A 57,671-nucleotide genomic window follows, 5' to 3' on the forward strand; every position below is an offset into this window, starting at 1 on the left:
GCCCGATCTAAATTGCACACCCTGATGTTGAGAAGGAAGAAATCCATTACCCCATAGCCTGGCATATAATGGCTGTCCACCGGTTTTACCTTTAGTAACCAATACCACAAATTCTGGCAAATTCTTGTTGTCGGTACCAAGGCCATAACTTACCCAGGAACCAATTGAGGGTCTTCCAGGAATTTGCGAACCTGTTTGAAGAAAAGTAATAGCAGGATCATGATTAATAGCTTCTGTATACATGGACTTAATGAAGCACAGTTCGTCAACTACTTTAGAGGTATAAGGCATTAGGTCACTCATCCAGGCACCACTATCGCCATGCTGTTTAAAATTAAAAAGTGTACCAGCTAATGGAAAACTAGCCTGTCCAGACGTCATTCCTGTAAGACGTTGTCCGCCACGTATGCTTTCAGGTAAATCCTGACCATTCATTTTATTTAAAAGGGGCTTATAGTCAAAAAGGTCTAATTGCGAAGGTGCTCCGCTCTGAAATAGATAAATTACACGTTTGACTCTTGGCGGGAAATGAGGAATTCCCTTTATACCTCCATTTAAGAGCGGGGCAGGTTGTAATTTGTTTTCTTTGGCAAACAATCCCATAGGATCTAACATTGAGGCCATAGAAAGGGCTCCCATCCCTAAAGACGTCTTGGTTAAAAAGTCGCGTCGTGTATAATTTTTATTATGATGGTGAGTACACATAGTTATGTCTTATCTCTTCATATAAGTTTCATCATGGTTTAAAAGTGTATTTGCAACCATGACTAATGCTGCAGTTTTGCTATTAAGATATTCTTTTTCCAATTGTTTATTGCCGACCTTCAAAAATTTCAATGCTTCACTTTTATTGGAAGTAAACCACTGAGATTGTGAATTATATAAATCTTTTAAGATTTTGGTTTCTTCCTCTTTTGGATATCTACTAGTTGTTAGTCTAAAACCGTATTTAATTTGTTGATCTAAAGAATCTCCACCTTCTTTTTGCATTCTTACGGCAAGCATTTTTGAAGCTTCTACAAATTGTATATCATTCATTAATACTAAGGCTTGTAGCGGAGTATTGGTGTTTTCGCGCTTAATAATACACACTTCTCTATTAGGAGCATCAAAGGCAATCATTGCCGGATGTGGCGATGTCCTTCTTATAAATGTGTATAATCCTCGTCTATACAGACTGTCACCGCCCGATTCCTTATAATTCATTAATTTATAAGAAAAGCTTGATTTTTCTATCCATAAGCCTTCCGGCTGATATGGTTTTACACTTTTACCGCCCACATCCCGTACTAATAAACCGCTGGATTCCAATGCATTATCACGAATCATTTCTGCCGGAAGCCTGTAGCTGTTACTTCTTGCTAAATAATAATTATAAGGATCTTTCTCTAGCATGTCTTTAGTAAATTGGGAAGACTGTTTGTATGTGTGGGAAAGAACTATTGTCTTAAGTAATTTCTTTGTATCCCATCCACTTTCTACAAAAACAATTGCTAGCCAATCTAATAATTGCGGATGGGAGGGAAGTGAGCCTTGTACGCCAAAATCCTGGGGTGTATTTACCAAACCTTTTCCAAAAAGCATCTGCCAAAGTCTGTTAACTGTAACCCTTGCCGTTAGGGGGTTTTCCGACGCGAAAATCCATTGTGCAAGACCTAAACGATTTTTGGGAAATTTTTCAGAAAACACTGGTAATATATCAGGAGTATTGGCATCCACCTTATATATAGGTTGTTCATAGTCACCCCTGTTATAAGCATATGCTTGTCTTGCTTGTGGCATTTCTTCCATGACCATTACTTCCATAACTGGAATCATCCTTTTAAGCCATTCGTTTCTTAGTTCCTTTAATTCCTTATCTAATGATTTAACCACCGATGCCTGCGTAACCCAATATTCGGGAGCAATTATCTCATCCTGATTTTCATCATAAAGCTTTGCTATTTCATTTGAAGTTAGAGCTCTTGAAAATAGGCTAATATCATCGATTCTTCCTAAAAATATACCATTTTCTCCAGTGAAAGCCCTGTAGCTTTTGGCTACCATAACTGGTCTATTTACTGTTTTCTGTGCGCCACCAGTAATGGTCTTAATAGATTTGTACAGATTATCAAAACTTACACTTTGCTCTGTTTTCTTACCATTGACAAAAAGTATAAGATCTTTAGCTTTTCCGGAACCGCTATAAGTAAATGCAACATTGTACCATGTTTTGGTTTGTAATGAATCTTTAGACCTGACATGTATGTAATTATGAGGAAGGGAATGAATTAATCTTGCGTTAAGATAATTAAGACTGTCCAGATAAAATTCCCAACCTCGCCAATAGTTGTTTTTGTCGCCAGCGGTTCCTAATAAAGTTTGTGTTCTTCCTGCTTCTCTTTTGGTAGTTTTCATCCAGAGGCTCGCAGAAAATGCATTTGTCCATTCAAAGTTTGGAATATTCTTTAGATAAACTTCATCGTATTCTCCGGTAAATTCCAGGGCATTTCCTTTTATACCCTGAGTAACGGTTGGTGCCTCTGTTGAGGTAACCATCTTATTCCCATCTATTATATGTTCTCGTTGTTTATCACTATTTTTTTGAACTGAATTCATTGGATAATATCCCAAAAGCCCTCTTTTATTGTAATCGCTTGGTAATTGTCGCATATAGGTTTCCAAAGCCATTAATTCTGCTTTGGTTAATTCTAATTGCCTTTCTTTTTCCTGAATTTGATTATCGAGAGACTTTAATTCATCTTCTGTTACCTTTTGGGGTAATGCCAGCATGGGACCATAATTGCCATCATCACCTGTCATGCCTAATTCTTTCACATTGTTAAAAAAGGCCGTTAACTCATAATAATCTTTCTGAGTAATCGGGTCAAATTTATGATCATGACAGCGAGCACAATTAATAGTAAGGCCGAGTAAAGCCGTACTTACAGTTTCAGTTCTATCCCAGACGTAGTTTAGTCGAAACTCTTCTTCAATAGCACCGCCCTCCGCGGTCATCGGATGATTGCGATTAAAAGCAGTTGCTAATTTTTGGTCCTTGGTTGCATTTGGTAAAAGGTCACCGGCCAGTTGCCAAGTGATGAACTGGTCATACGGCATATTTACTTTGAATGCGTTTATGACCCAATCACGCCATGGCCACATCAAACGCCATCCATCAGCATGAAGCCCATGTGAATCTGCATATCTTGAGACATCCATCCAATCTACGGCCATACGTTCTGCATAGGCATCGGTATCCAATAATCTGTCTACTACTTTTTCGTAGGCATTAATACTGGTATCGGAAAGAAAGGTATCTATTTCCGGAATAGTTGGTGGGAGTCCAGTAAGATCCATAGTTACTCTTCTTATTAGCCTTTCTTTGTTTGCTTCAGGAGCAGGTTCAAATCCTTTTATGGCCAACTGCTTTTGAACAAATTTATCTACGGCATTATTTGAAGGCCATGTTTTGTTGTTTAAGAGAGGGATGTCTGGTTTTTCAGGACTTATAAATGCCCAGTGTTCTTTCCAATTGGCTCCTTGTAGTATCCATTTGATTATGATGGCTTTTTCTTCTGCATTTAAAGATAAATGAGAATCCGGCGGGGGCATTTGGATTTCAGGATCTGAATTTAATATGCGGTATACACTTTGACTTTGTCTAGCATTTCCTGATACAAAAGCATAATTACCGCTGCTTAATTTGGCAAATGCATTTTCCTCAATATCCAATCGCAAACCTGCCTTCCTGGTATTCTCGTCAGGACCATGGCAAGAATAACACCTATCCGATAAAATTGGTTTAACATGAAAATTAAAATCAATAGTTTCCGGAAGATTATTAAAGGCAATTTCTACCTCTTTTGGCATATCTACAGAACATGAGGATAAAAGCGTTATTATAAGGATTAAACCGAAAGAATATCTAAGCATTTTATACAAATAATATTCTTAAAGATAGGATTTTTTACCTTAGCCTATAGCTGTCTGAACCGATTGACAATATTCTATCAGTCTTTGATAATAAGCTGTATTTATTTGAAGTCAATAACAAAATAGTAGCAACCCGGTTCTTATAAGACTGATATTACCTTAGATATATAAAGCGTTGGAAACTTATTTATATTGAAATGTAATTATCTGTGAATAGTTTGCTTTCGATCCGGGCCTACGGATACAATCTTAATCGGAATTTCTAACTCCGCTTCAAGGTAATCAATGTAGTCGTTTAATGTTTCCGGAAGCTGCTCCGCATTAGTCATTTTGGTAAGATCCTTCTCCCATCCTTTCATTTCTTTATAGATAGGAATAACATTTTCCGCTTCAATATTATAGGGAAGGTGAGTTACTTTTTCCCCTTTGTATTTGTAAGCTATGCAGATTTTTACCGTTTTAAATCCACTAAGTACATCTGCTTTCATCATCATTAATTCCGAAACCCCATTAATCCTAACGGCATATTTTAAGGCTACCAGATCTAACCATCCACATCGTCTTGGTCTGCCTGTAGTAGCTCCAAATTCATTGCCAACTCTTCCCATAGTAGCGCCAATTTCATCAAAGAGTTCTGTTGGAAAAGGTCCGCTTCCCACACGGGTTGCATATGCTTTAAAAATACCAAAAACCCCTCCAATGTTCCCAGGAGGAACCCCAAGACCTGTACAAGCGCCTGCAGCGGTTGTATTTGAAGAAGTGACATAGGGATAGGTTCCAAAATCGATATCCAGCAGGGAACCTTGTGCTCCTTCAGCCAGGATTTTTTTTCCGCTTTTCTGGGCCTGGTAAAGGTACTCTTCACTATCTATGAAGGTTAGTTGTTTTAATTCCTTTATAGCATTAAAGAATTCTGTTTCCAATTCCTGAAGATTGTATTGTATATCTACATTATGAAAGTCTATCATGGTTTCATGCTTATCAGCCAAAGCACGATATTTCTCCTTCCAGTTATCCAGTTCAAGATCGCCTACCCTCATTCCATTTCGTCCTGTCTTGTCCATATAGGTAGGTCCTATGCCCTTAAGGGTTGAACCTATTTTCGCCTTACCTTTTGAGGCTTCTGAGGCCGCATCCAACAATCTGTGGGTAGGTAAAATCAGATGAGCTTTTCGGGAAATCAGGAGTTTGGATTTTATATCCAGATTAAACTTGATTAGGTTATCAAGTTCTTTCTTAAAAATAACGGGATCAATAACTACTCCGTTACCCACAACATTAATTGCATTATCATGAAATATCCCGGAGGGAATAGTGTGTAAAACGTGTTTTATGCCATCAAATTCCAAGGTGTGTCCCGCATTGGGGCCTCCCTGAAATCTGGCTATAATATCATAGTCTTTGGTAAGTACATCAACGATTTTTCCTTTTCCTTCGTCTCCCCATTGAAGACCTAGTAGCAAATCTACGGCCATGCAGTAAGTTATTGGTTAGTTATTAGCTTTTTCTTTTTGGTTTCTTGTACCGTAGAAGTACAATGAATGATTATTTATTTTAATGTCGAATACCTCTTCAATAGTTTGTTTGATTGATTGTATTCGCGGGTCACAGAATTCAACTACTTCTCCGGTATCAGTCAGAATTACATGATCATGCTGCCTGTCAAAATAAGATTTCTCATACTGCGCCTGATTCTTACCAAATTGGTGCTTGCGGACTAATTTACAATCCAATAAAAGTTCTATTGTATTGTAGAGGGTTGCTCTGCTTACCCGATAGTTTTTATTCTTCATGTTGATATAGAGTGACTCTATATCAAAATGTTCATCACTTTCATAGATCTCCTGGAGAATTGCATAACGCTCGGGAGTTTTTCTATGCCCGTTTTCCTCCAAAAAGGCAGTAAATACTTTTTTAACAATTTCTTGGTCCTTATTGGTCCCCATAATTACGTCATCATCTTAAAGGCAAATGTACATCTAAAAATACGAATATTAATGTTTTATGATAGCAAGATTGCGCCATAACCATTACAGAAAATCTCTATACTCTGGTCACCTTTTCAATGCCGTTTATCCGCTTCAAATTATTGATTAGTTTTTTGAGAATGGCATTGTTTTTTACTACAACCGTTATTTTACCGGTAAATGTGCCTCCATCTGTACTAAAATTGAGATTACGCATATTAACGTGCATATTATCTGAAATAATTTCTGTAATCTCATTCATCAGGCCTAAATTATCAATCCCTGTAAGTTTAATTTCTGAAGTGAATTCTTCCTGGCTTGAATCAATCCATTTTGCACTGATAATCCGGTAGGCATAGTTGGATTGTAACGAAATAGCATTCGGACAGTTTTTCTTATGAACTTTTATTCCTTCCGCCACGCTTACAAAACCAAAGACTTCATCACCGGGAATTGGGTTGCAACATTTGGATAGGGTATAATTTAATTTTTCTTCCTCTTTACCAAATACGAGCATATCATATTTGGAAGTTATTTCGGCCTTATCAATATCTTCCTGGACAGGTTTACGCCGTATCTTATTCTTGAAAAAACTGATAAATGCATTGTTATAAGATGATGCAAAATCTTTGATCATCTGATTATCTATTGCTCCGATACCTATGCGGTAGAAGAGATCCAAACTGGTCTTCAGCTTAAAGTGAACCACCATCTTATTGATGGAATCCTCGTTCATATTAATTTTTTGAGACTTGAGTTTCCGTCTTAGCGTTTCCTTACCGTCATTAGCAATTTGTTTTTGTTCTTCTCGCAAAGACGAACGTATTTTTGCTCTGGCTCTGGCTGTAGTCGCATAATCCAGCCAGTTCTGATTGGGTTTCGCTTTATCTGATGTAATGATCTCAACCTGGTCACCGCTATTTAATGTAGTGCTCAGGGGTACCAATTTTCCATTTACTTTCGCCCCCCGGGTTCTCATTCCTACTTCCGTATGGATATTAAAAGCAAAATCCAAAGGAGTGGCGTCTTTTGGTAACGACTTTAATTCACCTTTTGGTGTAAAAACAAAGATCTCTTTTGAATAAAGATTTAATTTAAATTCCTCCACAAAGTCTACAGCATTTCCATTAGAGGTTTCCAGGGCTTCCTGTAAACGGTTGAGCCACATCTCTATTCCCTGTTCTTTTTGTGTTCCGTGTTTGTATTTAAAGTGAGCCGCATATCCTTTCTCCGCTATTTCATGCATTCTCTCACTGCGTATCTGTACCTCAACCCATTTGCCTTCCGGACCCATTACAGTGATATGAAGAGCTTCATAACCCGTTGATTTGGGAGAAGATATCCAATCGCGAAGCCGTATTGGATTAGGCGTAAAATGATCTGTTACTATAGAGTATATTTTCCATGCGATAAATTTCTCATTCTGTTTATCAGATCTATAAATGATGCGAATGGCAAACTTGTCATATATTTCATCAAAAGTAACATTCTGGGATACCATTTTCTTTCTGATGGAATAGATAGACTTCATCCTTCCTTTTATATAATATTCAAGACCTTCTTTATCCAGAGAATCTCGAATAATATTGGAGAATTCGTCAATATAACTCTGCTGTTCTTCTTTGGTTTGCTCAATTTTTACCTGAATGTCATTGTATACTTCCGGCTCCGTGTATTTCAGACTTAGATTCTCTAGTTCTGTTTTTATATTATAGAGTCCAATTCTATGGGCCAGGGGAGCATAGATGTAAAGGGTTTCAGAAGCCATTTGTACCTGCTTGTGCTCTGGCATGGCGTCCATGGTTAGCATATTGTGATATCTATCTGCTATCTTAATGATAATTACCCGAACATCATCGTGCAGGGTTAGTAACATTTTCCGAAAATTCTCTGCTTGTTGGGATATGTTCATATCCTTTTTGAGATGCGCAATTTTCGTAAGACCGTCCACAATGCGAGCAATTGTTTCACCAAACATTCGCTCAATATCATCTAATGTATATTCGGTATCTTCAACAACGTCATGAAGTAATGCTGCTGCAATAGAGACAGCATCGAGACCAATTTCTGAAGCTACTATCTTGGCCACTGCTATAGGGTGAAAAATATAAGCTTCTCCGGATTTTCTTCGTTGATTCTTATGGGCATCAACGGCTATGTCAAAAGCAGAGCGAACAAGTTTCTTGTCTTCAGTAGTTAATGCTTGATAACTAATTCGAAGTAATTCCTTGTATTGCTTTGCAATTTGCTTGTTCTCCTGCTCTATGGCCGTTTCCACACTCATAAAATAAATTTACCACAATCTTTTCTACTAACCAACAAAAATCATGCCTTAAGATTACGTATTCTTTGAATCAAGGGTGGGTGAGAATAATGCATAAATACGTAGGCTGAATGCGGGGTTAGATTGCTGAGGTTATTTTTTGAGAGCTTTTTTAATGAGTTGATTAAAGGCAAGGCTTTATACGTATTTTTGGCATAATCATCTGCTTCAAATTCAAATTTTCTCGACAAAATGTTCATGACCAAACCTGTTATTTCGGAGATTGGACTATACAGGATTCCAAAGCAAATTAAAGCTGCATGAAAACTAGGTTCTGAGACACCTATAGCATATGAAAATTCAGGGTTATTGATAAAAAATGATAGAATGAAAAGTGTAACTCCTGTAAGAAGTATAGAAATAATCAGGTTTATAATAATGTGGTGGCGTTTATAATGACCAACTTCATGGGCCAGTACGGCTACAATTTCTTCCTCCTCCAAGTCCTTAATTAACGTATCATAAAGTGTTACCCTTTTTTCTTTTCCAAAACCAGCAAAATATGCATTGGCCTTAGTGCTTCTCTTGGAACCGTCTATAACAAATATGTTTTGAAGTTTAAAACCCACCTTGCCTGCGTAATTTTCAATTTTACTCTTAAGAGATCCTTCCTCAAGGGGAATTTGTTTATTAAATAAGGGTACTATTAACCGGCTGTAGAAAAGGTTCATAAAAACCGTGAATATGGCAATCAGGCCAAGGGCATATATCCAAAAATTATTACCGGCTAATTGAAAAAACCAAATGACCATTGAGAGCATACCTCCTCCTAATATAGCCATCATCAACCAGCCTTTAATTTTATCCAAAAAAAACAACTTTCTGGTAGACTTGTTGAACCCATATTTTTCTTCTATCACAAATGTCTGATAATACGAAAAAGGTGTAGTAATAATATCACTGCCAATCATAATGATACCAAAAAATAACAGAGCCATTAAAATTGGGTTTTCAGTAATATTTCTGGCTAATAAGTCTATCCATTCAAATCCACCAAATATTAGGAATCCTAAAGTAAGGACAATTGAAAAGGTGGAAGATAGAATTCCAAAATGGTAATTATCTTTCTTATAGGCCTGAGATTTTAAATATTCTTTGTTATCAAAGACATCCTGCAATTCTTCTGGAATAGGATCCTGAAATTTTCGTGAATTGAGATAATCCAGGACCGTTTCCATAAGGAATTGAAGAACTATGATTGCAATTATTGTATAAAATAGGAATGAACTATTCATAAAAGACTTTTATCATTTAATAAAAACGTGACAAATTTTAATAAGCTAGGACTGATAGAGGGTTGAATATTTTTTTTGGTGAACTGAGCAATCGAGGTTATAATCTTAAAGAAATTCTCTTTGTCGCTTTGCCTCAAAGATAAGAATTGCAGCCGATACAGAAACATTCATGGAATCTATTTCGCCTTGCATGGGTATTACAACATTCTGATCGGATTTCTCCAACCACTCTGATGAAAGTCCGGTGGCCTCTGTACCTACAACTATCGCGCAGGCCTTCTTATAATCTACTTCGGTATAGTTGCATGAAGCTGACAAGGCGGCTGAATAAATGGCTAATTTATTCTTTTGTAAAAAATTGATGACTTCCTGAGTATTTCCAGTTGCAATATTTACCGTAAAAAGGCATCCGACACTTGCTCTGATTATATTTGGATTATACAGATCACCGTTGCTATTTACAATAATTACAGCATCTAATTTTGCAGCATCCGCAGTTCTTAATAAGGCACCGACATTTCCGGGTTTTTCCGGTGCTTCCGCAATCAGTATCAAAGGATTTTTATTACTAAAAGAAATATCATTCAGGTTGTGATTTTTTGAAAAGGCAATGGCAACAATTCCCTCCGTACTTTCCCGATAGGCTATTTTTTGGTATATCTCTTGAGATACTTCAATTAATTCCGGAAATTTCTCAAGCCGGTCAATAATTTGCCTCACTTTTTGCTCAGAAATAATATTGGGGCAAAAAAATACAATCTGAATAGTATAACCGCCTTTGCATGCCAATTCAAATTCTCTCTGTCCTTCTAATACAAATAAGCCAGAATTTCTACGTTCGCGTGATTTTTCCTTTAATAATAAAACTTTTTTAACCAAAGGATTTTGTAAACTACTAATCTGCTTAACCTTGCTCATAGGACAAAAATAGAAGAATTGGTAAACTTTCTACTGTTGTTCTAAAAACACTGTGTATTTTGAGAATGCTACCCTTTCTGAAAACTTAGAACCAGCTCCTTGTTATGATATACCCGATGGAAGTAAAATAGTTGAAAGGAAACAACGGTAAAAGTGGATAAAAAAAGAAGCATACGCTAATTACCTAAAAATCGAAGAACAGGCTCATTCAATCGGATATTTTATATCATATGTCACTAAAAGTGTAACTATTAAGCTATAACTTTTAATCCCCTCTTCCTGGTTGTTCGCTTTCAGGAATGTATTAAAAACAGACTTAAACACAGGTTCAAAAGGGTTTTCATAGGCCAGCCAAAATTTATTCAGTTCTTCATAGTTTTTTTGAACACCCCTGTTTAATCTGGCATATAATTCACGAAATTTCGTTTCATCTCTTGATTTTATTTCACTTAATGAATAACTGAGCGCATAGGCTGCGGCAGAATACTTAAAGTAAAGATCTTTATTATTGGCTGTTACCAGGTAGCCAATAAAATTAACCTCATTTTCTGCAGAATAACCAACTTGATGCCCTATTTCATGTCCGGTAACTACGGGAAATCTGAAATTAGGGATTTTACTATTTACCTGAGCCTCATTTGTAAAGGGATTTAGATAGCCGCCATATCCCATATAAGTAAGTGCAGTACTAAAAATAGATTTCTTTAAACTTCGATTCTTGTAACTAAAAAATGGATAGCTGATTTCGAGCTCTGAATACCCCTCCAAGGTCTTTTGAAAAATTTCCTTCTGATTATAAGGGATATTTACTATTAACGAAGTATCTGAAGTGACTTCATACTGCAGCTTATTGGTCCTTTCAATAAGCTTTTCAGTGAACATTATCAATTCAGTGGTCGTATAAGTATCTTTTAGGTCAAGTGTTTGCGAAAGAGGTACCCGGTAATAGTTGAAACCCCACATGAGATGAAATGTGAAATAGGCTACGGAAAGAATTAGCACGATATCTCTAAAGAAAAGTTTCAGGTTTTTTCTTATTTGATTTCTTTTGACAACAATATAACGGATGGCAAGTATTATGAGGATAGCATAAATTAGATCGCCAATGGACAATGGGAACCATCCAAATACAATACGAAAAGACTGCGAAATAAAGGGATATAGGCCTTTGCTGTAATAATTTTCAACAAGCTCTGGGTAACTGCCGAGGCTCTTGACTATTATTATTTGCGGGATAATTGATAACGCAATCCCATTCTTCAACCTATTATTCATGAATTCAAAAATACCAATTATCTCGCTAGGTTAATTTTCAATATGTATTTTTGATCTTTTAATTTAAAATATGAGCCAAGAAATAGAACAATTAGAACCAAGGAGAATCTGGAATAATTTCTCGAAACTGAATGCTGTACCACGTCCTTCCAAGAAAGAAGAAAGAGTAATTGATTTCATGCTCAATTTTGGCAGGTCGTTACAGTTAGAGACGTTTAAAGATGAAGTAGGCAATGTTATTATCAGAAAAGAGGCATCCGTTGGAATGGAAGATCGTAAACCAATTACGCTTCAATCTCATTTAGACATGGTACATCAAAAAAATTCCGCTACAGATTTTAATTTTGATACTCAGGGGATTGAGATGTATGTAGATGGTGATTGGGTTAGAGCAAAGGGAACAACACTTGGCGCAGATAACGGAATGGGTGTAGCGGCAATTATGAGTTTATTGGAAAGCAGGGATATTCCACATCCCCCTCTTGAAGCCTTGTTTACTATTGATGAAGAAACAGGTATGACCGGGGCAATGGGACTAAAAGGAGGAATCCTCAGGGGTCAGATTTTGTTAAATTTAGATACGGAAGAAGATGACGAGATAGACATTGGATGCGCCGGAGGGATAGATATTACGGCTACAAGAGACTATGAAGAAGAAACTGTTCCAGAAGGGTCTATTGCATACGCCATAAGCGTAAAAGGATTACACGGGGGACATAGTGGTATGGACATACACCTTGGTTTTGGGAATGCAAATAAAATTATGAACCGCCTTTTGTTTAAAAGTACTGAAGAATTCGGTATTGGAGTGTCTCAAATTGATGGGGGCAGCCTGAGGAATGCCATTCCTCGCGAGAGTTTTGCGACTGTTGTTTTAAGAGCAGACCGAAAAGAAGATTTTGAAGTAAAAATTTCTGAGTGGATAACGGAAATAAAAAACGAGAATTCTTTAATCGAAACCAATCTGGAAATTAGCCTGAATAAAGTTGAAATACCTGCAAAAATGATGGGGAAAACCGCTCAGGATAAAATTTTAAGAGCTGTATACGGAGCCCATAACGGGGTTTATGGAATGAGTGCGGCAATTCCCGATTTGGTGGAAACTTCAAATAATATTGCCAAAATTGAAGTCAAATCCGGGAAAATTAGTATTGGTTGCCTTACCAGATCTTCTGTAAATTCCGCTAAAACTGACTTAGCAAATTCTCTAAAAAGTGTTTTTGAGCTTGCAGATTGCAAGGTTACTTTAACCGGGGAATATCCGGGTTGGAGTCCAAATCCGAATTCTGAGATATTGGAAGTACTTAAAGATCAGTATGAAATCCTTTTTGATGAACAACCACAAATAGTAGCCTGTCATGCCGGATTGGAATGTGGTATTCTAGGAAAAAACTACCCGGATATGGATATGATAAGTTTTGGACCTACCATAAAAGGCGCTCATTCTCCGGATGAGAGAGTAAGTATCTCTTCTGTAAAGAAATTTTGGACCTTTCTATTACAGATATTAAAAAATACTCCTTAAAAAAAAGGCCCGAAAATTTTCGGGCCCTTTTTTATTACTCGACTATACCTAGAATCTCCAGGTCAAAAATGAGATCAGCATTTGGCGGAATTGGACCGCCACCTTGTGTGCCATAACCCAAATGTGGTGGAATAAATACTCTGATTTTGTCTCCAATTTTCATACCTAATAACCCCTCTTTAAAACCAGCTACCAGCCTTGAATCGGGACTATAATCCATTGGAAAGGCCTCATAACCTCCCCCTTGTTTTCTATTTTCATCGAATTTGTCAAACTTGATGGCTACATCTTCGTAATTACTATCGAAGAGAGTTCCATCCGTAAGCCAACCAGCATAATAAACCAATACTTTATCGCCAATATTTGGTTTAGCACCCGTACCTTCTACGAGAGTATGAATTTTTAAACCAGAAGGGAGCTCTTTAGCAAGTTCCTGTTGTTGTTGAATTTCTGTCATAAAATCGGTTTTAACCTTAGCCATAGCTGCGATAACAGCTTCTTCTTCTGCAAAATAATCGGTCATCACTTGTACGGCATCAAAATTCTTGGCTTCTTTCCCATTTCTAACGATGGTCATTGAATTCATTACTACATCAACCACAGGTTTGTCCTTTCTGTTGGGTTCTGCATAGGTCTTAACATTGGCAATAGAATCTACCACAGCCAATCCCACTACAACTTCTCCAAAAACCGTATGTTTGCCATTTAGAAAAGGGGTCTCTTTATGAGTTATGAAAAATTGGCTTCCATTGGTTTTTGGTCCCGAATTTGCCATAGAAAGAATGCCGGCCTTATCGTGTACCAGGGAGTCGTTGAATTCATCTTTAAACCTGTACCCTGGATTGCCACGACCTGTGCCGGTAGGATCACCCCCTTGAATCATAAAATCTTTAATGACTCTGTGAAAAATTATACCGTCATAATACTTTCGGTTTTTATACTCTTCACTTACAAAGGGATTGTTGCCTTCTGCAAGGGAAACAAAATTGGCCACCGTTACCGGTGTTTTTTCCATTTCTAGCTTTATAATGATGTCTCCCTGACTGGTATTTATATCTGCAAATAACCCATCTCCCAGATCTCGGTACTTACTTGATGTACAGCTTGTTAATGCTGATATGCTGATTAAAACAATTACAATTATTTTCTTCATTTTTAAGGGTTTAATTATCAATATTTTCTTTTTGTTTATCAATTTTTAGAATGCGAATGGTGGACTTTAGTGCTACGTTAGGTCCAATTTTATTATTATCACCATGATAACCGTATGCCATGGCAGAGGGAAAAAAGAAAGTGGCCGTTTCATTTTCTTTAAGTAGCTTAACGCTAGAACGAAGGCCTGGAAATAATTCTTGTTTATCTACTTTATACTTTATAATCCCGATTTCCTCCATAGAATATATAGTATCATTTTCAAGACTGATTAAATTGTAACTAAGAGTCACCAAATCATCGGTAAGGGGAGTGTAATCGCTTTCCTCATTCATAGCACTATAAAAGTACCAGGACCCTGTGGCCGATGCCAGATAGTGATGAAGAGTATCATTGGCAATGATTTGTTGAATAATCTGCTCCTCCTGGTTTAAAAGTTCTATATTCCGCTGAACAGAGGCATTAATAAGGCTACCGGACTTTGTTTTAACGGGTCGCCTGGGTTCAGTTTCACCACAGGCTATAAGGAATACGATGGGTAAGACATAGAGGAAGTTCTTCATTTGCTAAGCTGGTCTTTATAATTCTCCAATAAGGCTGTAAAATACTTTACTGTGTCTTCCATATTGCTTTCACTTCTTCCCCCGGCCGCATTAGTATGCCCGCCTCCATGAAAGTGATTTCTCGCAAACTCATTAACGGAAAAACTTCCCTCCGAACGAAATGAAATCTTTATAATTCCTTCTTCTTTATTTTCAATAAAAATAACGGCAAATCGTATATTTTGAAGAGTGAGGCTATAATTTACAAAACCTTCAGTGTCTCCTTTTTTATAATTGTGGGCATTCAGTTCTTCCTGACTCAATGTCGTGTAAGCCGTATTATAATCCTTTAGAATCACCATATTATTCAGGGCGCAACCGAGAAGTTGCAACCTGTCGGGTGTATTTGTGTCAAATATTACATTTTGAACTTTAAAACTGTTTGCCCCTCTGTCTATGAGCTCAGCCACCACCCTGTGCGTTTTGCTTGTCGTTGACGAATACTTAAAGGAACCTGTGTCAGTCACGATTCCTGCATACAAGCAATCTGCAATTTCACTGGATATCTTTTCGACATCCCCCATGTAACTTATAAAATTAAACACCATTTCAGAAGTAGAACTCATTTTGGCATCTGAATATGTTATTTGTGCATAACTATCCGGAGCCTGATGATGGTCTATCATTATAAAAGTGGCTTTCAACCCTTCCAGAATGGGTGTCATTTGACCTACTCTTCCCAGATGATTAAAATCCAGGGTAAAACAAATGTCAGCGTTTTTAAGGTATTCAACGGCGGCAGCGTTATCTCTTTCAAAATTAAGGACTTCATTGGTGCCAGGCATCCATTTTAGGAATCTTGGATAATCGTTGGGGACAATTACTGTTGCTTCCTGTCCCTTTGCCTTAAGATAATGCCATAAACCCAGCGAAGAGCCAATAGCATCGCCATCCGGGTTTTTATGGGGTACAATAGCTATTTTTTGTGGCTTTGAGAGCAGTGCTTCTATGGCCTTTACATCCTCAGAATTCATGCGCGCAAAGATACAATTAAATTAGATATTCCCTAAACCGGTAATTTCAAAAAATAGAGCTTGTTGAATACTTCATTTATTCAGCTTTTAAACAGACTGAAAAGTATTCTGGTGACTAACTAATATTCCTTTTTTTATAAAAGGTTATTTTTGTTATCTAAAACATCTGATTCATGTACAAATCATTCGTTGTTATTCTCGTGTTTGGTTTTTTAGCAGGTTGCGCCAATAAAAAAAAATCAGTTATAACAGCTGTTCCGGATGCGGAAATTACAATTGCTTTTGGTTCTTGTAATAAACATGACATGGAAAATCTTTTGTGGGATGACATAAAGGAAGCTAATCCATTGTTATGGATATGGGGTGGGGATATAATTTACGCAGACACAGACGATGTAACACAAATAAGAGAATTATATAACGCCCAAAATAAGGTTTCGGGTTATAAAAAATTAAAAAAAAGCACACAGGTAATAGGAACTTGGGATGATCATGACTATGGTTTAAATGATGGAGGCACAGAATTTGTTTCTAAAAAGCAGAGCCAACAGGCTTTTTTAGATTTTATGGACGTACCTGCAGATCATCCGAGACGAACTCAGGAGGGCGTTTATTTTGCCTATAACTATAACGGTAGTCTGGGTAAAATAAAGATTATAGTCCTAGATACACGATATTTTAGAACAGCTTTAACCCCGGACACAGAAACTGAGAAACGTATTAAGCCAAACCAATATGGTGAAGGCGCACTTCTTGGAGAAACACAATGGACTTGGCTTGCCAACGAGCTGACTAAATCAGATGCCGATTTTAATCTGATTGTAAGCAGCATTCAGTTCTTGTCCAATGAGCACGGTTTTGAATGTTGGGGAAATTTCCCCCATGAAGTGGATAGATTTAAACAACTGCTTGTTGATTCGCAGGCAAAGGGGGTAATTATCCTTTCAGGGGATCGCCATATTTCCGAGTTTTCTAAAATTGATATTCCCGGACTTTCTTACCCGCTAATAGATTTTACGAGTAGCGGACTTACGCATGCCTATTCAGATTTTTCGGGAGAACCCAATCCATACCGACTGGGTAATGTTATTGCCAAAGAAAGTTTTGGACTGGTTAAGCTGAATTTGATTACAAAGGAAGTTCATTTACAAATCGTTGAAAATAATGGGATTGTTCCTCTTGAGATTAGACAGAATTATTAATGTTGTGGTTTGCTGCAAGAAAATGTATTTTTGCCCAAAAATTTATAAATGACAGCTAACAGAACTTTTACAATGATTAAACCAGATGCAGTTGAAAATGGACATATTGGAGCCATTTTAGAAAAAATTACATCTGCAGGTTTCAAGATCATAGCTATGAAATATACTCAGTTGAGCAGACGTGATGCCCAGCAGTTTTATGCCATTCACCGTGACCGACCATTTTTTGGTGAATTGGTTCAGTTTATGACAAGAGGACCTATTGTTTCTGCTATTTTAGAGAAAGATAATGCAGTAGATGACTTTAGAGCTTTAATAGGGGCTACAAATCCTATGGAAGCTGCTGAGGGAACTATTCGAAAATTATTTGCCAAAGATATAGGTGAAAATGCAATACATGGTTCGGATAGTGATGAAAACGCTGCTATAGAAGGAAGTTTCCATTTTTCAGGGAGGGAAATTTACTAAAACGAGTAAGACTAAAAAATCGTAAATAAAACTTACCAATTACCTCAATACAATATTTTTGACTAAATCCTTGTTCAATTCTTCATTGATCATATCAATGATCTTGGATTTACCATGACTCAGTTCTTCCCGTAATACAGAAGATGAAAGTGAGACATAAAGTGTTTCGTTGCGCAGCTCTACTGCTGTAGTATAGTTATTCACTCCGTTGTCCATGATCTTCTCCCAGGCTTTCCTGACCATGACCTTATCTATACCTTTCTGCAATTTATTTTCTTTAATAAATGCATTCAAAGCTTCACTCAGGGAATGTATATTTTTTTCTTTAGCCATTACTCTTTAGCATTGATGGGCTGAAATCGTCTATAATGATAGGACAGGCCTTCTTTATTTTTCACAACCATATTGGTTTTAGTAATCCTAATTATTTGCTCTTCCCAGGAACTTAAGTTATTCCGGTAACTCATCCAATATAAACCATCTCTAATATTTATTTGGAATGACTCTGCATCACTGGAAGTATTAAAAGTTCCATCAAATGTGGGTTGCACTTTCTTGCGAAAACCTTTCATATCATTATATTCAAAATAATCAATAGTCATATTTACGTCATATTCTTTGCTTTCTCCATCGGGAAATTTAACCTCTTCAATCTCCCAATACCCATTGATATGATTTAAATCTGAAACGGATATTTTTTCAGAACAGGCTAGAAAGCAAAAAAACAGCATTAAAGAAATCAGCTTACGCATACTACAATTTAAAAATTTTATAGGATTGATGAATAGATTTCACCACATTTTCTGTCCGTTCCGGATGTGTGTCACTAATAAATATTTGCCCAAAATTCTCATCATCAACTAAGGTAATAATATGTTTTACCCTGCTCTCATCCAATTTGTCAAAGATATCATCCAAAAGCATTATTGGTGTTGTTTTCGCATGTGCTTTAAGAAATTGAAACTGTGCAAACTTTAAAGCTATTAAAAATGATTTTTGCTGCCCTTGACTACCAAATTTCTTTATGGGATAATCTTCTATTTCAAAACGAAGATCATCCTTATGAATTCCTGTGGAGGTGTATTGCAATGCCCTGTCTTTTTCAATATTGCTCTCAAGGAGTGATAATAGATCTTGTGAAAACAATTTGCTTTCATAATTTATGCTAACCAATTCCTGTCCTCCGGAAATTGATAAGTATTGTTCTTTAAAAATTGGAATAAAATCTTCGATAAAAGCCGCCCGTTTTTGGAAAATACTTGTTCCATAGCCGTTTAACTGCTCGTTATAAACAGAAATTGTTGCCTGATCAAAAGAGTGGTTGACCGCAAAATATTTTAGCAGGGTATTACGCTGTTGTAGTATTTTATTGTATTTAAGAAGTGTTTGCAGATATTCTTTATCTGACTGCGATATGACACTGTCTACAAATTTTCTTCTAATATCACTTCCCTCAAGAATTAAATCTCTGTCGGCTGGTGAAATAATAACTAAAGGTAATAGTCCAATATGATCAGATAAACGATCATATACTTTATTATTTCGTTTTATGATTTTTTTCATGCCTTTTTTGAGGCTGCAAACAATCTTTTCGTTCCTGTCTTTGAGTTTAAAAGTACCTTCTATGATAAAAAATTCCTCTCCGTGCCTTATATTCTGTCCGGCAAGGGGATTAAAGTAACTTTTACCGAAAGCAAGGTGGTAAATAGCATCAAGTACATTGGTCTTTCCTTTTCCGTTATCACCAACAAAACAATTCGTTTTGGAATCGAATTCAAATTGTTGCGCTTCAAAATTTTTGTAGTTAACCAGTGATAAATTCTTCAGAAACATTGGGAAAGTAATTTGGCAATAAACATGGAATGTGCAAATTATCGAAAAATAACGAATAATTTGGCTTTTGGTTTTGGATAAAAACTTTATTTTTGCGCGACCAATAAATTTAAAGATGGCAACATATAAGAAAAGGGGTTACAAACCTAAAAATAAAGCCGAAGAAAGAGAACTTGATGCTCAGAAAAGTGCGACGGCGGAGGTTTTTAGCAGCCTGGACGAGAGTGCTTCCAGATCAGAACAATGGGTGGCCAAAAATCAAAATTATATCCTTGGCCTGATAGGTGTGATTGCCATAGCTGTGTTAGGATATCTTTCTTATAATCAGTTCATTCAAAAACCAAAAGAGGCAAATGCCGCCAATGAACTTTTTTATCCCCAGCAATATTTTGATCAGGCTTTAAACAATACAGCGGACAAGGATTCACTGTTTACTTTAGCATTAAATGGAGCCGAAGGTAAATATGGTTTTCTGGATATAATTGACGAATACAAAGGGACAAAAGCATCCAATCTGGCAAATTATTCCGCTGGCATGGCTTATTTGAACATGAAGCAATACGAAGATGCCATCAGGCATTTGGAGAATTTTTCTTCAGACGATGCCATCCTTGGCGCTCTTGCCAAAGGGGGAATTGGAGATGCATTTATGCAATTAGGGCAAGCCACGGATGCTTTAGGGTATTATGAATTGGCATTTGCCCACAATATAAATGATTATACTACCCCAAGATTTCTTTATAAGGCCGGAGTTACGGCTATGGAACTTAATCAGAATGATAAGGCGCTTCAGTATTTCCAGAGAATAAAAGATGAATTTTCAAATTCAGAAGAAGCCCAAACTATAGACGCCTTTATAGGAATGGCTAAAAACAAAAAATAGATGGCTACGTCCAACAAAAATCTGTCAGTTTATGACAGGAAAACAATCCCAAACGCAAAGACTCTTCGCTTTGGGATTGTTGTTTCAGAATGGAATCCAGAGATTACTGAAAACTTATATAAAGGGGCTGAAGCCGCACTATTGGATTGTGGTGCAATTCACGGGAACATTTTAAGGTTGAATGTTCCGGGTAGTTTTGAGTTAACATTTGGGTGTAAAAAAATGATACAAAAAAATAATCCGGATGCTGTCATTGCAATAGGCAGTGTAATACGGGGAGAAACCAAACACTTTGATTTTGTTTGCAGCGCTACTGCCCAGGGAATAAAAGACCTGAATGTAGATACCGATACCCCGGTGATTTTTTGTGTGTTAACCGATGATAACCTTCAACAGGCAAAGGACAGAAGTGGCGGTAAACATGGAAATAAAGGAACGGAAGCTGCAATTGCCGCGATTAAAATGGCTTTACTTTAGTAGAATACTTTGGCTATTATTCACATTTAGGAACAATTGGATTATATTGTGACATATGATCTGAAAAAAGAAAATACGGCCAACTGTTAACAATTTTTAGGAAGGATATCTCTTCATATTTTTTGAATTTGAGTAACTTTGGACCATAGATATATGGGAAAATTTTCAAAACTACGTAAGAATAGAAAATACAATTATACACCGCGTTATTATGACGACAAGGGTGAGGGTAGCCCGTTTAAAATGCAGCCAAAACTTGATAAATATCGCACTACCATAAATGCACCACGAGGTTTAAAGGGAAAGTTTAGTAATGCAATGGCTGATATCAGGAGCGCTGGCGACCGAAACTTAAAATTAAGGATGCTAATTATAATCGCTATCCTAATCCTTTTATTCCTTTATATTATCGATTTTGATTTGTCAATCTTCTATTCGAAATAATGGGAGATATCATACAACTTTTGCCAGACCATGTGGCTAATCAGATTGCCGCGGGTGAAGTAGTTCAACGCCCTGCTTCTGTGGTGAAAGAGTTGTTGGAGAATGCCATTGACGCAGGAGCTACTACCATAAAATTAATTGTAAAAGACGGAGGAAAGACCCTGATACAGATTGTTGATGACGGTTTGGGCATGAGTGTAACGGATGCCAGATTGAGTTTTGAAAGGCACGCTACCTCCAAAATTAATTGTGCTGAGGATTTATTTCATTTGAACACAAAAGGATTTCGCGGAGAAGCTCTGGCTTCTATTGCGGCTATAGCGCATGTTGAAATGAATACCCGTCCAGAGGGAGATGAAGTGGGTACACTTCTTAAAATTGAAGGGAGTAAGGTATTGTCTCAAGAAGTAACTGTAACCCCTAAAGGAACATCTGTATCCGTAAAGAATCTCTTTTTTAATATCCCGGCAAGGAGAAAATTCTTAAAGTCCAACCAGGTAGAATTACGTCATATAACTGATGAATTTCACCGGGTTGCTCTAGCACATCCTTCGGTACACTTTTACTTTTATAACAACAACAGTGAGCTATTCAACTTGCCTTCAACCAATTTAAAAAAACGGGTTGTTCATATATTCGGGATTAAAACAAAAGAAAAATTAGTGCCTGTAGAGGAAGAAACCCAGGTGGTAAAGATATCAGGTTTTATTTGCAAACCGGAATATGCAAAAAAAAGTAGGGGAGAACAGTTTTTCTTTGTGAATAATCGGTTTATAAAAAGTCCGTATCTCCATCACGCCGTTATGGCTTCTTTTGAGGGACTGTTGAGACCTGATACAAGTCCGGGCTACTTTTTATATCTCGAGGTAGAACCAACAACAATAGATATTAATATACACCCTACAAAGACAGAAATTAAGTTTGATGATGAACATACTTTATACGCTATACTAAAATCAACAATAAAGCACAGCCTAGGTCAGTTTAATGTAAGTCCGGTTTTAGATTTTGAGAAAGATCAGAATTTAGACACTCCTTATGTTTTATTAAACAAACAGGCACAACAGCCTGGTATTACTATTAATCCTGGATATAATCCTTTCAAGGAAAGCGGATTTGAAAAAAGTAATAAAAGCTCCTTTAGAAGCCAGCCATCCGGAGATTGGGAAAGTATGTACGTAGGTTTGGAGTCAAAAGTTGGCAGAGGAGAGGGATTTAGTACAGTACATTTTGAATCTGAGACCATTACGGGTTCTATTTTTGAGGAACAGGGGGAATTAGATGTAATAGGGGCAACCACATTTCAGCTTAGAAGAAAATATATAGTTACGACCATAAAATCTGGCATGCTTATTATTGACCAGGGACGTGCACATCAACGCGTGTTATATGAAAAATTTCTTAAGAGTATTACAGTAAAGGAAACTTTAAGCCAGCAATTACTTTTTCCTATATCTTTCATTTTTTCAAAATCAGAATTAGCGATACTTGAGGAAATTAAAGCCAGTTTAACATCTCTTGGTTTTGCGTTCGGTCCTTTTACACAGGATGAAATCCAAATAACCGGAATTCCTCAGCTTATTAATGAGAGTGAAATAGGGATTATCCTGGATCAATTAATTTCTGATTATCAAATGGAGATAAACGGGAACGGATTTACTCAGTCTGAGGTATTATCAAAAGCACTTTGTAAGTCCTTGGCTGTAAAAACAGGTGAAATTTTGGATAATGAGTCACAGCAGGCTTTGGTAAATGCATTGTTTGCATGTAAGGAAACTAATCGAAGTCCGTTTAACAAATTAATTTACGTTACAATAACCGAGCGTGATATTGATAATAAATTTATTTAGATGGGAAGACTAACTGATGCCATTAAGCATCTGCTAATAGTTAATGTGTTGTTCTTTGTGGCGACCAATTTATATGGAGATCAGATGTATCAATGGTTTTCATTGTGGTTTCCGGAAAATGAGAATTTTGGAATTTGGCAGATATTGTCCCATATGTTTATGCACGGCGGATTTATGCATATTTTATTTAATATGTATGCGCTTTGGGCCTTTGGTACGCCATTGGAGCGTATGTGGGGTCGTAATAAGTTTTTGTTCTTTTATTTTTCAGCGGGAATTGGTGCAGCACTGATACATTCTGGTGTAAATTATTATTATTTCAATCAGGGTATTGAGGCCCTTGTGAATTCGGGAATAGAGAAAAGTCAGATAATCGAAATTATTTCTGGCGGACAATATAGTCCGGACTGGTATAATTACGCGCCGCGTAGTGTTATAGATAATTTTTTAAGTGCATATAATACACCGGCTGTAGGTGCTTCGGGAGCTATTTATGGAATATTGGTCGCTTTTGGAATGTCTTATCCAAATAGTGAATTATTCCTTATCTTCCTGCCTGTTCCTATTAAAGCAAAATATTTCATTCCTGTATTAATAGGCCTGGACTTATTTTCAGGTGTTACCGGCTATTCCATATTTGGGGATGGAATTGCCCATTTTGCCCATGTAGGCGGAGCCCTTTTTGGATTTCTAATGATGTGGTACTGGAAAAAAAATCAGTATAATAAAAATCGATGGGACTAGAATGAATTCTGGAAATTTAAAATATCAATATGCACGGCTTAGTATAGCAGAAAAATTAATTGCAGTAAATGTATTTGTTTTTATAATAAACGGATTATTTACTTTCTTAATGGGGATGCCTTCCAATTCATTGCTCCAATGGTTTGAACTGCCTAAAGATTTTATCGACTTTATTTCTCAACCCTGGTCTCTGGTAACCTATTCCTTTTTCCATGGAGGTATTTGGCACTTATTTTGGAACATGGTAATGCTTTATTTTTCAGGAAGAATTTTCCTTAATCTTTTTGGTCCTAAAAAATTTACAAGTGTTTATTTTTTGGGAGTCATATTGGGTGGTTTGGTCTTTTTGCTAAGTTACAATGTATTCCCTGCTCTTTTAAGTACCAATACAGCACTTATAGGTGCCTCCGCAGGTGTAACTGCCGTATTAATATTTGTATGTACCTATATTCCTAACCAGGAGGTAAGGCTCTTTATTTTCAATGTAAAGTTATGGTATATTGGAGTTTTCTTTGTGTTGGTAGATTTAGTTCAAATTCCATCCGGTGGAAATGCTGGAGGACATCTTGCCCATTTGGGGGGTGCTTTATTGGGATATGTTTATGCCAGACAGCTTTTAAGGGGCAGAGATATAGGAGAAGGATTTATCAAAATCCTGGAAAGTATTGAAGATCTTTTTAAGAAGAAAGAAAAAAAAGCACCTCTAAAAACGGTGTATCGTCGCGCAAAAGGAAATAGCGCTTCCAGTGTTAATTACGACAGGGAAAGTAAGCAACGAAAGATAGATACCATCCTGGATAAGATCAGTAAATCTGGCTATGAAAGTCTATCCAAATCAGAAAAGGATTTCTTATTTAAGGCTGGCAAAGAGGACTAATGGTGAGAGAATTATCATTTTTTGATAAAGTAGCCTTTTTTTTAAACTTGATAATAGGCGTACTTCTTTTATTGTCATGTCTGGCACCCTATATTTCTGTAAAGACATTTCTTCCTTTATCTTTTTTGAGTCTGTTAGTGCCCTTTTTATTTATTATAAACCTACCTTTTATTATCTATTGGTTCTTTAAAAAGAAACGAATTTTGTTCCTGTCACTTTCAGCGGTTCTACTCACTTATTTCACTTTTGGGTCTTTTTATAGATTTGGTTCTTCCAATCAAACGCCTGAGCATGAAGACCTCCGCGTTATGACCTATAATTGCCGAAACTTTCAATTTACCGGCCGGATAAAAGGTGAATTAACAGGGCATAAAATAATCGATTTTGTCAATGAAAAAGACCCCGATATAGTCTGTTTCCAGGAATTTAATAGACAGGCAACAAAATTATTACCAGGTTATGCCTTTCACTATATAACCCCATATTGGTCTGGTAAAGTGGTACAAGCAATTCTCTCCAAATACCCAATCATCGCAAGTGGATCTGTCGATTTCCCGGAGACGGGAAATAATGCCATTTATGCGGATATTGAATACAAAGGTGATACCATAAGGGTGTATAACCTTCATCTTCAGTCTTTTAATGTAGCTCCAGCCAGAGTAAAGAGTTTAAGTCGCGCGTTTAGGGCTTATGGCAAAATGAAGAAAACCTTTTTAAAACAGGAGGAACAGGCAGATATTTTTGATCAGCACAGGAATAACTCACCTTATAGGTTTTTGATTGGCGGGGATTTAAACAACACTGCTTTTTCCAATGTTTATCATATAACCAAAGGGGAAATGCAGGATACATTTGAAGAGAGAGGACTGGGTTTTGGTAAAACCTTTGATATAAATGTAATTCCATTTCGAATCGACTATATTTTAGTAGATCAGTCCATGGATGTCCTAACACATGAATACTTTGACCTTAAATTATCTGATCACTACCCGGTACTGACTTCAATTCGCCTCCAATAATAAGAAGTAACAATCTACTACATCCGCCAATATATGAATGAGTAAGGCAAGCCCAATAATCCTGGTCTTGTTATATACAAAAAGTACGAGATAGGCAGCGATTGCCCAATAGGAATGAAGTGGATGGAAATTAATGCTGCATCTGGAGGAGTCAAATATCGGGGTAGCTATTAGGTGATCTATATCAATTAAAATTCCAGACAGAAGAATAAGGATTATCCATATTCTTTTATTTTTAAAAAATATAAGGCCTACTGCTATTGGTACTATTATATGAATGCCGTAATGAAGCAGGAATCTAAGCATTCAGAAAATCCAAGTTTTGAGTCATTAAATAATCAAGACTGGCAGTACCTTCGTTGAATAATAAATCCAGGACACTGCAATTTTCAATAAAACCATGCCTGTCATTAAAAACCTGCATATAGCTTTTTTGCTTCATATTAATTGTCTTTTTAGCATGTACCAAAAACCTGGCATCGAAAACCGCTTTGGGTTTTAGCTCATAGACATCAGTTTGACTTGTGTCAATTTTGAATTGCAGGCAACTGCCAATAATATCAATCGCATTAAGATTAAAATCTAATAAATAGGAGTAACTTTTCATATAAATAGGAGCGAGATCATCTTCGTAATATTCAAAAAAAGGAGATGTCCTGTATGCTGTTTGAAGCGTCCTCCAATGTTGACGCTGCCATCTGTAATTATTATCCAGCTTTACATCTTTATACTTTTGTCTACCCTCTTTACCACCTACATGTTTGATTGGAATATTCAACATAAACTTACCCTGATCTGTACAAATGAAGGCCCGGTTTCGATAGGTTTGTTTTTGATAATTGTCACAGACTTCCCAGATTACTTTATTTTGCACAAGAGTGGCATAAGTAGCAATATCGGGCAAATAGGCAGGATGGAGTAGCAAGTTCATCAATTTGTATTTTTATTCCACCCAAAAAAATAAATAATTACTTTTTAAGCTTTTTTCTACGTTTCCAAAAGTAATCAAATATAAACCAGGCTGCCAGTGCAATAAGGAAATGCCTAAAATAGGACTGGGGCTCGCCATCACCTCCGACAGTGGTGAAAATCCTATCCCATCTAGGTTTCCACTGCGTAATTCCTTTATTAAAATTATCAAAGCTGAGCCATATAAAAATAGGTTTACCTACAATATGATTGGCGGGGACATACCCCCAACTCCGGCTATCTTCTGAGTGATCTCTATTATCTCCCATCATCCAGTAGTAATCCTGTTTAAAGGTATAAGAGTCAGTAACCTGCCCGTTTATGCTTATCTGATTTCCTGAAACTCCTACCGTATTTCCCTCATAGTCGCGAATTATCTTTTTATAAAGAGGAAGAACTTTTGGAGTCAGCGCAATGGTTACCCCTTTTTGAGGTATGTAAATAGGCCCAAAGTTGTCGTTATTCCATGGATAGTCAGGAGCATGCGGGAAAATGTTATAGCCTTTTAGTCCTTTGGGTTCTACTATTTTTACAACTGAATCTATATCCGGATTACTTCTTAAACCCTCAAACATTTCATCAGTAAGTGTAACAGTACGCTCGCGTCCTGTTTCTTCCCGTAATGAAAGTCCTGCCTGTCTTATGACTTTTGGGGGAATTCCACTTGCATCGGTAATCAACTCTATTTCACCCTTCGAATTTTGACCTCCGGCTATAAGGTATTTGTTCACAGCATCAAACTGACTTTGGTTTAAAGGAGCCGACAGATATTTTCTTGTAAATTCATCTATCCCTAAACTTATAAGCAATCTTGATGACACTCCTTTTTGCGAGTAAACATTATAATCATATTGTGGTTTGGCTCTGTCTGATAGTTGCAGTTCTTTCCCGTTAATATATACTACACCATCAATTACGGATAGTGAATCGCCAGGAGTTCCAACGCAACGCTTTACATAGTTGGATTTTTTATCAATAGGTTTTTTTACTCCTTTTTCCTTCTTAAAAAAGACGCGGACAGTATCTGCCGGCCAGCTAAAAACAACAATATCATTTTTTTTAACTTCTTCAAATCCGGGTAATCTAAAATAGGGTAATTGAGGCTTCTTTAGATACGATCTAATGCCTAACCCCGGTATAGTATCATGCACCATTGGAGCTGCTATGGTGGTCATTGGGGCACGCGCTCCATAGTGAAATTTACTTACAAAAAGCAGATCACCGATCCTTAGTGTGCGTTCCAGTGAACCAGTGGGGATTACGTACGGCTGTATGAAATAAGTATGAACCAGAGTAGCAGCAACAATCGCGAATACAATAGAGCTTACCCATTCACCTAATCCACTTTTAGGATGCAGACTTCTGTCCTCAATATAGGTTACATCTAAGGTATAATTAACATAGTAAATATAAAACCCAAGTGTTAGTATTACCAACCATGTTTCAAGAAGGCTGTTTCTTCCAAAACTTCGTATAGTTTCAACCCAAATAACGGGAAACATTAGAAGATTAATAATGGGTATGAAAAGAAGAATTACCCACCATTTAGGTCTTCTTATAATTTGCATCAAAACAATGGCATTATATACTGGAATAGCAGCTTCCCAGGGTTTTCTACCCGCTTTAATATAAAGCTTCCAAGTCCCTAAAAAATGAATGACTTGTATAACTAAAATAAAGATGATCCAATTTGTACCGTTCATACTCTTATATATATTTTTTCAGACGTTATTTAGCCCGATTTGTTACCAAAATTAACCCAGGTTTAAAACATCCTTCATGGTGAAGACACCTTTTTTTCCAATTAGCCATTCTGCGGCCACAATAGCACCTAATGCAAATCCTTCCCTATTGTGAGCTTTGTGTTTTATAACGATCTCGTCTACTAAATTTTCATAAGAAACAATATGGGTGCCGTATTCATCCGCAATCCTTTTGGAAATTATTGGGATATATTGGTCTCGAGATTTTTCCATTTGCCAGCCTTCATAATCGGAATTTTCAATAATACCTTCAGCAAGTGAAATTGCCGTTCCACTGGGGGCATCAAGTTTTTGCAAATGATGGATTTCTTCTATTGAAACCTTATATTGCGGTAAACTGTTCATCATTTTTGCTAAATAACAGTTTAATTCAAAAAACAGGTTTACACCTAAACTGAAATTTGAAGCATAAATAAAGGCTCCATTTTTTTCTTTACTTAAAGAAATCACTTTGTCATAGTCTTTTAGCCAACCTGTCGTTCCTGATATAACTGGAATATTGTGTTCAAGACAACTCTTAATATTATTAAAAGCAGCCTCCGGACTACTAAAATCTATTGCTATATCAATCGTCGTATAATCAACCTCCTTTGTATCCACATCTACTTTAGCGACAATAGAATGATTTCGTTGGATACCGATCTTTTCAATCATTTTCCCCATTTTCCCATATCCAAATAATCCTATATTCATATTTTAGAATTTAATGGTTAAAGCCAATCCATAGTTAGGATCTCCAACTATTGGATTATATTCGAGATACGGTTTAATATCCAAACTAAGATCGTCATCTATATTAAACTGTTTTAAATGTGCGTCAACATTGGCATCAATAATATTCAAAGCATATAGTGCCAGTGTGATAAACAATGCCAGATCTCGATCTCTTTGATAACGTTCCTGCCCATCCTGCAGAGCGCTATCTGATAAGTCCGGGTTGCCAGGAACTATTCCAGACCCGTTTACATCGTAAAATTCATCATCCGTAAAACCAGCTCTTCTTCTTTTAAAGGCAGTTCGGAAACGATCATAAAGATCATCATTATACTGATAAGCATAGATTCCGACGCCTATTGCACCAATAACAATAGGAACTTTCCAATAACGCTTGTTATAGGCCTGACCCAATCCGGGCAGAATGGCAGAATAAAATGCTGCCCTACTTGGAGCTAAGGGATTTATTCGCTTCTTTTCTACTTTACCTTCTACTATAATCTCTTGTTTTTTTGAATTTTTCAGGACAGAATCCTTAGGCCTTTCTTTTTGACCTTCCTGGGCCAAAGAAAAAAGTAAAGGGAACAATAATAAACACAAGAAAACAAGGTTCTTACTCACCTGTAATTAGTTTTTTCAATCGCTGAAAATCTTCCTCTGAACTGAAGGGAATACTTATCTTACCCTTGCCGCCATCTGTAGATTTGACTGTTATATTGGCAGAAAGATAGCGTTTAAGATGTTTCACGCCATTATTTATCAATTCTGGTGTCCCCGATGACTTGTTTGAAGACTTCTTTTGAATAGGTCCTTCGTGATATTGCTTCACAAGATGCTCGGTTTCCCTAACAGATAAACTGTTTTTTACAATTTTTTCATAAAGGCTAATTTGATCTTCTTTTAGGTCAACATTTACCAAAGTCCTTCCATGCCCCATTGAAATAAAGCCATCTCGCATTCCGGTTTGTATAATTGGATCCAGACGTAATAAGCGAAGATAATTAGCGATCGTTGATCTTTTTTTTCCTACCCGGTCACTTAATTTTTCCTGAGTCAAACCTATTTCATTGATTAATCGATCATAGGAAAGGGCAATTTCAATCGGATCCAGATCCTGACGTTGAATATTTTCAACGAGTGCCATCTCAAGAGACTCCTGATCATTGGCAATTCTAATATATGCCGGTATTGTTTTAAGTCCAATTAATTTAGAAGCTCTATACCGTCTCTCTCCTGAAACTAACTGAAATTTATTAAAGTCAGATTTTCTTACTGTAATTGGCTGAATAACTCCTAATTCGTTAATAGAGGAAGCCAGTTCCTGAAGGGTATCATCATTAAAATGAGAACGTGGCTGAAAAGGGTTTACCTCAATAGTGTCAATATCCAGTTCTACTATATTGCCCACAACTTTATCGGCATTTCTATCCGATACCGAATTAATATCATTTTCAGGATCTTTGAGCAGAGCAGAAAGTCCTCTTCCCAAAGCTTGTTTTCTGGTTGCTTTCGCCATTATACCTTCTCTCTATTTTTTTTCAATAGCTCGTTGGCCATATTTAGGTAGTTTGTTGCACCTTTACTACTGGCATCATATTTTATGATACTTTCCCCATAACTGGGGGCCTCTCCCAAACGAACATTGCGTTGAATTATAGTATCAAAAACCATATCAGAGAAATGTTTCTTAACCTCTTCCACAACCTGATTAGAAAGCCGCAACCTGGAATCGTACATGGTTAGCAGCATACCTTCAATATCCAATTCAGGATTGTGTATCCTTTGTACACTTTTTATGGTGTTTAATAATTTTCCCAGTCCTTCCAGAGCAAAATATTCGCATTGTATTGGAATAATTACTGAGTCAGCTGCTGTTAAAGCATTTAAAGTAAGAAGGCCTAAAGAAGGTGCACAGTCAATTAGAATATAGTCGTATAATGCTCTTAAATCGCCAATGGCTTTCTTCATCATATATTCCCTTTCATCCTTGTCCACTAATTCTATTTCAATGGCTACGAGGTCTATATGCGCAGGAATTAAGTCAACATTAGGTGAGGAGGTCGTAATGATTGTTTCTCCAGCTGTCTTTGTATGCTCCATTAACTGGTATGTGCCAATTTGAATCTCATCTACATTAATACCTAATCCGGAAGTTGCATTGGCCTGGGGGTCGGCATCAATTAATAATACCTTTTTTTCAAGTACACCCAGTGAGGCAGCCAGGTTTACTGTGGTGGTGGTTTTACCAACCCCACCTTTTTGGTTTGCAATAGCAATAATCTTGCCCATAATTGAAGTAAGTTAGGGGTTAAAAATACGATTATTTACAATGCCCAAAAAAGTATTTTGTTAACACAAAGTGAATAACTCTGACAAAAGCGTTAAAGTTGGTTAAAGTATTGCGATTAGCGAACTGGGCCTGGTATCCCAGCCAATTAATCTATTAAAATATCAAGTATTTGGATAGCTGCATCACTTATTTTGGTGCCTGGTCCAAATACAGCTGCGGTTCCGGCATCAAATAAATATTTATAATCCTGTTTAGGAATAACACCTCCTACAATTACCATGATATCTTCTCTGCCATATTTTTTCAGCTCCTCCAAAACCTGTGGTACCAGGGTTTTGTGTCCTGCAGCCAATGAAGAAACGCCCAGAATATGGACATCATTTTCCACAGCTTGTTTTGCTGCTTCAGCAGGTGTTTGGAATAAGGGTCCTATATCAACATCAAATCCGAGATCTGCATATCCGGTAGCGACAACTTTGGCCCCTCGATCATGCCCATCCTGACCCATTTTCGCAATCATAATCCGAGGTCTTCGACCTTCCTGCGCTGCAAATTTATTCGCCAATTCCCTGGCCTTTTTAAAACTTTGGTCGTCCTTAATTTCTTTTGCGTACACTCCCGTAAACGATTGAATTTTTGCTTTATACCTTCCAAAAGCTACTTCCAGAGCATCACTAATCTCTCCCAAAGTAGCCTTAGCTCTGGCGGCTTCTATCGCTAAAGCTAATAAATTGTTTTCATCCTGACCTGATTTTGAAGTTGATTTATCTTTAGCAGCTTGAGTTAATTTTTTCAGGATTCGTTTTACTTTATCGTTGTCTCTTTCCCGTTTTAATATTTCTAATCGTTCTATTTGTTGTCTTCGTACCTCTGCATTATCTACCTCCAAAATCTGCAATTCATCTTCTTCTTCCAACTGATATTTGTTGACGCCAACAATGATATCTTGTCCACTGTCTATACGAGCCTGTTTTTTAGCCGCAGCTTGTTCAATCCGCATTTTGGGTATACCTGCTTCGATTGCTTTGGTCATACCGCCATGCTCTTCAACTTCCTGAATAAGATCCCAGGCCTTTTTCGCCAATTCATTTGTCAAATATTCTACATAATAGCTCCCGGCCCAGGGGTCGACTGTTTTTGTGATTTTTGTTTCTTCCTTCAGATAGATCTGTGTATTTCTGGCAATACGCGCGGAAAAGTCAGTGGGTAGGGCAATAGCCTCATCCAATGCATTAGTATGGAGACTTTGAGTGCCTCCCAGGACAGCCGCCAACGCCTCGATGGTAGTTCTTGCAACATTGTTGAAGGGATCTTGTTCGGTAAGACTCCAACCACTGGTCTGACAATGAGTCCTAAGTGCTAATGATTTTTGATTTTTAGGATTAAACTGTTTTACAAGTTTAGCCCAAAGCATTCTTCCCGCCCTCATTTTGGCAATTTCCATAAAATGATTCATCCCGATAGCCCAGAAAAAAGAAAGTCTGGGGGCAAAATGATCAATATCCAGTCCTGCTTTTAAACCAGTTCTTATATATTCTAGTCCATCAGCCAAAGTGTAGGCAAGTTCAATATCGGCAGTAGCGCCAGCTTCCTGCATGTGATAACCGGAAATACTTATACTGTTAAATCTTGGCATATATTTACTGGTAAATTCAAAAATATCTGCAATTATCTGCATAGAAGGAGTAGGCGGATAGATGTAAGTATTTCTAACCATAAATTCTTTTAATATGTCATTTTGAATGGTCCCTGCGAGTTGTTCGGGAGACACTCCTTGTTCCTCTGCGGCAACTATATAAAAAGCCATAATTGGCAGTACCGCACCATTCATTGTCATTGATACAGACATCTTATCCAAGGGAATACCTTCGAATAATATTTTCATATCCTCAATAGAATCAATAGCTACCCCTGCCTTACCTACATCTCCAACCACACGTTCGTGGTCACTGTCATATCCTCTGTGGGTAGGCAAATCAAAAGCAACAGAAAGACCTTTTTGACCGGCTGCCAGATTGCGCCTGTAAAAGGCATTACTTTCATGTGCCGTAGAGAAACCAGCATACTGCCTTATGGTCCATGGTCTTCGTACATACATCGTAGAATATGGGCCTCGTAAATTTGGGGCAATGCCGGCTGCAAAATTTAGATGCTCCAAATCTCCTATGTCATTTTTTGAAAAAATGGATTTTACCGGGATATCTTCAGCAGTTAGAAAGTCTGGTTTTTCTGATTCGTTTTCCCCATTAGAATCAAGAGGTTTTAAACTTAAGTGTTGCAGTTGTTTTCTACTCATGATCCAATCTTATTTTTTCTGATGATTCTGATAATCTAATCTCCAATATGGGTTCAATAATGGTCTTCCTGGGATCATTTTTGGTGAAAGGATTTCTTTGTAATTCCTGCTTCATTTTATCCATTTCGCTGAGGTATTTATTGCTGCCTACCAATACTTCATTTCCGGCGTCAAAACGAATTTGTTGTTTAAGTGCACTTTCCTTGATTTTCCTTTGAATATTATGTGCTTTTAATTGTTTTAAAAAGCCATCACCTTGCTCAATTTGTTTAAAAATATCCAATGCTTTATCTGCAAGTTGTTGCGTAAGCACCTCTATGTAATAAGAGCCGTCTGAGGGATTCGCGATTTTGTCGAAATAGCTCTCACTCTTTAAAATCAGCAATTGATTTCTGGATATTCTGTCCGCAAATTCATTGTTTTCATGATATATAGCGTCATATGATAAATTATAAACTGTATCAGCCCCACCAAGAATTGCAGACATACATTCTGTAGTAGTCCTGAGTAGATTTACATTGTAGTCATAGATAGTCTTGTTTCGCTTTGAGGGGCAAGCCAAAATATGACAATCTGTTTGAATTCCGAATTCAACTGCAAGGGTTTTCCAGAGCAGGCGTAGGGCCCTTAATTTAGCAATCTCAAAAAAGTAATTTCCATCTACAGCCATTTTAAAGCAAACCTTCAGATCAGAGCGTAATAGTTTTTTCTTATTCAAGAAGTTAAGGTATTCAGTTGCGTGTCCAATAGCATAAGCTAGTTGCTGCGTCCGGTTGGCTCCTGCATTTTGATAGAGTGAAACATCAATGCTTAAGGTTGGTGTGTTTTCAGCTTTATTTAGAATTTCTACTAAGGCAGAATGGTCTGATTCAAAATCAGTAAACCAATTTCCAGTTCTACAAAAATTACCCAGAATGTCAATATGAAAATAAATATTCCCTTTGGAGTTATCTGTATATGAAAGAAGATCCTTGATATACGCAACAGATAGAAATTGAAATTGAAAGTGTACAGGGATTGTATTAATATCAATACCTTTTAAGATCTCATTTGGTTTCAAATCTGGATGGGCCAGGGTGAAAATCAAACTCTCAACACCGCCTTTTATGGCCTTTTTAGCCCTTAGATTGGCCTCGGCGCCATCTGTAACGATAATGTGCTGTCCAATTAGCCAGTCAGAACCTGTAGTAGGAGAACTTATCGGGCTTCCGTCCAGATCATCGGCCATGTAAAAGGGTTTCACTTTAATGCCTTCCGGTGATTCCCATATCAGCGTTTCATTGTAATCTTCTCCTTTTAGATCTGCCTGTATTTTTTGCTTCCAGGCTTGCCTGGAAACAGACGGGAAATCAGTAAACAGTTTTTCTTTATTCATTTCCTTTTTGTTTTGTACTATCCTCGTACTCAATCAAATAAATTTCCTCGTTCTTTTTTTTAAGATAATAGTTTTCCCGAGCAAATTTTTCCAATTCTTTGGGATCCGAGAGTTGTTCAATAATTTTTTTATCCTTGGCTATTTCTTCTTTCAGGAATTCCTGTGTCTTTTCCAATTTTTTGATTTCCTTTCTCAATTCCATATGAATAAGTAAGGAGTTTGTGTCAAAAAAAGCCATCCATATCACAAAGGCGGTTAACACCAGTACATAGATATTTGTAAGTATACCAAACCATTTTTTATCTCTGATAGCTTTTAAACCCATTAGCTTAATTTTTCATTAATGATAGTGCGCACAATATCTACGGCTACCGTATTGTATTTATTATTAGGAATAATTATGTCTGCGTATTCCTTGGTAGGTTCTATGAATTGATCATGCATAGGTTTCAAAGTGGTCTGATACCTGTTTAAAACTTCCGACAAATCTCTTCCTCTTTCATTTATATCCCGTTTGAGTCTCCTTATGAGTCGTTCATCAGAATCGGCATGAACAAAAATCTTGATATCAAACATTTCCCTGATAAGTGGGTTTGTCATGATCAAAATTCCCTCAATGATCATTACTTTTCTCGGGTGCGTTCTTATCGTATCTTTAGTTCTATTGTGTTTTGGGAAGGAGTATACTGGTTGATCAATGGGTTCTCCACGACGTAATTGGTTAAGATGTTCTGCCAAAAGCTCAAAGTCAATTGCCCTGGGATGGTCAAAATTAATTTTTGAACGCTCATCAAAACTCAGGTTCGACAGGTCATTATAATAGGAATCCTGTGATATTAAACCAACTTCTTCATTTGGAAGTTCGTTAATAATTTGATTAACAACTGTGGTTTTACCGCATCCTGTTCCTCCCGCAATTCCTATTATTAACATATTGGTTCAATTTGTATCAAAAATACAGATTTGGGATGATATTTATCCAGACAATCGTCTTCCATTTCTAACAGCATAATTAAAGCAACAAATTTGTTCATTACATGATAATTTTCATGTGCAGCTTAATAATTTAGGGATAATTTTGTGAAAATGAAATGATAAGTTGATCAGAATTGAGATAATTAAGACATTTATTATGGAAAAAAGTATTGAGCTTTGGCAATTCACATTTATTACCAAAATTCACCTAAAATAATTGCCATTTAATTCTGATAGGAATCATAAAATTTTATATAACTTAAAGGTCTTTCTAAAAAATTATTTTAACCAGATTTAATTAAAACATCTATGAAAAATTGGTTTAAGGTTGTCGTAGACGGTAATCATGAGTTTAAGATAACCAGTGATGACATCCTGGAAATAGATGCCTTACAAACTTCACCCAATTCGTATCATATCTTAAAGCAAAATAAATCCTTTGCAGCCGAGATTACCAAAAAGGATTTTTATCGTAAAAATTATGGGGTTAATATTAACAACAGTTCTTATGCAGTTGTTATTTCTGATGGTCTGGACCTTTTGATTAGCGAAATGGGTTTTGCACTTTCTTCTGCTAAAGATATTGATTCTATTTCAGCTCCGATGCCAGGTCTTATATTAGAGATACATGTTCAAACAGGACAGGAGGTTAATGAAGATGATCCTTTATTGATACTTGAGGCAATGAAAATGGAAAATGTAATTACCTCCCCAAGGGATGGGATTATTAAAAGTATTACTGTAAAGAAAGGTGAAACAGTTGATAAAAATCAATTATTGATTGAATTTGAATAAGAAATCATTTATGAAAAAAATATTAATTGCAAACAGAGGGGAAATTGCTATCAGGGTAATGCAAACTGCTCAAAAGATGGGGATTAAAACCGTGGCTGTCTATTCCAAGGCAGACAGGAATGCACCCCATGTAAAGTTTGCCGATGAGGCGGTCTGCATAGGCGAAGCCCCTTCAAATCAGTCATATTTGTTGGGATCAAAGATTATTGAAGTAGCCAAAAAACTTAATGTAGACGGGATTCATCCCGGATATGGGTTTTTAAGTGAAAATGCTGATTTTGCGGAAGAAGTAGAAAGAAATAATATCATATTTATAGGTCCAAAATCAAAAGCTATTCGCGTAATGGGTAGTAAACTGGCCGCCAAGGAAGCTGTTAAGAATTACGATATTCCCATGGTTCCCGGGATCGATGAGGCTATTACTGATATAAAGAAAGCTAAGGAAATTGCTAAAGAAATTGGTTTCCCTATTTTAATAAAAGCTTCCGCTGGCGGAGGTGGAAAAGGAATGAGGGTGGTTGAGGAAGAAAAGGAATTAGAATCGCAGATGAACAGGGCAATTAGCGAAGCCACATCGGCATTTGGTGATGGTTCAGTGTTTATTGAAAAATATGTGACCTCTCCAAGACATATAGAGATTCAGGTCATGGCAGACAGCCATGGGAATATCCTTTATTTTTTTGAACGTGAATGCAGCATTCAAAGAAGGCACCAAAAAGTAGTTGAAGAGGCACCTTCTTCTGTTCTTACACCGGAGTTAAGAAAAGAAATGGGTATTGCAGCAACCAAGGTTGCAAAAGCATGTGATTATCTGGGTGCGGGGACAGTGGAATTCCTGATGGATGCTGAGCATAAATTTTATTTCCTGGAAATGAATACCAGGCTTCAGGTTGAACACCCGGTTACAGAATTGATCACCGGGGTGGATCTTGTAGAGCTTCAGATTAAAATCGCAAGGGGAGAAGCAATGAACATTAAACAGGAGGATCTCCATATCAATGGCCACGCTTTAGAACTAAGGGTTTATGCCGAAGACCCGCTTAATGATTTCTTGCCAAGCGTGGGTACTTTAGAAACCTATAAATTACCCACAGGAAAAGGTGTACGTGTGGATAATGGTTTTGAAGAAGGAATGGATGTTCCAATCTATTATGATCCAATGTTATCAAAATTAATCTCATATGGCAAGGACAGAGATGAAGCTATTCAAATCATGCTTAAGGCCATAGAGGATTATCAAATAGAAGGAGTCCAGACCACGCTGCCTTTTGGTAAATTCGTTTTTGAACATGAGGCTTTCAGATCTGGGAATTTTGACACTCATTTTGTTAAAAACTATTATTCTCCGGATGTGCTAAATAAGAAAGCGAAAGAAGAAGCCAGAATTGCTGCAGTACTAGCAGTTAAACAATATTTGAAAGATCAGAAAATCTTAAGAATACCAACAAACTAATATATGGACCTTAATTTAGAAAAATTAAAAGAAAGAATATCCCTTGCGCATATGGGTGGGGGACAAAAACGAATAGATAAACAGCACCAGAAGCAAAAACTAACTGCGCGTGAAAGGGTAAATTATTTATTGGACGAAGGTTCATTTGAAGAGATGGGTATTTTGGTAACCCACCGTGCGACCGACTTTGGGATGGATAAAGAAATTTACTTTGGTGATGGGGTGGTAACCGGATATGGAACCATTAATGGTCGTTTGGTCTATGTATATGCCCAGGATTTTACTGTATTTGGAGGTGCCTTATCTGAAACTCATGCAGAGAAAATTTGTAAAGTAATGGATCTGGCCATGAAGGTTGGCGCTCCTGTTATTGGTTTAAACGATTCGGGAGGTGCCCGGATACAGGAAGGGGTGAAATCTTTAGGGGGATATGCCGATATTTTTTATAGAAATGTTCAGGCTTCCGGAGTTATACCACAGATCTCAGCCATTATGGGTCCTTGTGCCGGAGGCGCAGTTTATTCACCGGCTATGACAGATTTTACCATAATGGTGGAGCAAACCAGTTATATGTTCGTAACAGGACCAAACGTGGTAAAGACCGTTACTAATGAAGAAGTTACTTCAGAGGAACTGGGTGGTGCAAGTACGCACTCCACTAAATCCGGGGTTGCACATAAAACCTCTGCTAATGACGTGATTTGTCTGGAAGATGTTAAAAAATTGCTGAGTTATCTGCCCCAGAGCAACAGGGAGAAACCAGCTTCTTTACCTTATGAGTTGGGTGATGAGGTACGCGATGAACTTTCGGATATTATTCCTGATAATACGAATAAGCCATATGATATGCATAATGTCATTAATGGTATTATTGACGAAGAATCCTTTTATGAGATTCATAAAGATTATGCCGAAAACATTATTGTAGGCTTTGCCAGGCTGGCTGGCAGAAGTATAGGTATAATTGCCAATCAGCCAATGTTTCTTGCCGGGGTTTTGGACGTAAATAGTTCAGTGAAAGCAGCCAGATTTGTGAGATTTTGTGATAGTTTCAATATTCCTTTATTGGTATTGGAAGATGTACCAGGATTTTTACCAGGTACGGATCAGGAATGGAATGGTATTATTGTGCATGGTGCTAAACTGCTTTATGCCTTTAGTGAAGCCACTGTTCCCAGGGTAACCGTTATTACCAGGAAGGCTTATGGCGGAGCTTATGACGTAATGAATTCCAAACATATTGGTGCAGATTTTAACTTTGCCTGGCCTTCAGCAGAAATCGCTGTGATGGGTGCAAAAGGGGCGAGTGAGATTATTTTCAGGAAAGAAATCATGATTGCAAAGGACCCGGCAAAGAAGCTGGCAGAGAAAGAAACAGAGTATGCCGAAAAATTCGCAAATCCATTCAGGGCAGCCAGAAGAGGTTTTATTGATGAAGTGATCTTACCAAAAAGTACCAGGAGAAAACTAATCAAGGCTTTTAGCATGCTTGAGAATAAGGAAGTATCTGCCCCAAAACGAAAACATGGAAATATTCCGTTATAATATTTAAAAAGAGTTCTAATTATAAGTTAAGCAGGTAAATATATTACTCCGCTTGACGAATCCTTAGAAGCTCCTGTAACTGTTTTAAGCACATTAATTTCCTGCTCAACGCGCAGTATCCCCATTAATGCAAAGATCAATGCTTCCTTGTATTCTATTAATTTCTTTGATGGAATAACAAGACTTACCGCTGGCGCCAATTTTAACTGTAGTAGTTCCATCATAAACTGGTTTAGAGCACCGCCTCCTGTGACAAAAAGAGTACTTTGATCTTTGTTTGCATACATTTTTATTTGCATAGCAACCTGCTCACAGATATGATGCACTGCTGTATGTAATAAGTTTTCTGTGGTATCCTCCGCAGCATTTATTACAGGCAAAACCTTTTCTACGAACCATTCGTATCCGGTAGATTTTGGAAAAGGCAACTTGTAATATGATAGCTCATTTAATTGTTCCAGCATAGTATTGTTAATACTACCCTTGCTGGCCAGCATACCATTATTATCATAAGAAAGTCCAATTTTTTGTGTTATGTGGTTTAATATCATGTTTGCCAATCCAATATCATAGGCTATGCGCTTCCCCTCGTATTCAAACGATACATTGGCGATTCCACCCAGATTCAGGCAAAAATCATAATTGCCAAAAAAAAGCAGATCTCCAATAGGTACCAGAGGAGCCCCTTCTCCACCTAGCGAAACATCATTGGATCTAAAATCGCAGACAACTTTATGCCTGCTGACGTTTGCAAGATGTTGTCCGGATCCAATCTGAAATGTTAACCCCTGTTCCGGTTGGTGGTGTGTTGTATGGCCATGACTGGATATAATGTCTACTTCAAGATCTTTTTCTTCAATAAACTCTCTGGCCTGCTGCCCTAACCAGCTTCCGTAAGTGTTATGTAATATTAATAATTCATCTGCCGGCAGATCTATTGAATTTTGCAAACTACTGCGCATATCGGCATCATAGCTGATGGCTCGCGTTTCCTTAATTTCAAATTTCCATCGATCAAGTTTCTTCCAGATATGACAATAAGCCAGATCGAGTCCGTCCAGAGAGGTGCCTGACATCAGGCCCAAAACTTTGTGAATTTTCATGATATTATTTCATCAAGAGTTATCGGTAAGCTACCATTAGCTATTACCTTTCCTAAAAAGTGTTGTGCCGCATTCTGCTGAAAAACTTCAAAATTTTGATATGCCAGCACTACGGCCATTGCTTTTTTTATTTGAAGAAGGTTTAAAACATAAGGATTTCCAAATAGATATAAAATAACGTTTTTTGTTTCAATTATTTCTTTTAGGAACCTTAAATGCTCTTCAGAAATACCAAAATTGTTTTGGGGTTTTACCATTGGAGGATACAACGCAATCAAGACATTTTGAATATCGGACACTTTTTTCCTGATAAATTCTGTTTTATACTCAGTGGTGGAAAAACAATCAAATTCAATATCCTTTTTTATAAATTGAAAAAAAGAATTATTGTTCTCATAAGCTATTTCAATGCCAGTAAACTTATTAATCGCAAATGAGTTTATATCCTTTGGCGAACCCTTAAGCAGGGTAAGACTGTGTTGAGCAAGCCTTAGATTTAGTGCAACCGGGTCTGATAATCCCAGCTCTGAATTTTTCGTTGCTTTGTTGATCGCCTTTTCCTTTAGTTTCCAAATTCTTTCAAAGCTCAATTCAATTTGTTCTTCTGCTGCATTTTGTAAAATGGTCTCTATACCCTCAGCAACATGCTCAGCGAAACATAAAACATCATTACCGGCATCAAACGCTACCCATTCTAACTCGCCTTTTGTTGGGAACATTTTGGAAACAGCATGCATATTCAATGCATCGGATACCACTAACCCCTGAAATCCCATTTCCTCTCGTAAGACCCCTTTAATTATTTTCTTTGAAATGGAAGAAGGTTCCATTGAGCCATCAGCGAGGCTGGGTACAGCAAGATGCCCGACCATAATAGATTCGATCCCGTTTTGTATTAGGTGATTAAAAGTAAACAGCTCGTTCTCAAAAAGCTCCTCTTTGGATTTGTTGATCACGGGCAGGCCCAGATGAGAATCTGTAGCTGTATCCCCATGCCCCGGAAAGTGTTTAGCGCTGGTAAGGATACCTTCACTTTGCAGCCCTTTAGCTAAAGCGAGAGATTTTCGGGCAACATTAAATTTATCATTTCCAAATGATCTATACCCTATCACTGGATTTTCGGGATTACTATTAATGTCGGCTACAGGGGTAAAATTCCAATGTATTCCTGCCTGCTTGCAGTCAATGGCGATATTTCTGCCAACTTCTGTAATATCTTCGTCATTGTCATTTATTGCACCCAGAGTTATGGCATATGGGTATTGGGGCGTGTTTTCGACTCGCATCGCCAATCCCCATTCAGCATCAATACTAATTAATAAGGGGTATTTGGCAACTTCCTGGTAACGTCTAATAAGGTTTTTCAGAACGTCATAACTATTCTTATTGTAAACTACCTTTTTCTTCCCTTCATAATTAGTTGCGGCACTAGCCCTGGAATGAAAAAAACAAAGCCCTCCAATATGGTGTTTTGCTATTAAATCTTGTAGCTTTACTATTTCTTCTTCGCTGTCATTGATAAATGCGGCAGGCATAAAAAGCTGACCAACTTTTTCCTTTAGCGTGAGTGTTTTTTTAGCTGTTGGATAGTCCATATTATCATGCCTCCGGACTTGCTCCTTTTTTTCCATAATCTGCTGGATATTTTAAGTATTTTAAAATGAATATTGCCGGAAGTGCACCTATCACCACCCATATAAAGAATCCATCATAGCCCAGCCATTCCTGAACATACCCACTAACCAGACCGGGGAGCATCATACCAAGAGCCATAAACCCTGTAGCAATTGCATAGTGTGAGGTTTTAGAGGCTCCTTCAGCGATATAAATCAGATAGACCATAAAACCAGCTATCCCAAAACCATAACCAAACTGTTCCAAAACCACAGTGGTTATAACGGCGAACTTATTTGTAGTATTTGTTATTGCCAGGAAAGCATAAAATGCGTTGGGAATATTTATGGAAAGTACCATGGGTAACATCCATTTTTTTAGGCCGTCCTTTGAAATCAATACCCCGCCTAAAATTCCCCCAATGGTAAGCATAATAACACCTATAGTGCCATAGATGTAACCAACCTCGGAAGTGGTATATCCCAAGCCACCTTTAGCTGTGGAATCCAGGAAAAAAGGGGCAGACATTTTCACCAATTGTGATTCTCCTAAGCGAAAGAAAAGAACAAACGCCAATGCGATACCCATGCCTTTTTTATTGAAAAATGTAGAGAACACTTCAAAAAAACCGGCAGGTTTCTGCTTCTCAATAGCTTCAGAAGATTCAAATTTTGGGGTCACAAAAAAATTGGTAAGCGTTAAACCAAACATTAATAGTGCAGCACATATCATAGTAACGGACCATGCCTTGGTATTATCTCCATAATAATTTTCTAAAAACCCGGCCAGAATAACCAAAAGCCCTTGTCCGGTAACATTGGCCAGCTTGTAGAAAGTGCTCCGAATACCAACAAAAAAAGATTGTCTATCCTGAGTTAAACCTATCATATAATAACCGTCGGAGGCAACATCATTTGTGGCGGAGGCAAAGGCTGCCATCCAGAAACAGGCCAAAGTGGTAATAAAAAATATGTTGGTCGGAAGAAATAATCCCACTCCGAGGAGGGCCAAGGCAACCAGAAGTTGTGTAAATAAAAACCAATTTCTCTTAGTGCTTATAATGTCTATATAAGGACTCCACAGGGGTTTTATGACCCACGGAAGATATAGCCAACTGGTATACAGACCAATATCCGCATTACTTATGCCAAGTTTTTTGTACATAATAACGGATACAGTAACAACTAAAACAAAAGGGAGGCCTTGGGTAAAATAGAGCACAGGTATCCAGATCCAGGCACGTTTATTTTTTTGTATCATGTTGGTTATTTAGTCTAAATGTATGACAATTGGCTTACTTTCTTTTCTAAACTTATCGGTAAAAGTGACTGCAATATTTTTTCTTTGGTCGATTAGCCCTTTTCCAAGGTTGAAGGAGTTGCTGTTATCCATGAATATTTGGCCGATAATATTTTCAGGCTTACAGAGTGGTGGTTTATTAGGATTTTTTATATTATAAATAGTGGCAAATCGGATAATTTCTTTGCTCGCGAATTTGAAAGTAAATTTTAGATAATTGTCTTTATCAAGTATAATATCCAATTCCGGTAAAGGTTGGTCTTCATAGATAATTAATGGTGAAACAGGCGTAAAGGAGCGATAGGAGTACAATTTATTTTTGATATATTTTACGACATCCTCGTTGCCGGACATAAGTGATCTGGCACTAAAAAAGACATTACCCTGAACAGCTTCTGTTTTTCTTGCCAGCTGCAATTGTTTTGGTAATTCTTTCATCTTATTCCAGGCTTTGTCGCTGTTATTTCTTACTTTATAAGCACCATTACCTACGTAAAGATTTGAGTTTTTATGATTTTCTGCCCACCAGTCAATGAGTATCCGATGAGAGGCTACCGGTAACTTTAAGCTCCAGTATATCTGGGGGACCAAATAATCTATCCACCCTTTTTCCATCCATAAAATCGGATCTGCATAAAGATCTTCATAAGTGGTTTGGCCGGCTTTCGTGTTTGAACCTTTTGGATCGGTAGCTATGTTCTTCCAAACCCCAAACGGACTTATACCGAATTGCACCCAGGGTTTTTGTTCTTTTATCACCTGATGGACCTGCTTCACTAGTGTATCAATATTACTTCTACGCCAATCTTCCAGAGATAGTTGCGCTTGGTTATTGGAAAAATAGGCTAATGAATCATTAAATACCTCATTATTAATCGTATAGGGATAGAAGTAATCATCAAAATGAATGGCGTCTATATCGTATTGGTTAACCACTTCTTCAATAATGGAAACCATATGTTTCTGCACCTCAGGTAATCCCGGGTTATAATAATATTTTTTACCATACCTAATCATCCAATCCGGGTGCTTAAAGTAATCATGAGATTCCGAAAGCACCTCAGTATTCATGTCGAAGGTGGCTCTGTATGGGTTAAGCCAGGCATGAAATTCAAAACCCCTAATATGGGCCTCTCTTATGAGCCACTTCAAGGGGTTTTGATCTGTTTCCGGGGCAATGCCTTCTTCTCCGCTTAAAAAACGCGACCATGGCGAAAGATTTGATTCGTAGAAAGCATCACCAGCGGTGCGTATTTGTACGACAACGGCATTAAAATTAAGATCTTTATAAAAATCCAGAATACGCAGGTATTCTTCTTTTTGCTTTTCCCAGGGATCACCTCCTCTTTGAGGCCAGTCGATATTGGCCACTGTGGCGATCCAAACTGCCCTGAATTCCGTTTTAGGGATTGTATTTTTGTGTTTAATCAGGCTGCAAGATGACAGTGAGATTAAAATAAAGATCCCTAATTTTTTTAGCATCAATTGCGTTTAATTCCCCGCCTCTTCTATTTTTCGTTGGAAGAGGCAGGTTTATTTAGCCTAAGATTATTAATTGAATTTATAACGAACAAATCCCTCCATGGCCTCGTATTCAGCCATTCCCAATGCGTTGTACTTTTCAGCGGTTTCTGTATTGCGTTGTTCCGCTCTTTGCCAGAATTCCCTTTGATCGTTTCCTGGGAACATAGCACTGTCTTTTTGGGATTGATGCTTAAAAATAGCACTCTTTTTGCGTTCCATATCTTTTGGGCCAATAGGTATGGTCATCTCCATGTCTGCAATATCCCATTCCTGCCATGCGCCTCTGTAAAGCCAAACATAGCAATCATTTATCCATTCTGCTTTTTCCTCCACCAACCGGTCAATAGCGCTGTAAATAATCTGGAGACATACACGGTGAGTGCCATGTGGATCAGAAAGATCTCCCGCCGCAAATATTTGGTGAGGTTTTACTTTGTTAAGCAGATCATAAGTTATCTGAATATCTTCTTCAGAATAAGGTTTCTTTTTAACTGTTCCTGTTTCGTAAAAAGGAAGGTTCTGAAAGTGGGCATTATTTTCTTTAACACCGCAGTATCTGCAGGCAGCCAGGGCTTCACCTTTTCTAATTAGGCCTTTAAAATTTTGAATTTCCGGACTGTCCACCTGTCCTGGTTTTTTGTTATCAATGAATTCCCTTACTTTCTTAAATTGTTCCAGTAAAGCACTGTTATCTTTTTGAACGTCCTTTGCGAAATCCAGAAAGCGGATTACTTCATCATCAAAAACCGCTATATTACCAGAAGTCTGATAAGCCACGTGAACTTCATGTCCCTGGTCCACTAGCCTTAAAAGTGTACCTCCCATGGAAATCACATCATCATCCGGATGGGGACTAAAAATTAAAGAAGTTTTTGGGTAAGGGTCTTTTCTTTCGGGTCTTTGACTATCATCGGCATTTGGTTTGCCACCAGGCCAGCCGGTAATAGTCCGCTGTAATTGATTGAAAACAATTAGATTGATATGTTCTGCAGATCCTATTTCGGCAACTAAATTCCCCATTCCATGCTCATTATAGTCTTCATTGGTTATTTTTAGGATTGCCTTATTGAGTTTTTCAGAAAGCCAGATGGTTGCTTTCTTAATTAGTTTGTCGTCCCAATCACATTCACTTACCAGCCATGGCGTGCTTATCCTTGTAAGGGAGGAAGCTGCTGAATGGTCAATTATGAAATCACATGCGTCATGGTGCTGAAGAAAAGTTGCCGGTACAGATTCTCTTATTGGTCCTTCAACAGCTTGTCTAATTACATTTGCTTTTCCTTCTCCCCAGGCCATCAAAATAATTCGCTTTGCTGCCATAATTGAGCCAACACCCATGGTAATTGCTTTTGTAGGAACATTTTCCAAACCAAAAAAATCACTTGCCGCATCTAGTCGCGTAACTCTGTCAAGTCTGACGATTCTGGTTTTACTATTTAGGGAAGAACCAGGTTCGTTAAATCCTATGTGTCCTGTGCGGCCAATCCCAAGAATTTGGATGTCAATACCACCAGCATCCATAATTTTTTTCTCGTAGTTAACACAGAAATCCCGAACATCTTCCTTGTCTAAGGTCCCATCCGGGATGTTGATATTACTTTTTTTGATATCAATATGATCAAATAAATGTTCATTCATAAAGCGCACATAACTATGAATAGAATCGGATTCCATCGGGAAGTATTCATCCAGGTTGAATGTGATTACATTTTTAAAACTCAGACCCTCTTCTTTATGAAATTTTACCAGGAATTCATACATTTTGGTAGGAGTGGAACCCGTTGCTAATCCCAAAACTACATTTTTCCCCAGCTTTTGACGCTGTCTAATCAGTTCTGCAATCTCGTTGGCAACAAAAAAGGATGCCTGTTCAGAACTTTGGTGAATGAAGGTGTTAATTTTTTCAAATTTCCGGGACTCTTCGTCGGTTGGAAAGTTCATTGCGCTTGGTTTTGTGAGTGTTCGTGCCATCTTAGCTACTTGTATTTTTGATTCTTTGACGCAAAGATAAAGAAATAAATCAAAAAGTGCGATATAATGCAATATATTTTGCATTAAAACGCAATTATATCTATTTAGATAGAAATAAACTGCAAAAAACAGCAAGTAAATTTATTTGTCTATCTTTGTAAGCAGTAATTAATAGGATTCAATTTATGTTAAAGGAGGAGCGTCAGCTGGCCATATTAAATGAAGTAGAGCTTCACAATCGAATATTGTTGACAGATATAGCAGAAAAACTGAATGTATCGATAGATACTGCAAGGAGGGATGTCAAAGAACTGGATGCCGTGAACAAATTGCGGAAAGTACATGGAGGTGCCATATCTCTGGGCTTTACCGGCTTGGCGAGTAGTAATGCAAACATTTATGCACTTGAGGAAAAGATAACTATTGCTCAAAAGGCAATTGGTCTTATCCGCGAAGGAAGTGTCATATTCATTGACGGGGGTACGACATGTCTCGAACTTGTTCGTTTAATTCCGCCACAGCTTAAGCTTACATGTTTTACATTAAGTCTCCCTGTGGCATGGCAATTGCTTTCCAACCCGAATATTAAGGTAATTTTTATAGGAGGAGAGATTTCCAGAGATGCCCAAATATCTATCGGGGCCTATACAGTCCATCAATTATCTGAGATCAGATTTGATTACAGTTTTATAGGAACCGGTTATGTTGATGCAATACACGGTTTAACCGAGTTTGATTGGGAGATTGTTCAGATGAAGAAGGCAGTTATCAATGCATCCAAAAAAACGGTACTTTTGTGCATATCTGAAAAGCTGAATTCACAGCATCAATATAAGACCTGTGATATTAACTCCATTAACACAATGATTACCGAATTGGCACCAGATAATAATCTTCTTAATCTCTACAGAAACCAGGATATTCATCTTCTATAATATGTCGGATTATATTAAAATTACGGAAACCCCTTCAGATTATACAGATTTGGAACTTATGAACACCCAATCTATACTGGAGAATATCAACAATGAAGACCGGAAAGTGGCAGAGGCAGTACAAAAGGTAATTCCTCAGCTTACAATACTTGTCGATGCTCTGGAAACGCGTTTTTACGAGGGAGGTCGTTTGTTCTATATAGGAGCAGGAACAAGCGGACGTTTAGGTATTTTAGATGCTTCAGAAATCCCTCCAACTTATGGGATGCCTCATGATAGGGTCATAGGCCTGATTGCCGGTGGAGATTCTGCCATTAGAAAAGCAGTAGAATTTGCCGAAGACGATACTAAACAGGCCTGGGTAGACCTTAAATCTTATGGTATTTCGAAAAAAGACGTTCTTGTAGGTATAGCAGCATCAGGTACAACACCTTATGTGCTTGGGGGTATTTCCGAAGCAAAAAAACATGGTGTATTAACCGCGGGGATTACCAATAATCCTGGTTCACCTTTGGCAACTATATCTGATATCCCTATAGAAATCAATGTAGGACCTGAATTTGTTACAGGGAGTACTCGGATGAAAAGTGGTACTTCACAGAAACTTGTGCTTAACATGATTAGCACTGCATTAATGATCAGGGTAGGCAGGGTGAAGGGAAATAAAATGGTAAATATGCAGCTGAGCAACAACAAATTAGTGGACAGGGGAACACGATATCTAATGGAAGGTTTACATCTGAGTTATGAAGAGGCAGAAAAGGCCCTCAACCAATACGGATCGGTTAAAAAGGCACTAGATGCACTTAAAAAATAAGTTTATTTTACAATAGAATTTACCTCTTGAACAGTGACCATTTTGGCACCTGAATTCCCCCAGGAATTAAGCACATAATTCATAACATCGGCTATTTCTTCATCTTCCAGGCCTAAAGGCATCATGGTATTGTTATAGGTAACACCATTAACAGTAAGTTCACCCATACGACCATATTTTACGCCCTGGATACTTGCTTCCCGGTTGTTCATTAAATAATCAGAATTAGCAAGAGGCGGATAGGTGTACGCTACACCTTCTCCGTTTGCTAAGTGGCAGGTAACACAGAAATCACTATAGATATCTTTACCCCTTTGAATGCTGTCGTGCAACTCCTTATCCTGAAACAGGAAATAAGCCAAGAACGAGACTGTGATAAGATAGCTACTGATAAAAAACTTCACAGAATAAATACTTTATAGAGACTGCAATTTTTTGTATTCAGCCATTTAGAGTGGTTGTTATTGTATAGGAACTAATTTGTAAATCCCTTTTCCTTCAACAGCAACATAAATAAAGCCATCGGGGCCCTGGCGTACATTTCTGACCCGGCCAATATCTTCCATAAGTTTTTCCCGATAAGTAACCTCATTACCATTTAGTTCAAGGCGTTCCAGGTACTGAAAAGAAAGTGATCCTACCAGCAAATTACCTTTCCAGGCGGGATATTTATCTGAAGTTACAAACGTCATTCCACTTGGTGCAATCGAAGGAACCCAATAGTGAATGGGTTGTTCCATGCCCTCCATCTCAGTTATATCTGTTATTGGAGTACCACTATAATTAATGCCATAGGTAATTACCGGCCAGCCATAGTTGGCTCCTTTTTTTACAATATTTATTTCGTCCCCACCCTGAGGCCCGTGTTCATGGATCCATATGGCTCCTGTTTCCGGATGTTTAACCATACCTTGAGGGTTTCTGTTTCCATAAGTATAAATAGCTTTTTTGGCATTGGATTCATTAAAAAATGGATTATCCTCAGGGATTCTTCCATCATCATAAATTCGGTAGATCTTACCACAATCCCGAGTGATATCTTGAGGATTTATATCGCGTTCCCCGCGTTCCCCTATGGAAAAATACAAATAACCTTGATCGTCAAATTCTAATCTGGATCCAAAGTGTTGTCCTTTTGTAGTATTAGGTGAAGCTTTATATAGTATCTCCTTGTTTGTTAATGAGTTGCCATTTAATTTAGCACGCATAATTGCAGTATTGCCACCTTTGTCCTCTCCTTCTTCTGAGGCGAAGGAAAAGTAAATCCAACCAGTATTTTCATAATCCGGATGGAGTTCTATGTCCAATAAACCGCCTTGTCCTCTATTATAGACTGCAGGGCCATTTGTTATCGTTGATTTTTGGCCATCTTTAAAGAGAATAAGTTCACCTGATTTTTCGGAAATTAATATACTGCCATCAGGCAAAAACACCATTCCCCATGGAATTTGAAGGCCATCAATTATTAATTCAGCAGTAAAAGTGGTTTCACTGGGTGTATTTACGTCATTATTTGCTTTTTGTCCACAAGACAAGTTGGTCATTACAACGAATAAATACAGGGCTTTGATACTATTTTTCATATTAGAGCGTTAAAAATAAATAACTAAGTAGGTGATTTTAAAGCCTAAAGATAAAGAGAAATTATAAGTTTAAATAATTACGCTGTAGAATATACTGATCCCAAATCACGCATATTCTTGCCATAACACGAATTAACCTATGCTCCCAAAAAACTCAAGGCAACTTGTGTATGTCGTGCTATTACTTGCGCTTTCAATTGTGGGCACTTCGGCTATAGCGAATACCAAGGTTTATGAGCTTATATGGGAAATAGCAACTGCAGAAGATGAAATTAATTCTTTATCTGAATCTACTGCCTCCACAGTTGAACCCATTTTACAAAGTCCGGAATTAACTGAATCCTATTTGAACGCCCCTATGTTCATTACTATTATTCAGGGAGCCAATGAAGAAGTAGTTTGCCCTAATGATGGTAGTACCCTTGCAAAATTCTTTTTATGCGGTACCAGTGATATCCGAACAATAACCCTAAGTCAGAGTGGTAGCAGTTATGAATGGCAAAAACTAGACCCTAACAGATGTGCCTTGTCGGTTATTGCTGATTGCGCAAACACTAATAATACCTGTTACGATACTGTAGGAACCGGATCAACCTATAACTTAAGTTCTTCCGGAGAATTTCGGGTACGTGTAGATGGTGGTCAATATTACTATTTTAAGTCCTCTTTGAACCCATTAGACCCTCAGCTTATACATGAGGATATTATCTGCGGAAACCCGGGTAGGGTGGAGGTAACCAATGTCCCTGCCGGATATGAGTACAGCCTAAATAACTCAGGAGGCCCCTATCAGGATGATCCATATTTTGATATCACTACGGCCGGAAATTACACCGTTTGGGTACGTTTAAAAAATGTTTCTGGCAGTGCCTGTCTGTTTCCCTCGAATGTGCAAACAGTGCAGGACCTTGATATTACTGTAGATGTTACTGCAAATGATATTTTGTGTAGCGGTGAGTTAGGAAGTATAGATGTACAGGTAACCGGTGTTCCCGGCTTTTATACCTACCGCCTTTTAAAAGCGGGTGTCACAGTCGATACTTTTGGACCGGACTCGGCCAGTAGTTATTCTTTTGCCAACGTGAGTCCGGGGGTTTATAGCGTAAGGGTGGAAACAAATAAATGTAATGAACTCATTACATTAGATATAAATAATGATCCTATTGATATAGGAAGTGGAATTAGCCCCTTGGCGGTTTCTGCAACAGCATCGGATAGTTTTGGTTGCGGAGCGGCTTCTGTAGATGTTAACATAGACACCTCAGGAGGTACCTCGCCTTATAGATTTAGTTTAGATGGAGGCGCCAGTTTTAGTGCTCCCTACGCAAGTACGGCAATGTTTACGGTAACTTCTGCCGGAACATACAACATTCTTGTTGAAGATGCTAATGGTTGTACAAAGACGGCAAATATAGACGTTGAAGATTTACCACCTCCCATTTTTACTGTAACAACAGAGGATGCGAATTGTGGTGGGGTCAATGACGGTCGAATTACGGTAAATGTGACCAATGGATTTGGATATAATCTTGAATTCAGCAATGACAATGGATCTAATTACCAGGGCAGTAATGTATTTAATAATTTAACACCGGGCAGTTACGATGTTATCATCCGATATCAGCAGGGTTCTTTTGTATGTACAACTCCGTCATCCACAGAAACAGTTGGGACACCATCAAATATTACAGGTACTGCCACACCCAATTCCATTCCTACTTGTTTAAATGAGAACGGTGGACAAATTACAATTTCAGGAGTAGCCGGCGGGACAGCCCCATATGACTACAGTATTGGTGCCGGTTTTAGTCCTACCACGGTTTATTCTAATCTCGGAGTGGGAACATATACGCCACAAATCAGGGATGCAAATGGCTGTGTAGAAAGTCTGCCCCCAATAGTCTTTAATGCCTTAGACAAGCCAACGGATATGGACTTTACCATTTCCAGTATTGATTGTTTAACGAGTAGTGCTTCAGTTACTGTTGCTGTTACAGACGGTGCAGCACCCTATACCTATGAAATTATTGCCCCTGCGATCAGTGCAATTAACAATGGGAATAACCCTGTTTTTACCGGTCTGGGACTGGGAACTTATACTTTTAGGGTAACTGACAATGCAGGGTGTAGTTATGACGAAGTTTTTGCAATTACTGATATTAGTTCCATCGCAGTCCAGGCCCAGGCTACCAAGGTAGTAACCTGCGTGGGAGACAGTGATGGTGAAGGTCGCTTCCTGATAGACGGATTTGATAACACTTACAGCTATCAGATTGGTGCAGGTCCGGTATTTAACGGAGAATCAGGAGGTATAATAAATGTAACTGGGTTAACCGCAGGAAGTTATACGATAACAGTTACGGATGAAGACACCAACTGTGCAGATACAGCTACTCTGGTTATTCAGGAACCTGTCGTAGCCTTTGCTATAAGCAGTCTCAATGTTACTCCAATGAGTTGTCAGAATGGGAATATAGGGAGAGTTACCATAAATACAGTAGGTGGTTGGGGAGGTAATCGATATACCTTAATACAACCAAATGGCACTCCCAGAGGACCAAAAAATGGAAATACCTTTTCAAACCTGTCTCAGGATGGTTTGTATCAGGTAAGTGTAACCGATGCCAATGGTTGTACAATAACAGATAGTTTTACATTAACAATTTTAAATTCGCCTACACTGACCTTAGACGCAGCTGCGTCCGATTTCTGTTATGACAATGTGGATGCTGCTACGCTTGCCGTAAATGCAGCAGGAGGTCTACCCCCATATCAATTCAGAGTAAACGGAGGTCTTTTAGGTGGTGCAAGTACTTTTAATAATCTGACGCCCGGCACCTACAATATTGAAGTAATAGATGCCAATGATTGCCGGGATAATATTACTTTAACCATAGAGCCGGAAATAACAGCCAGCGGTACTATAATAAGGGAACTTACCTGTGGGGGTATTTCCGCCCAGATTCAGGTAAATATTTCTAATGGGTACCCATCAGGTGGTGACTATGACATATATGAAGTAAGTATTAACGGAGCCCCGTATACTTCAAATTCGAATAATATTACTGGAAATTCCTTTATTTATGACATTCCTAATGGATCTATTTTAGTGCCTACAACCTATCAGTTTTTGGTTACTGACAGTCAGGGATGTACAACAGAAACAAATATAATAACCATTGATCCGCCTGAAAGTATCGTAGGATCTGCAAATCCAACAGATACTACCTGCGGTGATACTAATGGTATTATAACGTTGGTTCCCGATACTAATTTCGGGGTTCCACCATATGAATATAGTGATAACAACGGAGCTACATTTAGTTCTCAAAATATATTTTCAGGCTTTGCGCCGGGAATCTACAGTACTTTTCTTATCAGGGATAGTCGTGGGTGTATAACTCCAGTATTATCTGCTACTATTAACGCCAGTACCGCTGTTGATGCAACTGTTGTCGCCAATAATGCTATCTGTGCGGCGGGTACTGTTGAAGGTTCAATAGATGTAACGGCGGTTGCCAATGGCACACCTAATTATACGTACATTGTACAAGATATTACAGGAACTACAGTGGCTACAGTAGGCCCAACAGCTAGTACGACAGTAAATATCCCAAATCTTATTCCAGGTTCCTATACTATTGTAACTCAGGATGCTTCCGGATGTGAAGACAGGGATACCGTGACCATTACACAAAATCAGATAGACCTGGTACCTGTGGCGACCACCACACCACCCGATTGTACAACAGCTTTCACCTATATTGTAGATATTGTCGGAGGTACACCCCCATATCAAATAGGCTTGGTAGGAACTGCTTTGGGACCACCAAATGTGGATATTGATACGCACGATTTTACAGGTCAAATTGCTTATGGAGTAACTTATTTTGTAGAGGTTGTTGATGCTCTTGGATGTAGGTATATTGAGCAAATAGATCCAATATTAGGGCCATCACCTATTGCGGTAACAGCAACATCGACGACAGCGTCCTGTGCGCCGGGAGGTAATGGGCAGATTGATTATCAGATAGCAGGAATTCCATCACCTGCAGACCTGACCATTGAATTGCAGGATACCAATACAGGAGCTATTGTTAGTGGTCCAACAATATTAAATAATATACCTATTCCTTATAATGGTTCATTTACGGCGCTTCCTCCGGGAAATTATCAGATACTGGTAAATGACAATAACACAAGTTGTGATGCCAGTGCACTGGTTGATATTATAACAGATATACCATCATTGGTTGTAGATAATAATGAACCGGCCAATTGTAATGTAGGTGCATTAGTTACAGTGCGGGGCACAGGTGGCACTCCTGGTTATAACTTTGCATATGTTCCAAACGGGGATCCTGCGCCCGGCATATTTACTGCGCAGACCACCTATGAAATTGCGGGACCATACCCGGCAGATTACGATTTTTATGTTCAGGACAGCAATGGCTGTATCAGTTTTACAACGGTAACCGTGACAGAAAACGCTGGTGTTCCTAACCCTACGGTGGATGTTGTGAACCAGTGTACCGCAGTTGCCAATTATACGGTTAACATACTCTCTCCTTTGAGCACAGGTACAGGCCTGCCCGATGAGACCTTTGAATATGATATAGGGGGCGGATTTCAGACAAGTCCTAATTTTATTGTACCAAACCCTGGTGATTATACTATAATTGTAAGGGATGGAAATGGCTGTACCAACAGTATTGTTGCCAGAGTATTTGATTTCTTTGCAATTACTGCAAGTGCAACTACGGAACCTACCTGTAACGCAGGAGATGGGGTGATTACGGTGAATACGACAGGCGGTAGTGGTAATTTCAGATTCGATCTGGATGATGGTGTGAATCCCACAATTACCCAACTTAACAACCCGGTATTTATTAATCTACTACCTGCTAATTACTCAATTTTAGTTACCGATTTAGATTCCAATACAATCCCTTTATGTACAGACTTAGTTACCGTAGATGTATCCATTGTTAATTCTCCGGTTATATCGGCAACACCCAAGGGAGACATCACCTGTAATGGAGCGAATGACGGGTATATTTCTGTTGAATTAGCTCCGGGAACAGATACAGACAGCCCGTTTAGTTATATCCTCTATGATGGAGGAACTGCAACGGTAGTAGCTGGCCCTCAATCAACAGCTATTTTTGATAACTTATCTCAAGGCACATACCAGGTTGAAGTTATATCAGACAGAGGTTGTACAGATAGGTCGGGAGATGTTGTAATTTTTGAACCTACCCCATTACAAATCGCTACAACGAATACGGAATTTACTTGCGATCCAAGTAGCAACCGATTCAATACGGCTACAATAACAATATATACGGATACCAATGGAGATGGTACAGGTGCCAATACCGGTACCCCTGCCTATACCTATAGTATGAATGATGGGACGCCGGCCTTTGATGGTACTAATTTTCAGACTAGTAATGTCTTTGAAGTAATTGACAATGGTACGGATCAAACCATAATTCTGACGGCTAAGGATCAAAATGGCTGCGAAATTACAGATACAGTTACTATTAATGCACCAGTTGGACTCACTTTTACGTTTAATGTGAATTCTATTAGTTGTGACGCTTCAGGTACAGGTGTAAGTCCGGGTTCAATAGATATCATAATAGATCAGGGCCCAGGAAACTATGATGTGGAAATATTGCCATTAGGATCAGAACCAATTCAGAATTCGGGTGGTAGTAATACAGTGAGTTGGGCCATTAGTACCCCTGGGGACTATATATTTGCAGTTACAGATGTTGGAAATGCAGGTTGTACCTATCTTACCCCTGTAGTTAACGTTCCCGACTACAATACCATTGAGGCTCTTATTGCCGAGACCAAACCGGTTACCTGTTTTAATGGATCTGACGGTGAAATGAGTATTCAAATAAACAATTACAGCGGAACCTATAATTATGAAGTGTTCTCACGAGATAATGCAGGTGTTGAAACAACTACAGGCGTTACCGGTACATTTGATACCAACATTCCAGCTCAGAATCCGGGAATAATTACAGGTCTGCCTGCAGGAAATCTCCTAGTTTATGTGGAGGCACTGGACATTCCGTATTGTGATGCGGTTAGTAATATAGCTACGGTAAGACAGCCAGACAGGGCCTTAACAGTTGGGCTTACACAAACAGCAGAAGTAACCTGCGCCGTACCAGGATTAGGTGAGGTATTCGCAGTAGGTGATGGTGGCTGGGGCAGTTTTGAATACCAACTAATAGCACCCGATGGCATTACTATCATACAAGATTTTCCGAGTACTAATGACAGCTTTTCAGGTTTATCTGATGGCACATATACAGTGAATGTAAGAGATCTGGAAGGATGTATTGCTACCAACACAATTAATTTAGCACTACCGGCACCAATTTATGCAGATATTCAGGTTGTCACACCTTTACAATGTAACAATGATAATAATGGTGAAATAGAAGCCTATAATGTAAGTGGTGGTCAGGGCCCCGGTAATTATTTGTATCAACTTAATCGATTAATTGATGGTTCCAGCAGTGGTATACAGACCACTACCAGTTTCGGTAATTTATCCGCGGGTGATTATACGATTACCGTTTTTGACGGGTGGGACTGTAGTTATACAACTGTTCCTATTACTATTGTAGATCCTGAAGTAGTTCTGGCGGAACTTGTGGAGTTGCAACCACCCGGTTGTGGTGATGTGGGAATCATGGGACTAACCGTAACGAATCCTGAACCTGGGGTAAGTTATTTCTACAGGCGTTCAGGTACTACAGATCCGTTTTTACCTTTAGATGCGCTTGATCCTACGGCGACTTCAGTACAGATTTCAGAGGATATTACAATTGACCCGGGACCATTCCAATATGATGTGCAAAACTCAAATGGATGTCCATTTGAAAAATCGAATCAAATATCTCTGGATCCTGCGGCACCCCTGGTAATTGCATTAGATTTA

At 38.0% G+C, this 57,671-nt stretch carries 48 protein-coding genes (2 of these 48 only partly in view); 16 read left to right on the plus strand and 32 right to left on the minus strand.

The features are described from left to right. The 8 genes from Q0874_RS06985 to Q0874_RS07020 all read right to left on the minus strand — a co-directional run. Positions 1–705, minus strand: partial view of a DUF1501 domain-containing protein gene (locus Q0874_RS06985; protein ID WP_299161112.1) — the start only. Its footprint begins 762 nt before the window's first position; the window shows 705 of its 1,467 coding nt (coding positions 1–705); it begins with the start codon at positions 703–705; its stop codon lies off the left edge, out of view. Positions 706–714: 9 nt separating this feature from the next. After that, positions 715–3,852, minus strand: a complete 3,138-nt coding sequence (locus tag Q0874_RS06990) for a DUF1553 domain-containing protein (RefSeq protein ID WP_299161115.1) — start codon at positions 3,850–3,852, stop codon at positions 715–717. 266 nt (positions 3,853–4,118) lie between these two features. Continuing rightward, positions 4,119–5,390, minus strand: coding sequence for an adenylosuccinate synthase (locus Q0874_RS06995; protein ID WP_299161118.1), 1,272 nt, complete (start codon positions 5,388–5,390; stop codon positions 4,119–4,121). Positions 5,391–5,405: 15 nt separating this feature from the next. Continuing rightward, positions 5,406–5,861: a Fur family transcriptional regulator gene (locus Q0874_RS07000; protein WP_299161121.1), complete on the minus strand. Its 456-nt coding sequence runs from the start codon at positions 5,859–5,861 to the stop codon at positions 5,406–5,408. A 97-nt stretch (positions 5,862–5,958) separates the two neighbouring features. After that, a complete protein-coding gene (locus Q0874_RS07005; RefSeq protein ID WP_299161123.1) occupies positions 5,959–8,166 on the minus strand; it encodes a RelA/SpoT family protein in 2,208 nt (735 codons plus the stop codon). 41 nt (positions 8,167–8,207) lie between these two features. After that, a complete protein-coding gene (locus tag Q0874_RS07010) occupies positions 8,208–9,440 on the minus strand; it encodes a M48 family metallopeptidase (protein ID WP_299161126.1) in 1,233 nt (410 codons plus the stop codon). Between the two features lie 105 nt (positions 9,441–9,545). Then, the gene (locus Q0874_RS07015) at positions 9,546–10,358 is read right to left on the minus strand and encodes an RNA methyltransferase (protein ID WP_299161128.1); all 813 of its coding nucleotides are present in this window, start codon (positions 10,356–10,358) and stop codon (positions 9,546–9,548) included. Between the two features lie 204 nt (positions 10,359–10,562). Beyond that, positions 10,563–11,633 carry a DUF3810 domain-containing protein gene (locus tag Q0874_RS07020; RefSeq protein WP_299161131.1) on the minus strand — a complete coding sequence of 357 codons (1,071 nt, stop codon included), beginning with the start codon at positions 11,631–11,633 and terminating at the stop codon, positions 10,563–10,565. Between the two features lie 70 nt (positions 11,634–11,703). Here Q0874_RS07020 and Q0874_RS07025 point away from each other — a divergent pair, with 70 nt between their 5' ends. Next, on the plus strand, positions 11,704–13,158 hold the full coding sequence (locus tag Q0874_RS07025; RefSeq protein WP_299161133.1) for an aminoacyl-histidine dipeptidase: 1,455 nt from the start codon (positions 11,704–11,706) through the stop codon (positions 13,156–13,158). Between the two features lie 34 nt (positions 13,159–13,192). On the opposite strand, the gene Q0874_RS07030 is transcribed toward Q0874_RS07025, so the two are convergent. The 3 genes from Q0874_RS07030 to Q0874_RS07040 are packed head-to-tail and all read right to left on the minus strand — an operon-like array spanning position 13,193 to position 15,886. Continuing rightward, on the minus strand, positions 13,193–14,311 hold the full coding sequence (locus Q0874_RS07030; RefSeq protein WP_299161136.1) for a peptidylprolyl isomerase: 1,119 nt from the start codon (positions 14,309–14,311) through the stop codon (positions 13,193–13,195). Positions 14,312–14,321: 10 nt separating this feature from the next. Further along, positions 14,322–14,873 (minus strand): gliding motility-associated peptidyl-prolyl isomerase GldI, encoded by a 552-nt coding sequence (gene gldI / locus Q0874_RS07035; protein WP_299161140.1) that lies wholly within the window; start codon positions 14,871–14,873, stop codon positions 14,322–14,324. Next, on the minus strand, positions 14,870–15,886 hold the full coding sequence (locus Q0874_RS07040) for a bifunctional oligoribonuclease/PAP phosphatase NrnA (RefSeq protein WP_299161142.1): 1,017 nt from the start codon (positions 15,884–15,886) through the stop codon (positions 14,870–14,872). Before Q0874_RS07040 ends, gldI begins: the two co-directional genes overlap by 4 nt. 173 nt (positions 15,887–16,059) lie before the next feature. Here Q0874_RS07040 and Q0874_RS07045 point away from each other — a divergent pair, with 173 nt between their 5' ends. Together Q0874_RS07045 and Q0874_RS07050 are read left to right on the plus strand one after the other, a co-directional pair. Beyond that, positions 16,060–17,088, plus strand: a complete 1,029-nt coding sequence (locus tag Q0874_RS07045; RefSeq protein ID WP_299161145.1) for an alkaline phosphatase D family protein — start codon at positions 16,060–16,062, stop codon at positions 17,086–17,088. Positions 17,089–17,136: 48 nt separating this feature from the next. After that, positions 17,137–17,556 (plus strand): nucleoside-diphosphate kinase, encoded by a 420-nt coding sequence (locus Q0874_RS07050; RefSeq protein WP_299161147.1) that lies wholly within the window; start codon positions 17,137–17,139, stop codon positions 17,554–17,556. A gap of 39 nt (positions 17,557–17,595) precedes the next feature. Here the strand turns inward: Q0874_RS07050 and Q0874_RS07055 are convergent, their stop codons facing one another. Genes Q0874_RS07055 through Q0874_RS07065 form a run of 3 tightly spaced genes read right to left on the minus strand, consistent with a single transcriptional unit; the run spans position 17,596 to position 19,389 of the window. Continuing rightward, positions 17,596–17,889, minus strand: coding sequence for a DUF721 domain-containing protein (locus Q0874_RS07055; RefSeq protein WP_299161149.1), 294 nt, complete (start codon positions 17,887–17,889; stop codon positions 17,596–17,598). Then, positions 17,889–18,308 (minus strand): lipocalin family protein, encoded by a 420-nt coding sequence (locus Q0874_RS07060; RefSeq protein ID WP_299161152.1) that lies wholly within the window; start codon positions 18,306–18,308, stop codon positions 17,889–17,891. The genes Q0874_RS07055 and Q0874_RS07060 overlap by 1 nt, the downstream gene beginning before the upstream one ends. A 1-nt stretch (position 18,309) precedes the next feature. Continuing rightward, on the minus strand, positions 18,310–19,389 hold the full coding sequence (locus Q0874_RS07065) for a DNA replication/repair protein RecF (protein ID WP_299161154.1): 1,080 nt from the start codon (positions 19,387–19,389) through the stop codon (positions 18,310–18,312). 115 nt (positions 19,390–19,504) lie between these two features. On the opposite strand from Q0874_RS07065, the gene Q0874_RS07070 reads away from it, so the two are divergent. The 7 genes from Q0874_RS07070 (at position 19,505) to Q0874_RS07100 (ending at position 25,683) form a co-directional block, all read left to right on the plus strand. After that, on the plus strand, positions 19,505–20,272 hold the full coding sequence (locus Q0874_RS07070; protein ID WP_299161156.1) for a tetratricopeptide repeat protein: 768 nt from the start codon (positions 19,505–19,507) through the stop codon (positions 20,270–20,272). Beyond that, the gene (ribH, locus tag Q0874_RS07075) at positions 20,273–20,749 is read left to right on the plus strand and encodes a 6,7-dimethyl-8-ribityllumazine synthase (RefSeq protein ID WP_299161158.1); all 477 of its coding nucleotides are present in this window, start codon (positions 20,273–20,275) and stop codon (positions 20,747–20,749) included. A gap of 153 nt (positions 20,750–20,902) precedes the next feature. Further along, the gene (locus Q0874_RS07080; RefSeq protein ID WP_299161160.1) at positions 20,903–21,193 is read left to right on the plus strand and encodes a riboflavin synthase subunit beta; all 291 of its coding nucleotides are present in this window, start codon (positions 20,903–20,905) and stop codon (positions 21,191–21,193) included. Continuing rightward, a complete protein-coding gene (gene mutL / locus Q0874_RS07085) occupies positions 21,193–23,043 on the plus strand; it encodes a DNA mismatch repair endonuclease MutL (protein WP_299161163.1) in 1,851 nt (616 codons plus the stop codon). The genes Q0874_RS07080 and mutL overlap by 1 nt, the downstream gene beginning before the upstream one ends. Beyond that, the gene (locus Q0874_RS07090) at positions 23,044–23,787 is read left to right on the plus strand and encodes a rhomboid family intramembrane serine protease (RefSeq protein ID WP_299161165.1); all 744 of its coding nucleotides are present in this window, start codon (positions 23,044–23,046) and stop codon (positions 23,785–23,787) included. Between the two features lies 1 nt (position 23,788). Beyond that, a complete protein-coding gene (locus Q0874_RS07095; RefSeq protein ID WP_299161167.1) occupies positions 23,789–24,664 on the plus strand; it encodes a rhomboid family intramembrane serine protease in 876 nt (291 codons plus the stop codon). Next, positions 24,664–25,683: an endonuclease/exonuclease/phosphatase family protein gene (locus tag Q0874_RS07100; protein WP_299161169.1), complete on the plus strand. Its 1,020-nt coding sequence runs from the start codon at positions 24,664–24,666 to the stop codon at positions 25,681–25,683. Before Q0874_RS07095 ends, Q0874_RS07100 begins: the two co-directional genes overlap by 1 nt. Here the strand turns inward: Q0874_RS07100 and Q0874_RS07105 are convergent. From Q0874_RS07105 to udk, 11 genes are all read right to left on the minus strand, one after another. Next, the gene (locus Q0874_RS07105; protein WP_299161171.1) at positions 25,666–25,989 is read right to left on the minus strand and encodes a DUF6122 family protein; all 324 of its coding nucleotides are present in this window, start codon (positions 25,987–25,989) and stop codon (positions 25,666–25,668) included. The two genes, Q0874_RS07100 and Q0874_RS07105, sit on opposite strands and share 18 nt — an antisense overlap. Continuing rightward, complete coding sequence (locus tag Q0874_RS07110) at positions 25,982–26,614, minus strand: WbqC family protein (protein WP_299161173.1); 633 nt, start codon at positions 26,612–26,614, stop codon at positions 25,982–25,984. Before Q0874_RS07110 ends, Q0874_RS07105 begins: the two co-directional genes overlap by 8 nt. Positions 26,615–26,651: 37 nt before the next feature. Further along, positions 26,652–28,355: a signal peptidase I gene (gene lepB / locus Q0874_RS07115; RefSeq protein WP_299161175.1), complete on the minus strand. Its 1,704-nt coding sequence runs from the start codon at positions 28,353–28,355 to the stop codon at positions 26,652–26,654. Positions 28,356–28,406: 51 nt separating this feature from the next. Beyond that, positions 28,407–29,108, minus strand: a complete 702-nt coding sequence (gene dapB / locus Q0874_RS07120) for a 4-hydroxy-tetrahydrodipicolinate reductase (RefSeq protein ID WP_299161178.1) — start codon at positions 29,106–29,108, stop codon at positions 28,407–28,409. Positions 29,109–29,111: 3 nt separating this feature from the next. Next, positions 29,112–29,750 (minus strand): DUF5683 domain-containing protein, encoded by a 639-nt coding sequence (locus tag Q0874_RS07125; RefSeq protein WP_299161181.1) that lies wholly within the window; start codon positions 29,748–29,750, stop codon positions 29,112–29,114. Beyond that, complete coding sequence (locus tag Q0874_RS07130; RefSeq protein WP_299161183.1) at positions 29,743–30,645, minus strand: ParB/RepB/Spo0J family partition protein; 903 nt, start codon at positions 30,643–30,645, stop codon at positions 29,743–29,745. The genes Q0874_RS07125 and Q0874_RS07130 overlap by 8 nt, the downstream gene beginning before the upstream one ends. Continuing rightward, on the minus strand, positions 30,645–31,418 hold the full coding sequence (locus Q0874_RS07135) for a ParA family protein (protein WP_299161185.1): 774 nt from the start codon (positions 31,416–31,418) through the stop codon (positions 30,645–30,647). Before Q0874_RS07135 ends, Q0874_RS07130 begins: the two co-directional genes overlap by 1 nt. A 146-nt stretch (positions 31,419–31,564) precedes the next feature. After that, positions 31,565–33,715 (minus strand): methylmalonyl-CoA mutase, encoded by a 2,151-nt coding sequence (gene scpA / locus Q0874_RS07140; RefSeq protein ID WP_299161187.1) that lies wholly within the window; start codon positions 33,713–33,715, stop codon positions 31,565–31,567. Then, on the minus strand, positions 33,708–35,090 hold the full coding sequence (locus tag Q0874_RS07145; protein ID WP_299161189.1) for a methylmalonyl-CoA mutase subunit beta: 1,383 nt from the start codon (positions 35,088–35,090) through the stop codon (positions 33,708–33,710). Before Q0874_RS07145 ends, scpA begins: the two co-directional genes overlap by 8 nt. Then, positions 35,083–35,415, minus strand: a complete 333-nt coding sequence (locus Q0874_RS07150) for a septum formation initiator family protein (RefSeq protein ID WP_299161191.1) — start codon at positions 35,413–35,415, stop codon at positions 35,083–35,085. Before Q0874_RS07150 ends, Q0874_RS07145 begins: the two co-directional genes overlap by 8 nt. Then, positions 35,415–36,023, minus strand: coding sequence for a uridine kinase (gene udk, locus Q0874_RS07155; protein WP_299161193.1), 609 nt, complete (start codon positions 36,021–36,023; stop codon positions 35,415–35,417). Before udk ends, Q0874_RS07150 begins: the two co-directional genes overlap by 1 nt. 351 nt (positions 36,024–36,374) lie before the next feature. On the opposite strand from udk, the gene Q0874_RS07160 reads away from it, so the two are divergent. From Q0874_RS07160 to Q0874_RS07170, 3 genes are read left to right on the plus strand one after another with little or no spacing between them, the layout of a single operon-like run. Beyond that, entirely contained in the window at positions 36,375–36,860 is a 486-nt protein-coding gene (locus Q0874_RS07160; protein ID WP_299161195.1) for an acetyl-CoA carboxylase biotin carboxyl carrier protein subunit, read from the plus strand. A 10-nt stretch (positions 36,861–36,870) separates the two neighbouring features. After that, positions 36,871–38,313, plus strand: coding sequence for an acetyl-CoA carboxylase biotin carboxylase subunit (gene accC, locus Q0874_RS07165; protein WP_299161198.1), 1,443 nt, complete (start codon positions 36,871–36,873; stop codon positions 38,311–38,313). 3 nt (positions 38,314–38,316) lie between these two features. Beyond that, the gene (locus tag Q0874_RS07170; RefSeq protein ID WP_299161199.1) at positions 38,317–39,858 is read left to right on the plus strand and encodes an acyl-CoA carboxylase subunit beta; all 1,542 of its coding nucleotides are present in this window, start codon (positions 38,317–38,319) and stop codon (positions 39,856–39,858) included. A gap of 26 nt (positions 39,859–39,884) precedes the next feature. Here Q0874_RS07170 and Q0874_RS07175 read toward each other — a convergent pair whose 3' ends face one another. The 5 genes from Q0874_RS07175 to nagB all read right to left on the minus strand — a co-directional run bounded on the left by Q0874_RS07175 (position 39,885) and on the right by nagB (position 47,369). Beyond that, positions 39,885–40,961 (minus strand): anhydro-N-acetylmuramic acid kinase, encoded by a 1,077-nt coding sequence (locus Q0874_RS07175; protein ID WP_299161201.1) that lies wholly within the window; start codon positions 40,959–40,961, stop codon positions 39,885–39,887. Continuing rightward, entirely contained in the window at positions 40,958–42,592 is a 1,635-nt protein-coding gene (locus Q0874_RS07180) for a glycoside hydrolase family 3 N-terminal domain-containing protein (protein ID WP_299161203.1), read from the minus strand. Before Q0874_RS07180 ends, Q0874_RS07175 begins: the two co-directional genes overlap by 4 nt. Beyond that, entirely contained in the window at positions 42,561–43,835 is a 1,275-nt protein-coding gene (locus tag Q0874_RS07185) for an MFS transporter (protein ID WP_299161205.1), read from the minus strand. The genes Q0874_RS07180 and Q0874_RS07185 overlap by 32 nt, the downstream gene beginning before the upstream one ends. 9 nt (positions 43,836–43,844) lie before the next feature. Next, positions 43,845–45,356, minus strand: coding sequence for a family 10 glycosylhydrolase (locus Q0874_RS07190; RefSeq protein ID WP_299161207.1), 1,512 nt, complete (start codon positions 45,354–45,356; stop codon positions 43,845–43,847). A gap of 69 nt (positions 45,357–45,425) precedes the next feature. After that, positions 45,426–47,369, minus strand: coding sequence for a glucosamine-6-phosphate deaminase (nagB, locus tag Q0874_RS07195; RefSeq protein ID WP_299161209.1), 1,944 nt, complete (start codon positions 47,367–47,369; stop codon positions 45,426–45,428). A 185-nt stretch (positions 47,370–47,554) separates the two neighbouring features. Here nagB and Q0874_RS07200 point away from each other — a divergent pair, with 185 nt between their 5' ends. After that, entirely contained in the window at positions 47,555–48,304 is a 750-nt protein-coding gene (locus Q0874_RS07200) for a DeoR/GlpR family DNA-binding transcription regulator (protein WP_299161211.1), read from the plus strand. A 1-nt stretch (position 48,305) separates the two neighbouring features. After that, positions 48,306–49,121 (plus strand): N-acetylmuramic acid 6-phosphate etherase, encoded by an 816-nt coding sequence (murQ, locus tag Q0874_RS07205; protein ID WP_299161214.1) that lies wholly within the window; start codon positions 48,306–48,308, stop codon positions 49,119–49,121. Between the two features lie 2 nt (positions 49,122–49,123). Here murQ and Q0874_RS07210 read toward each other — a convergent pair whose 3' ends face one another. After that, entirely contained in the window at positions 49,124–49,525 is a 402-nt protein-coding gene (locus tag Q0874_RS07210) for a cytochrome c (protein ID WP_299161216.1), read from the minus strand. A gap of 57 nt (positions 49,526–49,582) precedes the next feature. Continuing rightward, positions 49,583–50,704, minus strand: coding sequence for a PQQ-dependent sugar dehydrogenase (locus Q0874_RS07215; protein WP_299161218.1), 1,122 nt, complete (start codon positions 50,702–50,704; stop codon positions 49,583–49,585). Between the two features lie 139 nt (positions 50,705–50,843). Between Q0874_RS07215 and Q0874_RS07220 the strand changes: the two genes are divergently transcribed. After that, positions 50,844–57,671, plus strand: the 5' portion of a protein-coding gene (locus Q0874_RS07220) for a T9SS type B sorting domain-containing protein (protein WP_299161220.1). It continues 1,503 nt past the right edge of the window; only the first 6,828 of its 8,331 coding nucleotides appear in the window; the start codon lies at positions 50,844–50,846; its stop codon lies off the right edge, out of view.

Origin of the sequence: uncultured Eudoraea sp. (genome assembly GCF_947490415.1) — a bacterium.
Lineage (GTDB): Bacteria > Bacteroidota > Bacteroidia > Flavobacteriales > Flavobacteriaceae > Eudoraea.

Bases quoted from the DNA above. Each gene is read 5' to 3' on its own strand.
- scpA (WP_299161187.1), bottom strand. From the start codon at position 33,715: ATGAGTAGAAAACAACTGCAACACTTAAGTTTAAAACCTCTTGATTCT.
- lepB (WP_299161175.1), bottom strand. From the start codon at position 28,355: ATGAACGGTACAAATTGGATCATCTTTATTTTAGTTATACAAGTCATT.
- Q0874_RS07185 (WP_299161205.1), bottom strand. From the start codon at position 43,835: ATGATACAAAAAAATAAACGTGCCTGGATCTGGATACCTGTGCTCTAT.
- Q0874_RS07050 (WP_299161147.1), top strand. From the start codon at position 17,137: ATGACAGCTAACAGAACTTTTACAATGATTAAACCAGATGCAGTTGAA.
- Q0874_RS07055 (WP_299161149.1), bottom strand. From the start codon at position 17,889: ATGGCTAAAGAAAAAAATATACATTCCCTGAGTGAAGCTTTGAATGCA.
- Q0874_RS07170 (WP_299161199.1), top strand. From the start codon at position 38,317: ATGGACCTTAATTTAGAAAAATTAAAAGAAAGAATATCCCTTGCGCAT.
- dapB (WP_299161178.1), bottom strand. From the start codon at position 29,108: ATGAATATAGGATTATTTGGATATGGGAAAATGGGGAAAATGATTGAA.
- Q0874_RS07110 (WP_299161173.1), bottom strand. From the start codon at position 26,614: ATGAACTTGCTACTCCATCCTGCCTATTTGCCCGATATTGCTACTTAT.
- Q0874_RS07190 (WP_299161207.1), bottom strand. From the start codon at position 45,356: ATGCTAAAAAAATTAGGGATCTTTATTTTAATCTCACTGTCATCTTGC.
- Q0874_RS07080 (WP_299161160.1), top strand. From the start codon at position 20,903: ATGGGAAAATTTTCAAAACTACGTAAGAATAGAAAATACAATTATACA.
- Q0874_RS07180 (WP_299161203.1), bottom strand. From the start codon at position 42,592: ATGGAAAAAAAGGAGCAAGTCCGGAGGCATGATAATATGGACTATCCA.
- Q0874_RS07150 (WP_299161191.1), bottom strand. From the start codon at position 35,415: ATGGGTTTAAAAGCTATCAGAGATAAAAAATGGTTTGGTATACTTACA.
- Q0874_RS07005 (WP_299161123.1), bottom strand. From the start codon at position 8,166: ATGAGTGTGGAAACGGCCATAGAGCAGGAGAACAAGCAAATTGCAAAG.
- Q0874_RS07200 (WP_299161211.1), top strand. From the start codon at position 47,555: ATGTTAAAGGAGGAGCGTCAGCTGGCCATATTAAATGAAGTAGAGCTT.
- Q0874_RS06995 (WP_299161118.1), bottom strand. From the start codon at position 5,390: ATGGCCGTAGATTTGCTACTAGGTCTTCAATGGGGAGACGAAGGAAAA.
- Q0874_RS07130 (WP_299161183.1), bottom strand. From the start codon at position 30,645: ATGGCGAAAGCAACCAGAAAACAAGCTTTGGGAAGAGGACTTTCTGCT.
- Q0874_RS07095 (WP_299161167.1), top strand. From the start codon at position 23,789: ATGAATTCTGGAAATTTAAAATATCAATATGCACGGCTTAGTATAGCA.
- accC (WP_299161198.1), top strand. From the start codon at position 36,871: ATGAAAAAAATATTAATTGCAAACAGAGGGGAAATTGCTATCAGGGTA.
- Q0874_RS07060 (WP_299161152.1), bottom strand. From the start codon at position 18,308: ATGCGTAAGCTGATTTCTTTAATGCTGTTTTTTTGCTTTCTAGCCTGT.
- Q0874_RS07040 (WP_299161142.1), bottom strand. From the start codon at position 15,886: ATGAATTCTGAGGATGTAAAGGCCATAGAAGCACTGCTCTCAAAGCCA.
- Q0874_RS07025 (WP_299161133.1), top strand. From the start codon at position 11,704: ATGAGCCAAGAAATAGAACAATTAGAACCAAGGAGAATCTGGAATAAT.
- nagB (WP_299161209.1), bottom strand. From the start codon at position 47,369: ATGGCACGAACACTCACAAAACCAAGCGCAATGAACTTTCCAACCGAC.
- Q0874_RS07030 (WP_299161136.1), bottom strand. From the start codon at position 14,311: ATGAAGAAAATAATTGTAATTGTTTTAATCAGCATATCAGCATTAACA.
- Q0874_RS07105 (WP_299161171.1), bottom strand. From the start codon at position 25,989: ATGCTTAGATTCCTGCTTCATTACGGCATTCATATAATAGTACCAATA.
- Q0874_RS07020 (WP_299161131.1), bottom strand. From the start codon at position 11,633: ATGAATAATAGGTTGAAGAATGGGATTGCGTTATCAATTATCCCGCAA.
- Q0874_RS07090 (WP_299161165.1), top strand. From the start codon at position 23,044: ATGGGAAGACTAACTGATGCCATTAAGCATCTGCTAATAGTTAATGTG.
- Q0874_RS07070 (WP_299161156.1), top strand. From the start codon at position 19,505: ATGGCAACATATAAGAAAAGGGGTTACAAACCTAAAAATAAAGCCGAA.
- ribH (WP_299161158.1), top strand. From the start codon at position 20,273: ATGGCTACGTCCAACAAAAATCTGTCAGTTTATGACAGGAAAACAATC.
- udk (WP_299161193.1), bottom strand. From the start codon at position 36,023: ATGTTAATAATAGGAATTGCGGGAGGAACAGGATGCGGTAAAACCACA.
- Q0874_RS07000 (WP_299161121.1), bottom strand. From the start codon at position 5,861: ATGGGGACCAATAAGGACCAAGAAATTGTTAAAAAAGTATTTACTGCC.
- Q0874_RS07045 (WP_299161145.1), top strand. From the start codon at position 16,060: ATGTACAAATCATTCGTTGTTATTCTCGTGTTTGGTTTTTTAGCAGGT.
- Q0874_RS07145 (WP_299161189.1), bottom strand. From the start codon at position 35,090: ATGAATAAAGAAAAACTGTTTACTGATTTCCCGTCTGTTTCCAGGCAA.
- Q0874_RS07015 (WP_299161128.1), bottom strand. From the start codon at position 10,358: ATGAGCAAGGTTAAGCAGATTAGTAGTTTACAAAATCCTTTGGTTAAA.
- Q0874_RS07160 (WP_299161195.1), top strand. From the start codon at position 36,375: ATGAAAAATTGGTTTAAGGTTGTCGTAGACGGTAATCATGAGTTTAAG.
- mutL (WP_299161163.1), top strand. From the start codon at position 21,193: ATGGGAGATATCATACAACTTTTGCCAGACCATGTGGCTAATCAGATT.
- Q0874_RS06990 (WP_299161115.1), bottom strand. From the start codon at position 3,852: ATGCCAAAAGAGGTAGAAATTGCCTTTAATAATCTTCCGGAAACTATT.
- Q0874_RS07215 (WP_299161218.1), bottom strand. From the start codon at position 50,704: ATGAAAAATAGTATCAAAGCCCTGTATTTATTCGTTGTAATGACCAAC.
- Q0874_RS07175 (WP_299161201.1), bottom strand. From the start codon at position 40,961: ATGAAAATTCACAAAGTTTTGGGCCTGATGTCAGGCACCTCTCTGGAC.
- gldI (WP_299161140.1), bottom strand. From the start codon at position 14,873: ATGAAGAACTTCCTCTATGTCTTACCCATCGTATTCCTTATAGCCTGT.
- Q0874_RS07010 (WP_299161126.1), bottom strand. From the start codon at position 9,440: ATGAATAGTTCATTCCTATTTTATACAATAATTGCAATCATAGTTCTT.
- Q0874_RS07100 (WP_299161169.1), top strand. From the start codon at position 24,664: ATGGTGAGAGAATTATCATTTTTTGATAAAGTAGCCTTTTTTTTAAAC.
- Q0874_RS07135 (WP_299161185.1), bottom strand. From the start codon at position 31,418: ATGGGCAAGATTATTGCTATTGCAAACCAAAAAGGTGGGGTTGGTAAA.
- murQ (WP_299161214.1), top strand. From the start codon at position 48,306: ATGTCGGATTATATTAAAATTACGGAAACCCCTTCAGATTATACAGAT.
- Q0874_RS07065 (WP_299161154.1), bottom strand. From the start codon at position 19,389: ATGTTTCTGAAGAATTTATCACTGGTTAACTACAAAAATTTTGAAGCG.